Here is a 55580-nt window from a genome sequence, read left to right as displayed (position 1 = left end):
AGGTCCGCGCCGCCGCCGAGGCCGCCTCCGCCCTCGACTTCATCGAGGCATTGCCGGAAGGCTTCGCGACCCATCTCGGCGCCCGCGGCGTGACGCTCTCGGGTGGGCAGCGCCAGCGCGTCGCCATCGCCCGCGCCATCCTGCGCGACGCGCCCGTGCTGCTGCTGGACGAGGCGACGAGCGCCCTCGACGCCGAAAGCGAGCACGCCGTGCAGCAGGCGCTCGCGCATGCCTCGCGCGGGCGGACGACGCTGGTCGTCGCGCATCGCCTGGCGACCGTACGCAGCGCCGACCGCATCGTCGTCATGGAAGCCGGGCGCATCGTCGCGACCGGCACGCATGAGGCGCTGCTGGCCGAAGGCGGGCTCTACGCCCGCCTCGCGGCCCTGCAGTTCACCGACGCCTGACCGCTACAGCACCTTGCGCATGTAGACCGTCGTGCCGCCCATGAAGGGTTCGCGTGCGGTCACTGCGTAGCCGCTGCGTTCATACAGCGCGATGTTCGAGCCGAAGTCGCCATTGGTCAGCAGCCGCAACTCAGGCCGCCGCGCGGCGCGCGCGAGCTCCTCGGCATGGGCGAGCAGCCGCCGCCCCAGCCCCTGGCCCTGCAGTTCCGGCCGCACCGCGACGTTCTCGATCCAGAGATGATCGGGCTCGAGCATCGTCTCGATCAGCGCGAGGATGCGCGGACCCCGCTGCAGCAGGTCGAAGCGGTGCTCGCGCAGCGCCTGGTCGTAGTCGACGCGCATCGGCATCGGCTCGCGGCCGATCAGCGGCACCCATCGCCCATAGGCCGCGCGCACGATCTCACGGATCTCCCCGGCATCGGCCGGGGTGGCGAGGCGAAGGGCCGTGGGCGTGACGGGGGCCATGGGGCATTCCTGCTGCTGGACATGAAAAACCCCGCCGACCGTGAGGTGGGCGGGGTGCCGGGAACCGGGAGGGCGGGCGGGAGCCTAGGCTCCGCGTCGGCCTCGCGGTGTCGGTCCGGGCGCACGCCCCCGCAGCACCGTCGGACGACGGCGTCGCAGCGTCAGGATCGTCGGGCGCGCGGACATGGCCGGATGCTTCCCGGGGAGGCCCCCGCCCGTCAATGCTTTTCGAGGAAGGCGAGCACCGCGGCGTTGAAATCCGCCGGGTTGTCCGCCTGCACGCTGTGTGCCGCACGGGCGATTGTCACGCGCGTCGCATTCGGCATCACCGGTTCCAGCGCATCGAGGATACGCCCGAATTGCGGCTGGGACTGCGCGCCGCCGATCAGCAGCGTCGGTGTCGCGATCCCCTGCGCCTCGGCGCGGGCGTAGGGCTTGCGCTGCTCGTTGATCTGGCCGAGCAGCGTGCGCGCATTGGCGCGGTTGACCGCCTTGCGCGCCTCCGACCGCTTCTCCCAGGCGCCGGGGCCGCCGGTGTGCTCGGCGACGACGGTCAGGCCTTCCTCGATCTTGCCCTCGCCGATCAGCGCGGCGGCCTTGGCGAAGGCCGCGCCCTGCTTGCCCGCCGGCGGCGCGCCGCCGAGGCTCTCGTCCAGTTCCCCGCCCGGTTCGACGAGCACGAGGGCCGACAGAAGTTCCGGATGATGCTGCGCGACGCGGAAGGCGATGTGCCCGCCGCGGGAATGGCCGACCAGGCGCACCTTCCCCGCGCCGAGCCCCTTGATGAAGCCCGCGATGTCCGCGGTGTGGCGCGCAATGGTGAAGTCGCCGCCGTCTTCCCACTGGCCGGGCCAGCAATGGCGCAGGCTGACGGCCATGGCGTGGAACCGCTCGCCGAAAGGCGCCATCTGCGCGGTCCAGGACCGCTGGTCTCCCAGCGTGCCATGGATCATCACCACGGGCTTGCCGGACCCGGCCTCGGCATAGGCAATGGGATAGCCGTCGACGGTCAGCGTGGGCATGGCGGTTCCTCAGGCGTTGCGCGCGGCGTCCATGATGGACCGGAAGCGCTTCACCGTCGCCTCCAGCCCCTCGAAGACGCTCTGCGAGATCAGGAAGTGGCCGATGGAGACCTCGGTGACCTCCGGCCAGGCGGCGATCGGCCCGACCGTGTCGTAGGAAAGCCCGTGGCCGGCGTGGCAGAGCAGGCCGGCGGCCTTGGCGACCTCCGCGCCGCGCTTCAGGCGCGCGAGTTGTGCCGCTCGGTTCTCGATCGGCCCTTCGGCATAGGTGCCGGTGTGCAACTCGATCGCCTGGGCGCCGAGGCGGGCGGCGCCCTCGATCTGCGCCGGGTCGGCCTCGATGAAGATGGACACACGCACGCCCGCGGTCTTCAGGCGGTCGATGGCCTCCGTCAGGAACGGCGCAGCGCGCAGCACGTCGAGGCCGCCTTCGGTCGTCAGCTCCTGCCGCTTCTCCGGCACCAGGCAGCAATAGGGCGGGCGGATGCGCTCGGCGAAGGCGACCATTTCCTCGGTCGCGGCCATCTCGAAGTTCAGCGGCGCGTCGATCTCGGCGCGCACGCGCTCGACGTCGCGGTCGCGGATGTGGCGGCGGTCCTCGCGCAGATGCATCGTTACGCCGTCGGCCCCCGCCGCGACGACGATGCGCGCGGCCTCGACCGGGCAGGGAAAGGTGCCGCCGCGCGCGTTGCGCAGCGTGGCGACGTGGTCGACGTTCACCGAGAAATCGAGATGCGGCTTCATGCAGTCCCCCGTGCGCGGGCGAGGTCCGCCGCCAGGCGGATCGCGGCGATGAGCGAAGACGGATCGGCACGCCCCGTGCCCGCGATGTCGAGCGCCGTGCCGTGATCCGGGCTGGTTCGCACGATGGACAGCCCGAGCGTCACGTTCACCCCGCCCGCCATGTCGAGCGTCTTGATCGGGATGAGCGCCTGGTCGTGATAGAGGCAGATCGCCGCGTCATAGGTCGGGCGCGCCAGCGCGGTGAACATCGTGTCCGGCGGCAGAGGACCGCGCGCGTCGACGCCTTCCGCGCGTAGCATGGCCACGGCGGGGGCGACGATGTCGATGTCCTCGCGCCCCATGGTGCCGGCTTCGCCCGCATGCGGGTTCAGTCCCGCGACGGCGAGGCGAGGATGCGCGATGCCGAATTCTTCCCGCAGCGCGCGGGCGGTGATGCGGGCGGTCTCGGCGATCAGCTCCGGCGTCAGGCGGGCGATGGCGCGCGCCAGCGCCTCGTGCACCGTGACCGGCACGACGCGCAGGTCGGCCGAGGCCAGCATCATAACCGGCGGCACGCCGGCCCCAGCGATCTCGCCGAGGTATTCCGTATGGCCGGGATGCCTGAATCCTGCGGCGGTCAGCGTCGCCTTCTGGATCGGGTTGGTCACCACGCCCGCCGCGCGGCCCGCCTTGCACAGATCGACCGCTTCCGTGATCGCGGCGATGACGGCGGGCGCATTCGCGGTGTCCGGCTTCCCGGCGATGGGCGCATGCGGCAGGGGGCGGTGCAGGATGGGCAGCGCGTCCGGGAAGACGGCGGCCGCCTCCGCGGGCGCGGCGATGGGGCGGACGGGCACGGCGAAGGGCCGTGTCGCGTCGTCGATCAGGAAGAAGACCGGCCCGGTGGCGCGGAGCGCGGACCAGGCGCCGGCGGCGATCTCGGCACCGATGCCGGCGGGTTCTCCCATGGTGAGGGCGAGGGGACGCATGACCCTTCGCGTGTAGTCCTTGCCGCCCCGGCTGACGAGGCCTTGCGGCGGCGCAAGCCCCCGCGTGGAGCGCATGCTAGACAGCGGCCATGGATGTCCTCGCGAACTGCCTGCACGACCTGACGGCGCTCGGCCCCGGCGGCGTGCCGGCGGTGATGGCGGCGCTGTTCCTCGCGGGCCTCGCGGGCGGGGCGACGCATTGCGCCGGCATGTGCGGGCCCTTCGTCATTGCCCAGGCGGCAGCCGTCGCCGACCGGGCGGCGGGCGGGGGGATGCTGGCGCGGCTCTCGGGCGCGGCATTGGCGCCCTATCACCTGGGACGGATGCTCGGCTACGGGGCGCTCGGCGCAGCGGCGGGGGGCTTCGCGGGCATCGTCGCGTTCGGGACGGGGTTCCGGTTCGTGCTGGCGGCGCTGCTGGCGGTCGCGGCGCTGCTGATGTTCGCCCAGGCCTCGGCCCGGGTGGCGGCGGTGTTGCCGCGAATGCCGGCGCCGCGCCTGCCCGCGGGGCTCGAGCGGCGGCTCGGTGGCCTGCTGGCCGCGCCGACGGGGCTGCGGGGCGTGGCGCTCGGGCTGATGCTCTCGGCCTTGCCCTGCGGGCTGCTCTACGGCGCGCTGGCGGGGGCGGCGGCGACCGGTTCGGCACTCGGCGGAGCGCTGGCGATGATGGCCTTCGTCGCCGGGACGGTGCCGGCGCTGGTCGGCGTCGCGCTGCTCGGGCGCTTCTTCGGTCGGCGGGCGGGCCCCGGCATGCGCGTCGCCGGCGCGGCGCTGTTTGCGATCAACGGCGTGATGCTCGCGGCGATGGCGGTCCGCGTGGCGGCCTGACGGCGCTAGGCCCGCACCAGGTCCCTGTAGGCATGCCAGGTCGCATGCCCGATCAGCGGGATCACCAGCGCCAGCCCCAGGAAGAACGGCACCATCGCCATCGCGGTGAAGACCACGATGAGCCCGGCCCAGAACGCCATCGCCCCCGGATTCGTGGCCACCGCCTTGATGGAGACGACGATCGCCTCCATCGCCGTGATGTCACGGTCGACCAGCATCGGGATCGACACCGCCGAGATGGCGAAGGCCGCTGCCGCCAGGATGGCCCCCGCCCCGGTTCCCACGATGAGGAAGGGCAGCAGCATGTCGGACCGCAGCATCGCCATCGGCAGCGATTCGAGCGACGGGGCGAAGTTCAGCCCGAACATCAACATGAAGATCAGCGCCGCGACCCGGATCCAGAAGAGGTGCAGCACCACCAGCACCACCCCCATGAAGGCCAGCTGCCCGCCATTGCGGGTAAAGCCCGCCAGGCACGCGCCGAAGGTGACGGGCCGCCCTTCCTCCCGCAGGCGGGAGGCTTCGTAGAGCCCGGCCGCCAGGATCGGCGCCACCATGAAGAAGCCCGCCGAGACCGGCAGGATCGCCCAGGCCGTCTGCGCCCAGAGCAGCAGCAGCGCGAGCAGCCAGCCCGCGATTGTCAGCGCCCCTCCGTAGAAGAAGCCGATCTGCGGATTGGCCATCAGGTCCCGCCAGCCGGCGGTCAGCCAGAGCCATGGCCGGTCCGGCGATACCTCCCGGATGGCGAATTGGCGGGGCGCGGTATCCGCGTCGCTCGGCATGGCAGACGTTTCCCAACACTGCGCGGCCCGGGCCGCGTGTCCATAAGCCACACTAGCCTGCTGCGCTGCGGAAGAATTGATCCGGATCAAGGACGCGGTCAGGCCGCCGGTATTGTCTCCGACCATGGCGAGCACCGCGAGTCCGCGGCTGTCGTCCCTGTGGGAGAAATCGGTCGTGGCAGCAGCAACTGCAACCGCCGCCCTGGCCCCCGGCCAGGCATCGAGCGCGGGGGAGGTGACGTATGTCGAAGCCCCCCTCCGCGCCTTCGCCGCCATCACGGCCTTCTGGGGCGTGGTCGGCTTCCTGGTCGGCGTGGTCATCGCCCTGCAGCTGGCCTACCCGCTGCTGAACCTCGACCTCGAATGGACGACCTTCGGTCGCCTGCGCCCGCTGCACACGAGCGCGGTGATCTTCGCGTTCGGCGGCAACGCGCTGCTCGGCACCAGCCTGTTCATCGTGCAGCGGACCTGCCGCGCGCGGCTGTTCGGCGGTGACGACGCCGGCTGGTTCCTCTTCTGGGGCTACCAGTTCGTCATCGTCATGGCGGCGCTGGGCTACGTGCTCGGCATCACCCAGGGCAAGGAATACGCCGAGCCCGAATGGTACGTGGACCTCTGGCTGACCTTCGTCTGGGTCGTCTACCTGATCGTCTTCGGCGGCACGATCCTGCGGCGCTCGGAACCCCACATCTACGTGGCGAACTGGTTCTACCTCGCCTTCATCATCACCATCGCCATGCTGCACATCGGGAACAACGTCTCGATCCCGGTCAGCTTCGGGTCCTCGCATTCCTACTCGGCGCCCGCGGGCGTGCAGGGGGCGATGATCCAGTGGTGGTACGGCCACAACGCGGTGGGCTTCTTCCTGACCGCGGGCTTCCTCGGGATGATGTACTACTTCATCCCGAAGCAGGCGAACCGGCCGGTCTATTCCTACCGCCTGTCGATCGTGCACTTCTGGACGCTGATCTTCCTCTACATCTGGGCCGGTCCGCACCACCTGCACTACACCGCGCTGCCCGACTGGGCGCAGGTGCTCGGCATGGTGTTCTCGGTCGTGCTGTGGATGCCCTCCTGGGGCGGCATGATCAACGGCCTGATGACGCTCTCGGGCGCGTGGGACAAGCTGCGCACCAACCCCGCGCTGCGCTTCTCCGTCACCGCGGTGGGCTTCTACGGCATGTCCACCTTCGAAGGCCCGGTGATGTCCATCCGGGCGGTCAACGGCCTGTCGCACTACACCGACTGGACCATCGGCCACGTGCATTCCGGCGCGATGGGCTGGGTCGGCTTCATCACCTTCGGCGCGCTCTACTACCTGTTCCCCGTGCTGTGGCGGAAGAAGGCGATCTGGAGCGAGAAGCTGATCGCCTGGCACTTCTGGCTCGCGACCCTCGGCATCGTCTTCTACATCACCGCGATGTGGGTGTCGGGCATCATGCAGGGCCTGATGTGGCGCGCCTACGACGAGCTCGGCTTCCTCCAGTACTCCTTCGTCGAGACGGTCGAGGCGATGCACCCCTACTACGTGATCCGTGCGCTCGGCGGCGTCCTCTACCTCTCCGGCGCGCTGATCATGGCCTTCAACCTCTGGAAGACGGTGACGAGCAGCGAGGCCGCAGAGCCCGAGGCCGCACCCGCTTCCGCCATCGCCGTCGCGGCGGAATAAGGAGGAGACACCGATGTTCCGCTGGCTTCGCGATCACGGCGTCATCGAGCGCAACCTGATCCTGATGGGCGTGCTCACGCTCATCACCGTCTCCATCGGCGGCCTGGTGCAGATCGTCCCGCTGTTTGCGGTCGAGACCACCATCGAGCGCGTCTCGGGCGTGCGTCCCTACACCCCGCTCGAGCAGGCGGGGCGCGACATCTACGTGCGGGAGGGCTGCTACCTCTGCCACTCGCAGATGATCCGCCCCTTCCGCGACGAGCTGGAGCGCTACGGCCACTACAGCCTCGCCGCCGAGAGCATGTACGACCACCCCTTCCAGTGGGGCTCGAAGCGCACGGGGCCGGACCTCGCGCGCGTCGGCGGCCGCTACTCGGATGACTGGCACGCGGCCCACCTGCGCTCCCCACGGGCGCTGGTGCCGGCCTCGGTGATGCCGCCCTACGCCTTCCTCGACCGTCCGCTCGACTACGCGGACATCCAGGACCGGCTGCGGGCGCTGCGGATGGTCGGCGTCCCCTACACGGACGAGATGATCGCCAATGCGCGCGCCGACCTCGAGGCGCAGGCGCGCCCCGACGCGGACGGGTCGGCCTTCCAGGGCCGCTACGCCCGCGCCCGGCAGGGCGCCTTCGACGGCGACCCGGCGCGCATCACCGAGATGGATGCGCTGGTGGCCTACCTGCAGATGCTCGGCACGCTCGTGGACTTCCGCGACGTGACGCCTGCGCAGCTGCGCCAGCCCTGAGGAGATGGAGATGCAGACGCTGATCGAGCACCTGCCGACCCTGCGCTCGCTCTGGGTGGTGTGGTTCTTCGTCCTCTTCCTCGGGATGCTGTGGTTCGTCATGCGCCCGTCGAAGAAGGCCTACTACCAGTCCCAGGCCGACATTCCCCTGCGCGACGCGGCCGAGGACGGCCCCGCCGCCCGCGGCTCACGCTGAGGAGCATCCCAGGATGCCGACCAAGATCGAGAAGGACACCGTCTCCGGTCAGGATACCACCGGTCACGAGTGGGACGGGCTGAAGGAGCTCAACACGCCGCTGCCCAAGTGGTGGCTGTACACCTTCTACGCGACGATCGTCTGGGCGCTGGTCTGGGTGGTGGTCTATCCCTCGGTGCCGTTCTGGCGTGGCACCTCGGGCTGGATCGCTCGGGAAGCCATCGTCGGCGAGGTCGAGGCGGCGAACGCCCGCAATGCGCCGATGATGGCGCGGCTGCGCGAGGCGACGCCCGCGCAGATCGCGGCCGATCCGGAGCTGCGCAGCTTCGCGCTCGCCGGCGGGCGCGTCGCCTTTGCCAACACCTGCGCCGGCTGCCACGGCGCCGGCGGGCAGGGCGCGCAGGGCGGCTATCCGACCCTGGCGGATGACGACTGGATCTGGGGCGGGTCGCTCGAGGCCATCCAGCAGACCATTCGCCACGGCATCCGCAACACCGAGGATGACGAGGCCCGGACCAGCATCATGCCGCGCTTCGGCGCGGACGGGATGCTGACGGCCGCGCAGATCGGCGACGTCGCGGAATACGTCCTGTCGATGTCCGGCCGGGCGACCGACCAGGCCGCGGCTGGCCGGGGTGCGACGATCTTCGCCGAGCAGTGCGTCGCCTGCCACGGCGACCGCGGCGAGGGGAACCGCGACGTCGGCGCCCCGCGCCTGAGCGACCAGGTCTGGCTCTACGGCAACACCAAGGCCCAGATCATGGCGATGATCAACAACCCGCGCATGGGCGTCATGCCGGCCTGGCAGGGTCGCCTCGACCCTGCCGTGATCAACATGCTGACCGTCTACGTGCATTCCCTGGGTGGGGGCGAGTAGCCCCCATCCGCTTGGCAGGACCACCATGAGTACCGTCGAGGCTCCGCATCGCGCCAAGGCCGACCGTCCGCCGGAAGCACCGGCGGCGGCGGCGCAGCCGCTCTACGCCAGCCGCCAGAAGGTCTATCCGAAGCGCGTCTTCGGCGTCGTCCGGTCGGTGAAGTGGGCGGTCCTGGCCCTGTGTCTTGCCCTCTACTACGTGGTGCCCTGGATCCGCTGGAACCGCGGGCCGGGGCTGCCCGACCAGGCCGTGCTGGTCGACATCGAGAATGCGCGGCTCTTCTTCTTCTGGATCGAGATCTGGCCGCAGGAGATCTACTTCCTCACCGGCGCGCTGATCCTCGGGGCTTTCGCGCTCTTTGCCGTGTCCTCCCTGTTCGGACGGCTGTGGTGCGGCTTCACCTGCCCGCAGACGGTCTGGACCGACCTCTTCATGTTCGTCGAGCGCTGGATCCAGGGCGACCGCAATGCGCGGATGAAGCTCGACCAGGGGCCGCGCAACGCGAACTACTGGACCCGCAAGGTCCTGACCCACGCGGTCTGGCTGCTGATCGCCGCGGCCACCGGCGGCGCCTGGGTGATGTACTTCGTCGACGCGCCGACGGTGACGATGGAGATCCTCACCGGCCATGCGAGCCTGCAGGTCTACTTCTTCTTCGCCATGTTCGCCGGCTTCACCTACCTGCTGGCGGGCTGGGCGCGGGAACAGGTCTGCACCTACATGTGCCCCTGGCCGCGCTTCCAGGCGGCGATGCTCGACGAGAACTCGCTCGTCGTCACCTATCGCGACTGGCGCGGCGAACCCCGCGGCAAGGCGAAGGCCGAGGGCGTTGGCGATTGCGTCGACTGCTTCGCCTGCGTCCATGTCTGCCCCACGGGGATCGACATCCGCGACGGCCAGCAACTCGAATGCATCGGCTGCGGGCTTTGCGTCGATGCCTGCGACAGCGTCATGGGCAAGCTTGGCCGGCCGAAGGGTCTCATTGCCTTCGAGACGCTGAAGAACCTCGCGGCCAGCGAGGCCGCGACCGCCGGCATGCCGCCCGGCGCGGCGCGGTACAAGGCGGGCATGGCCGCACGCCACCTGCCGCGCTTCATCCGCCCGCGCACCATGATGTATGCGGGCGCGATCGCGGTGGTCTCGCTCGTCATGCTCGGCGCCTTCCTGCTGCGCTCGACGCTCGACGTGACCGTGCTGCGGGACCGCGCGCCGCTGTTCGTACGCCTGTCCGATGGCGGCATCCGCAACGGCTACACCATCAAGATCGTGAACAAGCGGCGCGAGGACAGCCCGCTGGTGCTCGACCTGCAGGCGCCGCAGGGCTTCCGCATGGTGGTGCAGGACGCGGACACCGATCCGGACGGCCGCCCGCTGGTCGCCCGCCGCGCCGACGGCATCGTGCAGTATCGCGTCCTGGTCTCGGTGCCGCCCGGTCAGCGGCTGCCGGAATCGACGCCCGTCACCTTCCGCCTGCTCGAACCCAGCGGCCGCGTCGCGGCCCGCCAGTCGAGCACCTTCGTGGGGCCAAGGCAGTGAGCGCAACGATGAACGATCAGGGCTTCGATCCCCGGCGCTCGCGCTGGGTTCCCTGGGCCTTCGCCGGCAGCATGCTGGTCGTCGTGCTGGTCAACATGGTGCTGGTCTACTACGCCGTGTCGACCTTCACGGGCGTGACCGTGACGCGGTCCTACGAGCGCGGCCGCGGCTACGAGGAGGTGATCGCCGAAGCCACGCGCCAGGATGCGCTCGGCTGGCGCGCGGACGTCACGCTCGCCGGCGGGCGGCTCGCCGTCGCCGCGACCGATCGCGAGGGCCGCCCGATCGCCGGCCGCGTCGAGGGCGTGCTGCTCCGTCCGCTCGAGGGCACCGAGATCCCGCTCGCCTTCGCCGGAACGGGTGGCGGCCGCTGGGCCGCCGATGTGCAGCCGCCGCAGCCCGGCCAGTGGGAAGCGCGGCTGACTCTCTTCGGGCCCGGCGAGAGCAGCTTCGACATCCGCCGCCGGGTGATCGCGCCGTGAGCCTGATCGGCCGCGCCGAGCCGGTCGCGCCGGGGGCGGTCTCGGCCGCTGCCTGCGCGCATTGCGGCGCGCGACTGGCCCCGGGACAGGACCGCTTCTGCTGCACGGGCTGCGAGGGCGCGCATGCGCTCGTCGCCGGGCTCGGCCTGGCCTCCTTCTACGGCCGCCAGGCCACCGAGGCCGGCACGCTGCGCCCCGAGGCGATGGCGGCGGGCCTCGATCTCGCCCCTTTCGCCGAGACCATGAAGGACGGGACTCAGCGGCTTGAGCTCGTCGTCTCCGGCCTGACCTGCGGCGCCTGCGTCTGGCTGGTGGAGCAGGCGCTCGCCGCCGAGCCGAACGTGCTCTCGGCCCGCGCCTCGCTCTCCGCGCGGCGGCTGACCGTGACCTGGCGCGGGGCGGCGGCGCGCGCCAACGACCTCGTGGCCCTGCTCGCCCGGCTCGGCTTCCGCGTCGCGCCCTGGTCGCCCGCCTGCCTGCGCGCGACCGAGGACGCGGAAGGGCGCGAACTGACCCGCGCCCTCGGCATCGCGGCCTTCGGGTCGATGAACATCATGCTCGTCTCCGTCGCCGTCTGGGTCGGCACGGATATGGGCCCCGCGCTGCGGCACGGGCTGCACTGGCTCGCGGCGCTGATCGGCATGCCGGTCGTGCTGATCGCCGGCCTGCCCTTCTACAAGTCGGCCTGGGCGGCGATCCGCGCCGGGCGGCCAAGCATGGACCTCGCCATCTCCCTCGGCGTGCTTGCCACCGCGCTGATGAGCCTGTCCGAGACCATCTACAACGGCCCCTACACCTGGTTCGACGGCGCGACGATGCTGCTGGCGCTGCTGCTGGCCGGGCGCGTCTTCGACCGCGCGGCGCGGCGTCGCGCACGCCAGTCCGTCGCCGAGCTGCTCGCGCTGCAGGAAGGCATCGTCACCCGCCTGCTGGCCGATGGCCGCAGCGAAGCCATCCCGGCCGAGCGCGCCGCCGCGGGCGACCGCATCCTGGTCGCGGCCGGCGAGCGCCTGCGCCTGGACGGCGTCGCGGCAGCCCCGGCACTGCTCGATGCCGCCGCCACGACCGGCGAGAGCGTGCCCCGGTCCTTCGAAGCCGGTGCGGCGCTGCCCGCCGGTGCGGTGAACATGGGCGCGGCCTTCACCATGACGGTGACGGCGGCGGCGAAGGACGGCTCGCTCGCCGCCATGGCGCGGCTGCTGGAACGCGCGGAACAGGCCAAGGGCCGCTTCGTCGCCGTCGCGGACCGTGCCGCGCGCTACTACGTCCCGGTGGTCCATGCCGTCGCGGCCGTGACCTTTGCCGTATGGTGGGGCGTGCTCGACGCGCCCTGGCAGGTCGCGCTGGTGAACGCTGTCTGCGTGCTGCTCATCACCTGCCCCTGTGCGCTGGCGCTCGCCGTGCCGGCGGTGCAGGTGGTCTCGGTCGGCGCGCTGTTCCGCCGTGGGGTGCTGGTCACCTCGGCAACGGCGCTGGAACGCCTCGCCACCGCCGACCTCGCCGTGCTCGACAAGACGGGCACGCTGACCGAGGGCCGGCCGGTGCTGATCCCGGAAGGGCAGGATCCGGAGGCGGTCGCGCGGGCGGCGGCGATGGCGCGCGCCTCGCGTCATCCGCTCGCCCAGGCGCTGGCGCGGGCCTGCCCCGAGGCGCCCGCCGCGGACGGCGTGCGCGAGATCCCCGGCCAGGGGCTGGAACGCGGCGATGCGCGGCTCGGGTCCCCGATTTTCTGCGGCCTCGGCCCTTCGGCCGACGGCATGACGCTGGTGTTCCGCGACGGCGCGGCCGAGCCCGTGGTCTTCCGTTTCGCCGACCGCATGCGGGACGACGCGCCGGCCGCGGTCACCGCGCTGCGCGAGCTCGGCCTCGACGCCGAACTGCTCTCCGGCGACGGCGAGGGCGCCGTCTCCGCCGTTGCCTGGCAGGCGGGCATCCCGGACTGGCGCGCGGGCGCCGATCCGGTGACCAAGCAGGCCCGCATCGCTGCGCTGAAGGAGGCCGGCCGCCGCCCGCTGATGGTCGGCGACGGGATCAACGATGCGGCCGCGCTCGCCGCCGCGCATGTCTCGGCAAGCCCCGCCGGGGCGACCGACCTTGCCCAGACCGCGTCGGATCTGGTGCTGCAGCGGGAAGGCCTCGGCGCCCTGCCGGCGGCGATCCGCATCGCGCGGCGCGCCCAGGCGATCGCGCGCGAGAATATCGGCCTCTCGCTGGTCTATAACGTCTTCGCGGTGCCGCTGGCGGTGGCCGGCCTCGTCACCCCGCTGGTCGCGGCGGCGGTGATGGCCTCCTCCTCCATCGTGGTCGTGCTGAACGCGCTGCGCGCGGCGAAGGAATAGCCGATGGACTCGCTGCTGCTGCTGATCCCGGTCTCGCTGTTCCTGGGCCTTCTCGGCCTGATCGGCTTCCTCTGGGCGCTGCGTTCGCGCCAGTACGAGGATCTGGATGGGGCGGCCGCCCGCATCCTGTTCGACGACCAACCCCGCAAGGAGACACCGCCATGAGCGGCGCCCGCGTGTTCTTCATCGTCCTCTATGGCGTCCTCGGGCTGCTGGGCCTGGTCATGGCCGGCATCGCGCAGGACATCGGCATCTCGATCTTCGGCTGGGGCCTGGTCGCCTTCGGCGTGCTGAACGCCTTCCGCACCATCGGCGCCCATTTCGACGAGGCGGCGAAGGCGCACTGATAGGGCGCGCACGAAGGCGCTGCCTTCGTGCGCCTCAGACGCGGGGCGGCGGCCATCCGGCCGCCTTGGCTTCGCGGCACTTGCCGCGGGCCGCATTCCGGGACCCCATCGACGTTGCGGGGCAACGCCGATGGGAACCCGTCGCGGCCTCGGCCCTCCGGGCCGCAGATGCGGTATCGGCCACTGTCACGTCCTCGGCGCGTTCACGGCACGGGCGACAGCACCCGCTTCAGGCAGCGCAGCGTGAAGGCCGTGCGCGTGTGGCGCACGCCGGGCAGGCGGTAGATCTTCTCGCGCAGCAGGCGCTCATACCCCGCCGTGCCGCCTACCGCCGCCTTCAGCACGTAGTCGTATTCCCCGGTGACGAGCCAGCATTCCAGCACCTCGGGCATGGCGCTCACCGCCTCCTCGAAGCGCTTCAGGTTCTCGTCGTCGTGGCGTTCCATCATCACTTCCAGGAACACCGTGTCGGGCAGGCCGAGGGCGGCCTGGTCCAGCACCGCGTGGTAGCCCTGGATCACGCCCGCCTGTTCCAGGCGCTTCACGCGGGTCCAGCAGGGGGAGGGAGATAGCCCCACCTCCTCGGCGAGTTCGGCGTTGGTCAGGCGCGCCTTGCGGGCGAGCGCCCGGAGGATCCGGCGGTCGGTGGCGTCCATGGCGGAAGGATGTTCCGTCTCTTCGGCGCTGCACAACAGAAATCGGAAGAAACAGCCGGGAAACCCGCCGCATCATCCTGCCATTGGCATCGCGCGCAGAGACCTCCAACATGACGGCCATGGGCAGCATCATCCGACCCGACGCGACGCTCGAGGAACGCTGGGACGCCACCGGCGGTCCCGTGCTCCTCACCGGCACCCAGGCGCTGGTGCGTCTGCCCATGCTCCGGCAGGAGATGGATGCCGCCCTCGGCTGGAAGACCGGGGGGTTCATCTCGGGCTATCGCGGCTCGCCGCTCGGCGGTTTTGACAAGGAACTCGGGCGCCAGCAGAAGCGGCTCAAGGCTCACGACATCGTCTTCCAGCCGGGGCTGAACGAGGACCTCGCAGCGACTGCCGTTTGGGGTACGCAGCAGGTCGGGCTGTATCCCGGCGCGCGGGTCGATGGCGTTTTCGCCATCTGGTACGGCAAGGGTCCGGGCGTGGACCGTTCGGGCGACGTGCTGCGCCACGCCAATTCCGCCGGCACCGATCCGAAGGGCGGCGTCATCGCGCTGGCGGGCGACGACCCGTCGTCGAAATCCTCCACCATCACCTCCGGCTGCGAATACGCCTTCATGGATGCCGAGATCCCGGTGCTGGACCCGGCCGATGTCGGGGAGGTGCTGGAATTCGGCCTGAAGGGCATCGCCCTGTCGCGCTTCGCCGGCGTCTGGGCCGGGGTGAAGTGCGTCGCGGACACGATGGACGCGTCGATGACCGTCCTGCTCGACCCGGCGCGCTATGCGACGCGGGACCCGCAGGGTTTGGCGTTGCCGCCGGGCGGGCTGCACATCCGCGGCGGCGACAGCCCGATCGCGCAGGAAGAACGGCTGCGGCACTTCAAGCTGCCGCACGCGGTCGCCTTCGCGCGGGCCAATGGCTTCGACCGCATCGTCATCGATTCGCCCCAGGCCCGCTTCGGCATCGCGGTGCGCGGCAAGGCCTATGCCGTGCTGCGCCAGGCGATGGAGGAGGCCGGCATCTCCGACGCGCTGGCGCGCGAACACGGGCTGCGGCTGTGGAAGATCGGCCTGGCCTGGCCGCTCGATGCCGAGGCCGCGCGTGCCTTCGCCGATGGGCTCGAGGAAATCCTCGTCATCGAGGATCGCCGCCCTGTCGTCGAGCCGCAGATCCGCGACGCGCTCTACCACGCCGCGCAGCGCCCGCGCGTGACCGGCAAGGCGGACGAGGCCGGGAAGCCGCTGCTGTCCGACCTGACGGAACTCGATGTCGGGCAGATCCTGCGCGCGCTGATGGCCCGCCTGCCCGAGGCGCTGCGCAGCGACCGGCTGCGCGCCCGCATCGCGGAACTCGACGCGCTGGCCCGGATGCAGGAACCGCCGCTGCATCTGCGCGACCCCTATTTCTGCCCGGGCTGCCCGCACAACAGCTCGACGCGCATCCCGGAAGGTTCCCGCGCGCTCGCCGGCATCGGCTGCCACTACCTGGCGCGGTTCATGAACCGCAATTCGGACGCCTACACTCAGATGGGCGGCGAAGGCATGCCCTGGATCGGCCAGGCGCCCTTCACCACCGAGGAGCATATCTTCGCCAATATCGGCGACGGCACCTGGGGCCATTCGGGGTCGCTGACCGTGCGCTTCGCGGTCGCGTCCAAGGCCAACATGACCTTCAAGGTCCTGGTCAACAGCGCGGTCGCGATGACCGGCGGCCAGACGCCGGAGGGTGAGATCGACGTCCCGCACATCGCGGCCCAGCTCCGCGCGGAAGGGGTCGAGCGGATCGAGATCGTCTCGGACGACGAGGACCGCCACAAGGGCAACCCACTGATCCCGCCGGGCACCGGCTTCCACCATCGCTCGGAGCTCGAGGCGGTGCAGAAGGCGCTGCGCGAGGTGAAGGGCGTCACGGCCATCATCTACGACCAGGAATGCGCCACCGAGCGCCGCCGCAAGCGCAAGCGCGACCTGGCGCCCAAGGCCGAACGCCGCGTGATGATCAACCCGCGCGTCTGCGAGGATTGCGGTGACTGCTCCCGCGCCTCGAACTGCCTCGCGGTCGAGCCGGTCGAGACCGAGTTCGGCCGCAAGCGGAAGATCGACCAGTCGGCCTGCAACCAGGATCTCTCCTGCGTGCAGGGCTTCTGCCCGTCCTTCGTCACGCTGGTCGGCGCGAAGCCGGCCGAACATCACGTCACCGCCTCCGGCGCCGCGCCGCCCGAACCCGTCCGCCCCGAGGTGCAGGGCGAGGCGTGGAACCTGCTCATGGCGGGCGTGGGTGGGCAGGGCGTGTCCTCGCTTGCGGCGATCCTCGGCCAGGCCGCGCATCTCGAGGGGCGGCCAGTGCGCAGCCTCGATTTCCTCGGCCTCGCGCAGAAGGGCGGCGGCGTCTACGCGCAGCTACGCATCGGCGCGGCGGGGGCTGCGCCGGACAGCATGTCTGGTGCGCGGATCGGCGCCGGGTCCGCCGACCTGCTGATCGCCGCCGATATGGTGGTGGCGCATGGGCGTACGGCGCGGCCGCTGCTCGGTCCGGAACGCACCGTGGCGGTGGTGAACGCGGACCTCGCGCCCACCGCGCAGTTCGTGAAGGACACCGGCACGCGCTACCACGCGGCGGAGATGCTCGAGAGCATCCGCCATGCCTGCCGCGAGACCATCGCCCTTCCGGGTGCGACGCGCGTCACCGAGGAACTGGGCGACGCGGTCTATCTGAACGTCTACCTGCTCGGCATCGCCTATCAGCGCGGGCTGGTGCCGCTGTCGGCGGAAGCGATCGGGCGCGCCCTTGAACTGAACGGCGCGCAGGTCGCGCTGAACAAGGAAGCCTTCGCCCGCGGCCGCGCCGCGGCGATGGGGGACCTGCAGCCGCCGGCGCATGTGGCCGAGACGCTGGACAGCCTGATCGCGCGGCGCGTCGCGGACCTCACCGCCTATCAGAACGCGCGCTACGCGAAGGACTACGCCGCCTTCGTCGCGAAGGTCCGCGCCGCCGAGCAGGCGGCCCTGCCGGGCGAGGAGCGCCTGTCCCGTGCCGTCGCGACGCAGCTCCATCGCCTGATGGCCTACAAGGACGAATACGAGGTCGCGCGCCTGCACAGCCTGCCGGAATGGAAGGACGCGCTGGCGCACGGCTTCACCGGCACGCAGGCGATCGAGATGCACCTCGCCCCTCCGGCGCTGGGCGAGCAGAAGCGCCGTTTCGGCCCATGGATGTTCCGGGCCATGGGTCTGCTGCGCCACGGCAAGGCGTTGCGCGGCACGGCGCTCGATCCCTTCGGCCGCACCGAGGAGCGGCGCATGGAGCGCGCGCTGCCCGGCGAGTTCCGGGCGGGCGTGGAGCGCTTCCTCGCGGCGCTGCCGGGGTCGCATGCGACGGCCTGCGTCTGGGCCGAGGCCTGGGCGGGCGTGAAGGGCTTCGGGCCGATCAAGGCGCGGAACCTCGTGGGCGTCAGGGCGCGGCTCGCGCAGATCGAGGCGCCGGCCATCGCGGCCGAGTGAAGGTCGGGGGAGGATGAACCTCCCCCGAACCCCCTCCCTTTTCTGGTCACTTGGTTCCAAAGAAGGTTGAGGGGGGGTCCGGGGGGAGAAGTTCCCTTCTCCCCCCGCTATCCTGCCCGCGGGGGGACCATCCAATGACCAACGTCTTCGACCTGCCCGAGGCGACGCGCGAGTTGCAGTCCGTCGCGCGCGACTTCGCCCGCGAGGTCCTGGCACCCAACGCGCTCCGGTGGGACGAGCAGCGCCACTTCCCCGTCGAGGAGATGCGGGAAGCCGCGAAGCTCGGCATGGCCGCGCTGTATGTGCGGGAGGAAAGCGGCGGGTCAGGCCTCACCCGCCTCGACGCCGCCGTGGTGTTCGAGGCGCTGGCGACCGGCTGCCCGGTGGTCTCGGCCTATCTGTCGATCCACAACATGGTCGCCTGGATGATCGACCGCTTCGGCAATGACGCGCAGCGCGCGGAATGGCTCCCGGGCCTGGCGAGCATGGAGCGCGTCGCCTCCTACGCGCTGACGGAACCGGGGTCGGGATCGGATGCCGCGGCCTTGCGGACGCGGGCGGCGCGCGACAACGAAGGTTATGTGCTGAACGGCACCAAGCAGTTCATCTCGGGCGCCGGCGCGTCGGATCTCTACCTGACGATGGTGCGCACGGGCGGGGAGGGGCCATCGGGCGTCTCCGCCCTGCTGATCCCGAAGGAGACCGAGGGTCTCTCCTTCGGCGCGAACGAACGCAAGATGGGCTGGAACGCGCAGCCGACGCGCCAGGTGATCTTCGAGAATGCGCGCGTCCCGGCGACCGCCCTGCTGGGCGAGGAAGGCCACGGCTTCCGCTTCGCCATGGCGGGGCTGGACGGTGGGCGGCTGAACATCGCGGCGTGCTCGCTCGGTGGGGCGCAGTCCGCGCTCGACATCGCGCTGGACTACGTGAAGGAGCGCAAGGCTTTCGGGAAGGCGCTCGCGGACTTCCAGAACACGCAGTTCCGGCTGGCGGACATGCGCATCGAGCTGGAGGCCGCGCGGTCGCTGCTGTGGCGCGCGGCGGCGAAGCTGGATGCGAAGGAACCGGACGCGACCGCCTGGTGCGCCATGGCAAAGCGCTTCGTCACCGACACCTGCTCCCGCATCGCGGACGAGGCGCTGCAGCTGCTCGGCGGCTATGGCTACCTGGCGGATTACGGCATCGAGAAGATCGTGCGCGACCTGCGCGTGCACCGCATCCTCGAGGGCACGAACGAGATCATGCGCCTGATCGTCGCCCGCCAGATGCTCGGCGCGCGCTAGACCCAGACCAGCCAGGCGGGCGGCCCCGCCGGCGTCGCGAGGCCCGGCAGCGCGATCGCCATGTCCGCCTGCGCATCGCCGTCGAGGTCGATGCGCAGGATGCGCGCGGCCTCGTCGAAGCGTGCCTCGGCATGGCCCGTCCCGGTGAAGCCGAGGCCGCCGCGCCAGTCGACGCCATCGGCGATGCCGACCATCAGGATGCCGTCGCCCTCAGCCGGGTTGAAGCCGATGATGGTGTCCGGTGCAGCGGCGCTGCTGTGCCCCGCGGCGGTGAAGACGAACAGGTCCGCGCCCGCCCCGCCGGTCAGCCGGTCGATGCCCGCGCCGCCGATGATGGTGTCCGCACCCTCCGCCCCCGTCAGCGTGTCGTTGCCGCCGCCGCCGTCGAGCCAGGCAGCCGGATTGCCGCTGAGCAGCGAGACGGAATCCGCGCCCGCCCCGCCATGGACGATCTCGGTGCCGCTGGTCGCGACGCGCAGCCCGCCATCGCCCAGCGTCAGCATGTCCCGCCCGGCACCCAGCGCGACCGAGACGAGTCCCGGCGCGCGGGAGAGGGTGACGAGGTCGCTCGCCGCCGCGCCGGTCAGCACCTCCACATTCGCGATTGTCAGCACGTTCATCCCCGGCCCGAGGACCAGCCGGTCCGTCCCGCCGCCCAGGTCGATCGTCCCGCCCACGAGCCCGCGCGTCAGCGTGACCGTGTCGTCGCCCGCGTTCCCCGTGATGACCTCGACATCGGCGAGCGTGACACGGTTCGTCCCCGGCCCCAGCAGCAGGTGATCGACGCCGCCGCCGAGGCGCAGCGTCACGCCATCCGCCCCGCCGGCCAGGTCGATGGTATCCGCGCCGTCGCTGCCAATGACGAGTTCCGTGTTGGCGACGGCGATGCGGTTGCCGCCACGCAGTATGGACAGCGTGTCGGACCCGCCGCCGAGATCGACCACGGCCGATCCGACGATGCCGCCGAAGATGACGGCATCGGCGCCGCTGCCGCCGGTGACGGTCTCGGCGGCGATGACGCCGACCGCATTGCCGCCGTTCGCCAGCACGATGCGGTCGAGCCCGTCGCCGAGGTGGAACTGGGCGCCGGAGACGGTGTCGAGCAGCGTCACGACGTCGTTGCCGCCGCCCGCGTTGAGGAACACGACCCCGCGCAGTCGCACGGCGTCGTCGCCGTCGGAAAGGAACACCCGGTCGCGCCCGCCGCCCAGGGACAGCAGCGCATCTGCGGCCGCGGTGAAGGTGACGTCGTCATCCCCCGCGGTGCCGGTGACGGTCTCGACGCCCGCGAGGCGCACCGCATTCGCCCGGCCGCCCAGCATCAGCCGGTCGGCGCCGGCGCCGAGGTCGATCACCATGCCGGTCGTGCCGTGCGCAATGGTGACGTCCTCGGCGCCGCCGCCGCCGATCAGCGTCTCGATGCCGGCGACGGTGATGGTGTTGCCGCCATCGGCCAGGCGCAGCCGGTCCTGGCCGCCGTGGAGGTTGACCGCGGCCGGCGCGACGCTGAGCAGGGTCAGGTCCTCGTCCCCGCCGCCGCCCTCGATCGCCTCGACATTGCTGACGCGCGCGGTGACCGGCCCGCCCCGGATGACCAGGCGATCCGCGCCGCCACCGAGGTCGATGATGCCGTCCGCGATGGCGCCGGACAGCGTCACCTCGTCCGCGCCGTTGCCGCCGAGCAGCGTCTCGGTCCCGCCCGTGCGCAGGCGGTTGCCGCCATCGGCGAGGACCAGCGCATCGAGCCCCGCGCCGAGGTCGATCACGCCGTCGAGGATGCGGTCGCGCAGCGCGATGCGGTCCTCCGCCGCGCTGCCGCGCAGCGTCTCGATGCCCGTGACGGTCACGTCGCCGCCACCCAGCAGCAGCAGGCTGTCGGCCCCGGCACCGCCCGCGACGCTCTCGATCCCGCGGAGCACCATCGCATTGCCGCCATCGGCCAGGCGGATCGCATCGATGCCGGCACTGCCGGTCACCGCCTCGATACGGGAGAGGTGGACGGGCCCGGTGACGGCCTCGAGCGTGATCTCGTCCTGCCCGGCGCCGCCGAGGATGGTTTCCGCCCCCGCGACCGTCAGCGCGCTGCCACCGTCGCCGAGTTGCAGGATGTCGGCGCCGGCGCCGAGGACATAGCGTCCGGTCGCGCGGCCCTCGACGACGATGGTGTCGTTGCCGGTGCCGGCGAGGAGGGTCTCGACGCCGAGCAGCGTGACGGCGTTGTCCCCGTCCGCGAGAACAACGGTGTCGTTGCCGGTCTTGAGATCGAGGCGCAGCCCCGGCGCCGGCCCGGTGACGGTGACGATGTCGTCGCCGGACCCCGAGATGACGGTCTCGACGTCCGGCGCGATCACGATGGCATGGCTGAGCCAGGAGGCGAGGCTGAGCCTGTCGCGTCCGGCGCCGAGGCTGAAATAGGCACCCGGCCCCCAGGGCGAGAAGGAGAGGTCGTCGTCCCCGCTGCCGGAGAGGATGGTCTCCGCCGCGACGATCGTGCCGCGATTGCCGCCGTCGGACAGCCGGACGACGTCGTTGCCGCCACGCAGGTCGATGCGGCCGCCGGCGAGCGGCGTCAGCAGTGTGACGGTGTCGGCGGCACCGCCGCCATAGACGGTCTCCGCCCCGCTGACGGTGACGAGGTTCGGGGCCGAGGCGAGGCGCAGGACATCGTTCCCCGCGCCGAGGTCGACGATGGCGTCGGGCAGGCCCGCCGTTACCGTCACATCGTCGTCGTAGGCCCCACCCGTCAGCCGGTCGAAGGACCCGACGGTGACGGCGTTCGGACCGGACGGGTCGAGCGTGATCGGCATGGCGCAGGCTCCACTTCCGCGCCGACGCCGCGTGGCGCCGGGCAGAGGAAGCATGGCCTGCCGTCTCTAAAATTAGACCAAACTTTGAGACGCGTCGCAGGGCGCGTCCCGCGCGTTAATCAGGTCTTGATCGGGCCACTCCGACCGCCGCGACCCTGACCGGGTGGGTCACCCGGATCGTTGTCGGACGGACCGGCCGGTGCGCGACCGCCGCCGCCGCGCCCCTGGCCCGGTGGATCGCCGGGATCGGCATCGCTGACCCCGCCGCCGCGGCCGCCACCGCCACCGCGACCCTGGCCCGGCGGATCGCCGGGATCGGCGTCACTCACCCCGCCGCCACGTCCGCCGCCGCGGCCCTGGCCGGGCGGATCGCCGGGATCCGCATCGCTCACGCCGCCAGGACCGCCGCCGCGACCACGGCCTGGCGGGTCCCCGGGATCGGCATCGCTGACCCCGCCGCGGCCGCCACCTCCGCCGCCGCCACGCCCTCCGCCCGCCGGATCCCCGGGATCGGCGTCGCTGACCCCGGTCCGCGGGCGGCCTCCCCCCTGGGCTCCGCGACCACCGCCGGCCGGATCGCCCGGGTCCGCGTCGCTGACGCCGGTGCGGGGCCGGCCCCCACCTTGCGACCCGCGACCGCCATTCGGCGGATCGTTCGGGTCCGCGTCCGTCATGCCGGTCTGCGGCTGACGCTGCCCGCCCTTCACCGGCGGGTTGCCGCCGCCGCGCCCCTGGCCGGGCGGGTCGCCCGGATCGTTGTCGGATGGCCCGGCGGGCGCGCGACGCGGGGGTGGCGCTGGTGCGGGGGGCGGCGCAGGGGCGGGACTGGGCGTCGGCGCGCCGCCGCTGTCCCCCTTGGTGTTCTGCGCCAGGGAAGCCCCGGGCAGGGCTGCGGCGCCGCCCGCAGCAGCGAGCCGGACCACGACGAGGCGCCGCGCGAGGCGATGGTCGGGGAAGTCGGACATGGAACGGGCGCTCCGCTGGAACCGGGGGACATACTCGGCGGCGGAACGGCCTCTGCACAAGACCGCAGGCGGGATGGCCGGTGTGCGCCGACGCACAGAACCGCTTGCGTTAATGTTCTTGTTTTGTTCTTATCATCGCATGAGCACGCGCACCGCGACCGATCCCTCCCTCGAGATCCCGCCGCTCCCCCTCATGGTCCGCTTCGTGCCGGCCAAGCCGGCCCGGCCGGCCCGCCGCGCCATGCGGGACTTCACCGCCTTCCTGGCGCTGGCCTGGGCGGCGGCGGAACTAGCCCTGTGGGCGACGGGGGTCTGAGGCGCGCGCCGCTCATTTGATTGCGGTATCGACGGCCCCATCTGTCGCCACCCGGACGGCGTGCCGCCCGAATGACTGCGAGGGCGATGATGGGATACACGCGGCGCGGAATGCTGGCCCTGGGGGGCGTCGGCCTGGCCGGGGCATGGGTCCAGGGCAGCCGGCCCGACCCGCGCGGCCCGGCGGTGCCGATGGGCCATGCGGCGGAAGCCTCCGCCCTGGGCATCCCCAACGAACGCTTCATGCTCTCGGCCCCGGGCGGGACCGAGGCGATGCTGCGCGGCCTCGCGGACGCGACGCGGCGGCGCCAGGTTGCCATGGGCCTGCCCGCCTCGGCCGAGCCTCTGCTCGACAAGCAGATCCTCGCGCTGTCGGGCGGCGGGGAGAACGGGGCCTTCGGCGCGGGGCTGCTGACGGGTTGGGCCGCCCAGGGGACGCGCCCGACCTTCCACATCGTCAGCGGCGTCAGCGTCGGGGCGCTGATCGCCCCCTTCGCCTTCATCGGCCCCTCGCGCGATGCCGAGCTGCGCGAGCTCTTCACCACCATGACGGCGGACCAGGTGCTGCGCCGCCGGGGCTGGATCGACGGCGTGGTGGGGGAAAGCCTCGCCGACAACGCGCCGCTGATGAACACCATCGCGCGGCACCTCGATGCCCGCATGATGGAGGACATCGCCCGCGGGCACGAGGAAGGCCGGCTGCTGCTGGTCGGGACGGTCAACCTCGACGCGCAGACGGCGGTCTGGTGGAACCTCGGCGCCATTGCGGCCAGCGGGCGTCCCGGCGCGCTCCCGCTGATGCGGGAGATCCTGCTGGCCTCCGCCGCCATCCCCGGGCTGTTCCCGCCCAGCATGATCGACGTGACGCAGGGCGGGCGCCGCTACCAGGAGATGCATGTCGACGGCGGCGCCCTGGCGCAGACCTTCGTCTATCCCTCCGCGCTGGGAGAAAGGCGGCGTGAGCGCCTGCGCGAGGGGCTGCCGGTGCCTTCGGCCGCCGCCTACGTCATCTGCAACGCGCGTCTGAGCGGCGCGCGGCCGCCGGTCGGCCTGTGGTCCGTCTCGATTGCCGAGCGCGCCATCGCCGCGCTGATCCGCGCCAATGGCCTCGGCGATGTCTGGCGCATCTACCAGAACACCGAGCGCGACGGGATCGGCTTCAACCTCGCCCTGATCGGCGACGATTTCGCGCCGATGCCGCAGGCGCGCTTCGACCGCGACTACATGCGCGCGTTGTTCAGCCATGCCGAGGAGCAGGCGCGGCGCGGCTATCCCTGGATGCACAGCCCTCCGGTCTGACGCCCGGCGGTCAGGCCGCCTGCGCCTTCAGGATCTCGACCGCGCGGCGGAAGCCGGCGGCCATCCGTTCGGCCGGCATCGCGCCCGAGAAGAGCAGGTGCCGGTCGAGCAGGAACGACGGCACGCCGGAAATTCCTGCCTGCGCGAGGCCGAGGCTTTCGCCCATCACCTCCTCGCGCGCCGCGCCGCCCGCCGCGAAGGCGGCCAGGGCCTCGGCGGGCATGCCGGCGGCCTCGCCCTCGGCGGACAGCACGGCGCGGTCGCCGATGTCCTTGCCCTCCTGGAAATAGGCGCGGAACAGCCGCTCCGCGACCGCGTGCTGCACGCCGGCAGGCCCGGCCAGGCGGATCAGCCGGTGCGCCTCGACCGTGTTCGGCGTGCGCAGCATCAGGTCGTGGCGGAATTCGATGCCCGCGGCGCGCCCGGCCTCCGCCACCTGGGCATCCAGTTGCTGGGAGCGTTCCAGCGAGCCGAACTTCTGCGCGCGATAGGTCGCACGCTCGACGCCTTCGGTCGGCATGTCGGGGTTCAGCTGGTAGGGCAGCCAGCCGATGTCGAAGGTCAGGCCCTCGGCACGCAGGATCTCGAGCGCCCCGTCCAGATGCGTCTTGCCGATCCAGCACCAGGGGCAGATGGCGTCCGAGACGATCTCGAGCCGGCCGGCGGTCGCGGGGGCGGTGTCCATGGCGGGCTCCTGTCGGGTCGTGCCGTGCAGGGAGAATGGGAGCGCCCCGCGGCGCGGGCAAGGCGCCCCCGGGGCTTAACGGCCCCGGCCCGCTGGCGCATAGGAAGGCCATGAGCATCACCTTCCCCGCCGCCCACCCCGCCCCCTGGCCCGAGGCCGCCCCCGCCGAGCTCGGCTTCGATGCCGCGAAGCTGGCCGAGGCGGTCGCCTTCGCCGCCGCGCACGAGACGCCCTGGCCCTACGATCTCGCCGGCCATATCGGCCGTGGCGCCTTCGAGCCGCCGCCGGGCAACGAGGTGCTCGGTCCCCTCTGGCCGCGTGGCGCGCCTTGCGGCCTGGTCACGCGCCACGGCGTGCTCGTCGCCCGCTGGGGCGACACGCGGGAGGTGAGCCAGACCTTCTCCGTCGCGAAATCCTACCTCTCGCTGCTGACCGGCATCGCCGTCGCGGACGGGCTGATCCCGGACATCGACCGCCCGGTGCGCGAACTGGTGGACGATGGCGGCTTCGACAGCGCGCAGAACGCCCCGATCACCTGGCGGCACCTGCTGACCAACACCTCCGAATGGGAGGGCGAGCTGTTCGGCAAGGCGGATGCGATCGACCGCGGCCGCAACCTCGGCGTCGAGGGGCAGGGGAAGAAGGGGGAGCGCGCGCTCGAGCCCGCAGGGACGCATTGGGAATACAACGACGTGCGGGTGAACCGCCTGTCGCTCTCCTTGCTGCGCGTCTTCCAGAAGCCGCTGCCCGAGGTGTTCCGCGAGCGCATCCTGGGGCCGATCGGCGGATCGTCCGACTGGCGCTGGGATGGCTATCGCACGTCGTGGGTCACGCTCGAGGACGGGCGGCGCGTGCAATCCGTGCCCGGCGGGACGCATTGGGGCGGCGGCATCTCGATCCATGCCGAGGACCAGGCGCGGGTCGGGCTGCTCGCGCTCGCCCGTGGGCTGTGGAACGACCAGTTCGTCATTCCCGCCGCCTGGATCGGCCTGTCCACCGAAGCCTGCGAGCTGAACCCGCATTACGGCTTCCTGTGGTGGCTGAACTCGGATGGGAAGAAGTATCCCTCGGCCGCGCGGGACGCCTTCTGCGCCTCGGGCGCCGGCGGAAACCTGACCTGGGTGGACCCGTCGAGCGGCATCGTCGCCGTGCTGCGCTGGACCAATCCGACGGCGATGGACGGTTTCATCGGCCGGGTGCGCGCCTCGCTGGCAGGCTGACTGCCTTCTTCTTGGGCAGGCGGGACGCAGGATGCGCGCCCGCCTGGCCGACCGGGGCGGGGGACCGGAACGGCCCACCCGGATGACGATGGCCCGATGATTGCTACCGCCGGTGCGGGCGCCGCGAGGCGCCGCCACCACGGACGCGGAGCGGCATGGCCAAGGGCGCGGATATCGAACTCGTCGCGGTGACCAAGCGGTACGGCGCGGTCGCCGCCGTCGACGGCATCGCGCTGCGCATTCCCGCCGGGACCTATTGCTGCCTGCTGGGCCCGTCGGGCTGCGGCAAGACCTCCACCCTGCGCATGATCGCCGGGCACGAGACGGTGACCGAGGGCGACATCCTCCTCGGCGCCGAGAACATCACCGACCTGCCGCCGGCCCGCCGTGGCACCGCGATGATGTTCCAGTCCTACGCGCTGTTCCCGCATCTTTCCTGCACCGACAACGTGGCCTTCAGCCTGAAGATGCGCGGCGTGCCCAAGGCCGAGCGCCGCGCGCGCGCCGCCGAGATGCTCGCCCGCGTCGAGATGACGGCCCATGCCGACCGCCTGCCGGCGCAGCTCTCGGGCGGGCAGCAGCAGCGGGTCGCACTTGCCCGCGCGCTGATCACCGATCCTTCGGTGCTGCTGCTGGATGAACCGCTCTCCGCCCTCGACCCCTTCCTGCGCGTCCGGATGCGGGAGGAGCTGAAGGCGCTGCAGACGCGGCTCGGCATCTCCTTCGTGCATGTGACGCACAGCCAGGACGAGGCGATGGCACTCGCTGACCTCGTGGTGGTGATGAACCACGGCCGCATCGAGCAGGCCGCCCCGCCGCGTGAGGTCTTCAACCACCCGGCCACCGCCTTCGTCGCGCGCTTCATCGGCGGGCACAACGTCATCGCGCTCGCGGACGGCCTGCCCATTCCGGCGCCGCCCGGCGGGGCACGGCACGTCGCCGTGCGCGCGGACCGCATGATGCTCGCGCGTCCGGGCGCAGCGGAACTGCCGCTGTCCGGCACGGTGCGATCGGTCGAATACCTCGGCGCGACCGTCGCGGTCGGCCTCGCGGTGGAGGGGCTCGAGCCGCTTTCCGCCGTGCTGCCCGAAGCCGCCTTCTTCGCCGATCCGGTGCATCCGGGCGAGGCCGTCTCGCTCGGCTGGAAGCCCGAGGACATGCACGCCATCGCGTGACACGCGGCGCGGCGGCAGGTCGCCGTCGCGTTCCTCTGCAAAGGGAGACTGACATGGTCGAGACCAAGGCAGGACAGAGCAAGGGCATCGCCCGGCGCAAGCTTCTCGGCGGCGTGGCGGGCGCCGCGCTCGGTTCCGGGGCGGTCACTGGCTTCCCGACCATCTGGGCGCAGAACATCCGCAACGTCGTGCTGCGCCAGTTCGGCACCGGCGTGTCGAACCAGAACGCGATCGCCGAGAAGTGCAAGGAAGACCTGGGCATCACACTGCAGATGACCGCGCTCGATTCCGACGCGGTGACGCAGCGCGCGGTGACGCAGCCGAATTCCTACGACATCGCCGACATCGAATACTGGATCTGCAAGAAGGTCTTCCCCGCCGGCGTGCTGCAGCCGATGGACACCTCGAAGATCCGGCTGTTCGACAAGATCGTGCCGATCTTCACCACCGGGAAGCTCACCCCGACATCGACCATCGCGCAGGGTACCGCGCCGAACACGGTGGGCTTCGTCGACGGGCCCGGCAGCACGCGCTTCGCCGCCGCGCCGACCCAATGGTTCACCATGATCCCGACGATCTACAACGCCGACACGCTCGGCATCCGTCCGGACCTGGTTGGTCGCCCGATCAGGAACTGGAAGGACATCATGGACCCCGCCTTCCGGGGCAAGACGTCGATCCTCAACATCCCGTCCATCGGCATCATGGACGCGGCGATGATCTGCGAGAGCGGCGGCGTCATCCGCTACGGCGACAAGGGCAACATGACCCGCGCGGAGATCGACAAGACCATCGACTTCCTGATCCAGGCCAAGCGCGCCGGCCAGTTCCGCGCCTTCTGGAAGACCTTCGACGAGAGCGTGAACCTGATGGCTTCCGGCGAGGTCGTCATCCAGTCCATGTGGTCGCCCGCCGTCACCGCGGTGCGGTCGCGCGGCATCCCCTGCGTCTACCAGCCGCTCGAGGAAGGCTACCGCGCCTGGGGCGGCGGCCTGGCGCTGGCCAAGCACCTGCGCGGCCTGCAGCTCGACGCCGCCTATGAGTACATCAACTGGTACCTTTCGGGCTGGGTCGGCGCCTACCTCAACCGCCAGGGCTACTACTCGGCGGTGCTCGAGACCGCGCGCCAGCACATGACCGCGGACGAGTGGGGCTACTGGATGGAAGGCAAGCCGGCCCAGGGCGAGATCAAGAACCCGCAGGGCCAGGTGATGGAACGCGCCGGCGCGGTGCGCGACGGCGGGTCCTTCGAACAGCGCATGGGGGCCGTCGCCTGCTGGAACGCGGTGATGGATGAGGACCGCTACATGGTCCAGAAGTGGAACCAGTTCATAGCGTCGTGATGTTTGTCCTCAAGCGCCGGCGCCGGCATCCGCCGGCTTGGCTTGCGCGCCGTGCACTGGTGCGCAGGTGACCGCGGGCGGTCTGGGCGCGGTCGCGCTTTGCGCTCCCGGACCGAGGCATTGCCTCGGTCCGCCTTTTCTCGGTGTCGCGTGAGGTGGGGTGGCGATGAGGGGTAGGGTTGCGGCACTGGCGCTGGCGTCGCCGCTCGCGCTGATCCTGCTCGCCTTCCTGCTGGTGCCGATCGGCACCATCGTCGTCGTGTCCTTCTTCGACTACGACAGCGTCCGCATGTTCCCCGCCTTCGTCTGGACGAACTACGAGGAACTGCTGCTCTCGCCCATCACCTGGAAGACCTACCTACTGACACTGTGGTTCGCCGCAGTCACCTGGGCGATCTGCCTCGCGATCGGCTTCATCGTCGCCTACTTCCTCGCCTTCCATGTGCATTCGGCGTTGATGCAGACGGTGCTCTTCCTGATCTGCACCATCCCCTTCTGGACCTCCAACGTCATCCGCATGATCTCCTGGATCCCCTTCCTCGGAAGGAACGGGATCCTGAACTCGGCGCTACTGTCGATGGGCGCGATCGACCAGCCGTTGGAATTCCTGCTGTTCTCCGACTTCGCGGTGGTGCTCGCCTATGTCCACCTCTACGCGCTGTTCATGGTGGTGCCGATCTTCAACTCCATGGTCCGCATCGACCGGTCCCTGGTCGAGGCGGCGCGCGACGCAGGTGCGAGCGAATGGCAGGTCCTGCGCAACGTGATCATCCCGCTCGCGCGCCCCGGCATCGCCATCGGCTCGATCCTGGTCGTCGCGGTCGTGATGGGGGACTTCGTGACCGTGCGGCTGATGAGCGGCGGGCAGTCCGCCTCGGTCGGGCTGATGATGGTCAACGCCATGTCGCTGCTGCAGTACCCCGCCGCCGCGGCGAACGCCGTCGTCCTGCTGGTCGTCGTGCTGCTGATGATCGCGGCCATGCTGCGCGTCGTCGACATCCGGAAGGAACTCTGATGCAGGGCGGCCGGCGGTCCCGCGCCTTCTGGCCGCTCGCGGCCTTCTTCGCGCTCTTCGTCGCCTTCCTCTACGGGCCGACGGTGACGATCGTCGTCCTCTCCTTCCAGGGGCCGGAGGGCGGGCTGACCTTCCCGATGCGCGGCTTCTCCACACGCTGGTTCGCGAACCTGTTCGAGACCCAGATGGTCGGCGATTTCGGCGGATCCTTCCTGCGGTCGCTGATGCTCGGCGCGATCGTGACCGTCGTCACCGTCGTCGTCTCCTTCATGGCGGGCCTCGCCTTCCGCCGGCGCTTCCCGGGATCGACGGCGCTGTTCTACCTGGCGGTGGCGAGCCTGATCGTGCCCTCGGTGCTGATCTCCCTCGGCATCGGGCTGATGTTCCGGCTGATCGGGGTGGATCCCGCCTGGTGGTCCTCGGGCCTCGGCGCGCACCTCACCTGGACACTGCCCTTCGGCCTGCTGATCATGTTCGCCGTCTTCAACCGCTTTTCCCCGGCCTATGAGGAAGCGGCGCGCGACCTCGGCGCGACGCTGTGGCAGACCATCCGCCACGTCGTGGTGCCGATCCTGCTGCCCTCGCTGATCGGCGTCGGCCTGTTCGGCTTCACCCTCTCCTACGACGAGTTCGCGCGCAGCCTCTACACCGCCGGCACCTTCAACACCCTGCCGCTCGAGATCTACGGCATGACCACCAACGTCACGACGCCGGTGCTCTATGCGCTCGGCACGGTGACGACAGCGGTCTCCTTCGTCGTCATCGGCCTGGCGATCGGCGGGGTGGTGCTGCTGCAGCGGCGGCGCGGCGGGGGCTGAACGGGCGTTGCGCCGGCCCCCGCGCTCGGGCAAGCATCCCGAAGGCCCAAGGGGGGAAGCCGCATGGCGGAGATCGGGATCGTCGGCCTCGGGCGCATGGGCGCGAACATCGCGCGCCGGCTGATGCGCGCAGGCCATCGCTGCGTGGTTTGGGACAAGGACCCGGCCGCGATCGCTGCCGTGGTCGCGGATGGCGCGACCGGTGCGGCGGACCTCGCCGGCGTCGTCTCGGACCTTGCCGCGCCGCGCGCCGTCTGGGTGATGCTGCCGCACGGCCCGCCGACCGAGAAGGCCATCGCGACGCTCGGCGACCTGCTCTCCCCCGGCGACGTCGCCATCGATGGCGGCAACACCCAGTGGAAGGACGATGTCCGCCGCGCCAAGGCGCTGAAGGCGAAGGGGGTGCACTACCTCGACATCGGCACCTCCGGCGGCGTCTGGGGGCTCGAGCGCGGCTATTGCCTGATGATCGGCGGGGAGGCGGCGCCCGTCGCCCGCCTCGCTCCTATCTTCGCCGCCCTGGCGCCAGGCCGCGGCAGCATTCCCGCCACGCCGCGTCGCGAGGGCCGCGCCCCCAATGTCGAGGAAGGCTGGCTGCATTGCGGCGGCCACGGCGCCGGGCATCTCGTGAAGATGGTCCACAATGGCATCGAGTACGGGATGATGCAGGCGCTGGCCGAGGGCCTCGACCTGCTGCGCCATGCCGACAGCCTGCAATTGCCCGAGGAGCACCGCATCAGCGTCGACGTCGCCGATGTCGCCGAGGTCTGGCGGCGCGGCTCGGTCGTCACGTCGTGGCTGCTCGACCTGACGGCGGCGGCACTCGCCAAGGATCCGGACCTGGAGAAATACTCGGGACGCGTGGGGGATTCCGGCGAAGGCCGCTGGACCGTGCAGCAGGCGATCGAGACCGCCGTCTCCGCCCCCGTGCTGACCGCGGCGCTGTTCTCCCGCTTCGCCTCGCGCGACGAGGGGCATTTCTCCGGCAAGGCGCTGTCCGCCATGCGCGCGGGCTTCGGCGGGCATCTGGAGCCCAAGGCCTGATGCCGGTCGCCGCCATCGTCGTGATGGGTGTGTCGGGCTGCGGCAAGTCGACCATCGGCACCTCGCTGGCCGAGCGCCTCGGCTGGACCTTCGAGGACGGCGACGCCTTCCACCCTGAGTCCAACGTCGCGAAGATGTCCGCCGGCAAGCCGCTGACCGACGAGGACCGCTGGCCCTGGCTGCGCGCCATCGCCGCGCGCATCGGGCAGGCGCGGTCGGCGGGTGCGCCGGTCATCATCGGCTGCTCGGCACTGAAGCGCGCCTATCGCGAGGTGCTGCGCGACGGCCATGCCGATCTGCGCTTCCTGCACCTGACCGGCGCGCCGGAACTGATCATGGCGCGCCAGGCCGCACGCACCGGACACTTCATGCCGGCCTCGCTGATCGCGAGCCAGTTCGCGACCCTCGAACCGCCGGACACCGAGGCCGACGTCATCGACCTCGATGTCGATCCCGAACCGCCGGCCATCGTCGCCAAGGCGGTCGCCGCCCTGCGGCGGCGCGGCGACCTGGCGTAGCGCGCGGCGCCTATTCCGCCGCCATCGCGAGCCCCGGCACCGGGCCGTTGGTGATCGCCGTCATGCGCTCTCGCACGTCGAACATGCGGATCTGCAGCTCCGTGATGTCCGGGTTCGCCTTCATGCGCGCGACGATCGGGCCGTTCACATAGGCCTCGGCGCTGGCACGGCTGTCGAAGAGGTAGATGCCGCCGGCGCGGCGTTCCTCCTCGCCGTCCAGCCAGATCTTCCACTGCAGCCCGGGCACGGCGAGGAACTGCTTCGCGCGGTCGTCGGTGTAGCGGGCTTCCCATTCGGCCTTGGGCATGGCCGGGCGCGTGTAGTTGACCTGGACGATCACCATGGCGCGGGTCCTCCCTTGGATGCGCGGGGCCATGATGGCACGGATCGCGCCGCCGCAACGCCCGGAAGGCGCGCCGCGAGCGATCCGGGGCATCACGGTCGGGACAGGAGAACCCCACCATGACCCTCGCCGACCTGCCCCTCGACCTCCATGGGACGCCCTTCCAGCGCGCCGTCTGGGCCGCGCTGCGGGAGATCGCGCCCGGCCGTACCGTGACTTATGCCGAGGTCGCTGCCCGCATCGGCCGCCCCGGCGCCGCGCGTGCCGTCGCGCGGGCCTGCGCGGCGAACCCGGTGGCGCTCGCCGTGCCCTGCCATCGCGTGGTGCCGGCCGCGGGCGGGACCGGCGGCTGGCGCTGGGGCGCGGCGCGCAAGCGGGCGCTGCTGGTGCAGGAGGGCGCGTTGTGATCGCTACGCTGGATTGGCCGCGCATCGCCGCCGACCTCGACGCCTTCGGCTGCGCGACGACGGGACCGCTGCTGACGCCGGAAGACTGCGCCGCGCTCGCCGCCCTCTATGACCGCGAGGACGGCTTCCGCAGCCGCATCGTCATGGCCCGCCACGGCTTCGGGCGCGGCGAGTACAAATACTTCGCCAACCCGCTGCCGGCACCCGTCACGGCGCTGCGGGAAGGCTTCTGGCCGCATCTCGCCCCCGTCGCGAACCGCTGGAACGAGGCGCTGGATCTCGCCCCGCGTTTCCCGGCGCGCCACGCCGACTTCCTGGCCCGCTGCCACGCGGCGGGCCAGTTGCGCCCGACGCCGCTGCTGCTGCGCTACGAGGCCGGCGACTACAACTGCCTGCACCAGGACCTGTATGGCGAGCACGTCTTCCCGCTGCAGGTCGCGATCCTGCTCTCGGAACCGGGGCGGGACTTCACCGGCGGCGAGTTCGTCCTGACCGAACAGCGCCCGCGCATGCAATCCCGCGCCGAGGCGGTGCCGCTGCGCCAGGGCGAGGGCGTGATCTTCGCCGTCCACCACCGCCCGGTGCGCGGCACGCGCGGCACCTACCGCGTCACGCTCCGCCACGGCGTCAGCCGCATCCGCAGCGGTCGGCGCCATACCCTCGGCGTCATCTTCCATGACGCCGCTTGATGGGCGTCAGGCCTCGAGCGCCTGGTAGGTCAGCATGTTGATCAGCCGCCGGTAGCGCAGCCGCATCTCGCCCGGCGCATGGGCCATCAGCACCACCGCGAGCCGTTCCGCCGGATCGACCCAGAAGAAGGTACCGAAGACGCCCGACCAGCCGAAGGCCCCCGGCGCGCCCATGAAGGCCGACCCGCCCGCATTCCTCCGCACCGAGACGGTCAGCCCGAAGCCGTAGCCCGTCAGCCCCGGATCCATCCGGTCCGGCCCGCCCGTGATGCCCTGGAGATGGTCCGAGCCCATCCAGCGCACCGTCGCCGGCGAGAGCACCCGCGCCCCGCCCAGCGTGCCGCCGGCGCGCAGCATCTCGGCGAAGCGCAGATAGTCCGAGGCCGTCGAGACCAGCCCCGCCCCGCCCACTTCCAGCTTCGGCGCCGCAAGCGGCGCGGCGACGGATTGCGGCTTTCCCGTCAGCGGGCAGGTCGGCAGCGCCTTGGCGAAGCGCGGCGCCGCGCCCGCGGGCAGCACGTAGCCGGTCTCCATCATGCCGAGCGGCTCGAAGATCCGCTGCCGCATGATGGTGCCGAGCGAGGCCCCGCCCACCGCCTGCGTCACCAGGCCGAGGACGTCGGTCGAGAAGCCGTACTCCCAGGCCTCGCCCGGATGGTGGCGCAGCGGCGTGGCGGCGAGCGCCTGCGCGAGGCTGCCCGCGTCATGCTCGTTCGCGACCGTCAAGGATGAACCGGGATGCGCCGCATGCACTGCCGTCGCGCCGAAGCCGCCATAGACGAAGCCCGTCGTGTGGCGCGCGGCGTCCTGTACGGTCATCGGGCGCCGCTGCGGCTCGGTCTCGATCGGGCCGTCGCCGGACAGCATCCCCGGCGTCGGCTTCGCGACCTGCATCGTCATCAGCGGCGGGACATAGGCGCCGACCGGGTCGGACATCAGCAGCCGGCCGTCCTCGACCTGCGTCAGCGCGGCGACGCCGCAGACCGGCTTGGTCATGGACGCGATGGCGAACATCGCATCGGGGCGCATCGGCACGCGCGCCTCGGCATCCAGGTAGCCGACCGCCTCGAGATGCACGAGCCGCCCGTCGCGCGCGATCGCCACCACGCCGCCGGGGAAGCGGCCTTCCGCCACCTCGCGTTCCAGCGCGGGGCGGATCTTCGCCAGCCGTGCGGAGGACATGCCCACCGCCTCCGGCCGCGCCGGGGGGATGGGCGAAACCTCAGCCTGGATGATGCTCACGCGGCGTCTCCCGCATAGGGGTTGGTGCGGCGCTCGGTCCCGAAGGTGGATCCCGGCCCGTGGCCGCAGATGAACTGGATGTCGTCCCCGAGCGGGAACAGCTTCTCCCGGATCGCGGCGATCAGCACCGCGTGGTCGCCATAGGGAAAGTCGGTGCGGCCGACCGAGCCCTGGAACAGCACGTCCCCCACCAGCGCGAAGCCGAGCGCGGTCGACACGAACACCACATGCCCCGGCGTGTGCCCCGGGCAATGCAGCACGGCGAATTCGTGGCCGGCGATCTCGACCGTCTCGCCTTCCTCGAGCCAGCGATCGGGCGTCACCGCGCGGCACTCCATGCCATAGCGCGCGCCCTGCTGCGGCAGTCCGGAGAGCAGGAATTCGTCGGCGAGGTGCGGGCCCTCGATCGGCACGCCGAGCGCCTCGGCCAGTTCCGCGGCCGCGCCGGCGTGGTCGAGATGCCCGTGCGTCAGCAGGATGCGCTGCACCTTCATCCCGGTCTGCTGGATCGCGTCCTGGATCTTGTCGGCATCGCCGCCGGGATCGACCACGACGCCTTCCTTCGTCTCGTCGTCCCAGATCAGGGTGCAGTTCTGCTGGAACGGGGTGACCGGGAGGATGGCGGCGGCGATGCTCATGCGCCGACCTTGGCCCGGCCCCCGCGCGGCGTCCAGCCGCCCGGCCTGGCGCCGTTCACGCTCCCTTCAGCCCGGCTGCGGCATGCGTTGCCGTCCCCCGGGTCGCAGGATGCGATGGCCAACTACCTCTTCACCGACGTCGCGGGCGCGAGCCTCGTCTTCGATCCGACGCAGGATTTTCTCGTCTTCCCGGCGGGGTACCCGGCGGCCTCGCTGTCCTTCCTCGTCGCGGGGTCCGACCTGCTGGTCAGCTCGGGTGGGATGACGGTGCGGCTGCTGAACCTCACGCTCGGTGGGGCGGGGCTGACCGGGGCGGACCTGGTGTTCCAGGACGGCAGCCTGTTGGTGCTCGACAGCACCGGCAGCAGCCTGCGGACCGGGACGGCGCAAGGCGACTGGATCGGCATCGACCGCGGCGGCAACGACACCGTCGCGGCCGGCGCTGGCGACGACCGGATCCAGGCCGGCGGCGCGCTGACCGCAGCCGATTCCGTCGATGGCGGGGACGGGACGGGCGATGTGCTCGCGCTCGGCGGTGCGGTCTCGGTCACGCTCGCGCCCGGCACGGTCCAGCGGGTCGAACGCTTCGAGATCGGCGCCGGCGATGTGAGCCTGGTGCTCGACGCCGCCACGGTCGCGACGGCGACGCCCGCCGAGGGCGCGGTCTTCACCGTCGACGCCTCGGCCCAGCCGCTCGGCTCCCGGCTGGTGCTGGACGGGTCGGCGGCGGTGGCCGCGATGGCGCTGCTCGGCGGGGCGGGGGACGACCTGCTGACCGGCGGCGCGGCGGGCGACAGCCTCGACGGCGGCGCCGGGGACGACACGCTCTCGGGCGGCGGCGGGGCGGACACCATCGCGGGCGGGCTCGGGGCGGATGTGCTCTCGGGTGGGGTGGGGGAGGACCTGTTCCTGTTCGACACCGCGGGCGCGCTCAGCCCGCCGGCGACGCCGGACCTGATCCTCGATGTCCAGGGCGCGGGCCAGGCCGGCGGGGACCGGATCGCGCTGCCCTCCATGTTCACCATCGGGCTGCTCACCGCCTTCCACGTCACTGCCGTCGACTTCGCCTTCGAGGGCTATGCGGAATCCGGCGAGCAATTGCCCGCCGCCTGGATCGGCGACGGCATCGCCGACATCGTCTGGCGCGTGGTCGAGGGCCAGGCCTGGCGCTTCGAGCTCTGGGTCGACGCCAACGACAACGGTCGCTTCGACCCGTCGGATCTGTTCCTGCGCATCGCGCTCGCAGAGGGCGAGACCGCCAGCGTGCTGACGCCCGAGGATTTCGCCACCCAGTTCGGCGGCTTCGTCGGCGGGCCGGATGGCGACGTGCTGGAAGGCCTCGGCTGGACCGACGACATCATGTGGGGGGAGGGCGGGGACGATTCCCTCTCGGGCGGCGGCGGCGTCGACGTGCTGTTCGGCGGCACCGGCAACGACACGCTGCTCGGCGGGGATTTCTCGGACGAGTTGCACGGCGATGCCGGCAGCGATTTCCTCGATGGCGGCGATGGCTGGGACACGCTCTTCGCCGGTGATCCCTGGGCGCCGGAGATCGAGAGTCCGGACGACCGCAACACGCTGATCGGCGGCGCCGGCTCCGACATGCTGTTCGGCGGGGCGGGGCGGGACACGCTGCTCGGCGGCACCGAGGACGACCTGCTCTGGGGCGATGCGGGTGACGACTGGCTCGAAGGCGGGGAGGATGCCGACCTGCTCTATGGCTGGGACGGGGCCGACCGGCTCGATGGCGGGGCGGGGGCGGACACGCTGCTCGGCGGGCTCGGGGCCGATGTGATGATCGGCGGCGCGGGGCCCGACCTCTTCGTCGTCGACCTCTCGACCAAGGACCTCGCGGAGAGCACGGGCGCGGCCGCGGACTGGGTCCAGGACTTCCAGCCGGGCGAGGGCGACATCCTCTCCCTCGGCCTCGTGGGGGGCATGGTGGGCGGTGCCTATGGGCCGGGGCCGCTCGCCTGGCGCGGGACCTTGGCGGCGCGGGACCTGTCGAGCGGGCCCAGCTACGGAAATGCCTTGGCGGGGGCGGGTGTCGGGCCCGGCTACTACCAGGCCTGGTGGCAGCCGGCGGTGCAGGGCGGGCAGGCGGCGGGCGGCTGGTTCGTCATCGATCTCGACCAGGACCTGGTGCTCGACATCGACGATGCCGTCATCCGGCTCGGCTCGCCCGGCGCCTGGGGGTCGGTCGCGCTGGACCCCGCAGCCTTCGCGGAGGGTACCTTCCGCGTGCTCGTCGGCACGGCCGCAGCGGACACGCTGGTCGCGGCGGAGTCCGGGCAGGAGGCCTTCGGCCTTGGCGGCGCCGACAGCCTCGTGGGCGGGGCCTTGACCGACCGGCTGCTGGGCGGGGACGGCAACGACACGCTGATCGGCCTCGGCGGCGCGGACCAGTTGTGGGGCGGGGCCGGCAACGATTGGATCGAGGGCGGGGAGGGCGACGACGAGGTCTTCGTCGAAGGCCCGGGGATCGAGGAGGTGGACGGCTTCCTCGCCCGCAACACCGTCATCGGCGGGGCCGGCAATGACAGCCTGTGGGGCGCGGACGGGCGGGAGTCGCTCGAGGGCGGGGACGGCAACGACTGGCTCTATGGCGGCATCGGCCTCGACACGCTGCGCGGCGGGGACGGTGCGGACACCCTCATCGGCGGCGACGGCTCCGACCTGATCGAGGGCGGCGCCGGGGCGGATTCCATCGATGCCGGGGCGGGCGACGACACCGTCACCTACGATCCGCTCGACAGCTTCCTCGATGGCGGGGACGACACCGACCTGCTGGTGGTGACCGCGCCGGTCACGGTCACGCTGGACAGCCAGATCGATCAGGTCGCGGGCGGCGGCATCACCCGCGGCTTCGAGGGCGTGGACGCCTCGGCCGTCGCCCTGGCGGTGACGCTGCTCGGCACCTCCGGGCGCAACCGGCTGATCGGCGGGGCGGGGGACGACCGGCTGGAAGGCAAGGACGGCGCCGATACGCTGGGAGGTGGGGCGGGCGGGGATACGCTGCTCGGCGGCGCCGGGGACGACGCCATCGAGGGCGGGCCGGGGGCCGATTATCTCGACGGCGGCACGGGCAACGACCTGCTGACCTATGCGGGGGCGGCGGGACCGGTGACGGTCCAGCTCTTCGCGGGCGCGGCCTGGGACGGCGCCGCCTGGGACACGATCACCGGGTTCGAGTTGCTGCGCGGGTCGGCCTTCGGGGATTCGCTCGACGGCACGCAGCGCGACGACCGGATCGAGGGCCGTGCCGGCAACGACACCATCATCGCCTTCGGCGGCAACGACACCGTGGTCGGCGGCGATGGCGAGGACCGCCTGGTCGGCGGGCCTGGCAATGACTCTGTCATGGGCGATGCCGGCAATGACAAGCTCGAGGGCGCGGAGGGCAACGACACCCTCGACGGCGGCGCCGGCGCCGACACCATGACCGGCTTCACCGGGGACGACGTCTATCGCGTCGACAGCGATCTCGACCGCGTCGTGGAACTGCCCAACCAGGGCATCGACACCGTCTTTGCGACGGTCGGGCATTTCCTAGGCCCCGATGTCGAGTGGCTGGTGCTCGAGGACGGGACCGGGGACATCTTCGGCGTCGGCAATCCGCTGGCGAACGGCATCCAGGGCAATGAGGGCCGCAACCGGCTGATCGGACACGCCGGCGACGACACCATCCGGGGCGGCGGCGGCAACGACCGCATCGAGGGCCGCGACGACAATGACCGGCTCTACGGGGAGGCCGGGACCGACGTCATCCTTGGCGGCAACGGGGCGGACATCGTCGATGGCGGCCTCGGCAGCGACACGCTGTATGGCGAGGACGGCAATGACAGCCTGTTCGGCGGCACCGACAGCATCACCGACGTGCTCTATGGCGGGAACGGCGACGACTGGCTCGATGGCGGCCTGGGCTACGACATCATGTATGGCGGGCCGGGGAACGACATCTACATCGCCTCCCAGCAGGTCGAGGCGATCTACGAGAACCCGGGCGAGGGCTGGGATGTCGTCATTGCCCTGGGAGGGTCGGGCTTCGTGCTGCCGGACAATGTCGAGGAACTGTTCGTCTCCGGCCCCATCACCGGCACCGGCAACGCGCTGTCCAACCGCATCACGGGCAGCGCGGCGGCGGAACGGCTGCTCGGCAAGGACGGCAACGACACCATCACCGGGGCCGGCGGCAACGATCTGATGTGGGGCGAGGGCGGCGCGGATACCTTCGTCTTCGGCGCGCATTCCGGCGTGGACGCCATCCGCGACTTCACCCCCGGCCAGGACCGCATCCTGCTGCAGGGCCTGCCCTTCGCGAATTTCAGTGCCGTGATGGCGGCGACGCGCGATGCCGCCGGCGGAGCGATCATCGATTTCTCGCCCGAGGCTTCCGTTCAGCTGACCGGCGTATCCAAGGCCGCGCTGCATGCGGGGGACTTCGTCTTCCTCGCGTGACCTTTCCTCCCCACATGGCGAACATGATGAGCCAACCGATGGAGGACAGGATGATCGCGCAGGCGGGACACGAGGCGGCCACCCTCGGCGGTGGCTGCTTCTGGTGCCTCGAGGCGGTGTACAAGGAGTTGCGGGGCGTGGTCTCGGTCATGTCCGGCTATGCTGGCGGGCATGTCGAGAACCCCTCCTACGAGGAGGTCTGCGGCAAGAAGACCGGCCATGCCGAGGTGGTCCGCGTGGTCTTCGACCCGAAGGAACTGTCCTACGCCGACCTTCTCCGGGTCTTCTTCACCATCCACGACCCGACCACGAAGGACCGGCAGGGGGCGGATGTGGGGCCGCAATACCGCTCCATCATCCTTACCCATTCGGATGAGCAGGCCGCGACCGCGCGTGCCGTGATGGCCGAGGTCGAGAAGGCCGGCATCTGGGACGGCCCGCTGGTGACCGAACTCGTGCCCGAGGCCCCCTTCTGGCCGGCCGAGCCGGAGCATCACGACTACTTCGCCCGCAACCCCTGGTCGGGCTATTGCCGGGCCGTCGTGGCGCCGAAGGTGCTGAAGTTCCGGAAGGTCTTCGCCGATCGCGTCAAGCGTCCGGCGGCCTAGACGAGGGGGCGTCGCCCCCTCGAACTCCCCCACCGAGGGCCGAAAGGCCCTCGGAACCCGTTTTGGTTTCCAAAGGCCTTTCGGCCTTTGGCGGGTGGGGTTCCGGGGGGGGCAGAGCCCTCCCCGTCCCAGCCCAGACAAGGAAGACCGAGCCATGAAGTCCGACGACACCTATGCCGTGACCAAGACCGAGGCCGAGTGGCGCGAGGCGCTCTCCCCCGAGGCCTTCCGCGTCCTGCGCCAGCACGGCACCGAGCGCCCCGGCACCTCCCCGCTCAATGAGGAAAAGCGCCCCGGCACCTTCGCCTGCGCCGGCTGCGGGCAGCCGTTGTTCGAAGCCGAAACGAAATACGAGAGCTGCTCCGGCTGGCCGTCCTTCTTCGCCCCGATCGACCAGGGGGCGGTCGGCACGACGACGGACCGGTCCTTCTTCATGACGCGGACCGAGGTCCATTGTTCCCGCTGCGGCGGCCATCTCGGCCATGTCTTCCCGGACGGGCCGGAGCCGACGGGGCTGCGCTACTGCATGAACGGGGTGTCGCTGACCTTCGTGCCGAAAGGCGGCTGAGGCGCCGTTCGGGGGTCCGGCGCCGGGTTCGCGCCGGACGCGCGGATGCGCCGCGAGGAGTATTTTGAATAGCCTCGCGGTGCCCCACTCCGTACTTGCGCCGGGCGCGGCGGGGGCGCAGGTTCCGGCGCGGCGGAGCCCCCCTTTCCGTCGCCCCGAACCCCCTACGAGTCCATGCGCCGCCTCGCAGCCCTCCTTCTTCTCCCCCTCCTGCTGCAGGCCAGGCCGGCCGCGGCGGACCTCGTCTACGTCCTCAATTCCGGCGATGCGTCGGTGTCCATCCTGGATGGCTTCACGCGCCAGGAAATCCGCCGTTTCCCGATGCTGCGGGAACCGCACCACCTGGTGCTGTCGCCGGATGGGCGGGAGCTGCTGATCGCGGATTCCGGCGGCAACGAGATCTTCTTCGTCGACCCGAACACCGGCGAGACGCGCCGGCGGGAACGCATCTCGAACCCCTATCACCTGGCCTATTCGCCGGACGGGCGGTACCTGGTGGTGGCGAGCCTGCGGCGGAACCAGGTCGATATCTACGACGCCCGCGGCCCGCAGCTCGTCGCGCGGCTGCGGACGCCGGACAAGCCCTCCCACATCGCGTTCAACCCGGACAGCCGGACGGCCTTCGTCACGCTGCAGGGCACGGGCATGGTCGCGGCGATCAGCCTCGAGACCCATCAGATGCTGTGGGAAACCCCGGTCGGGCGCGAGCCCGCCGGCATCGCCTGGCACCGCGGCAAGCTGATCGTCGGGGTGATGGGGACCGACAGCTTCGCCGTGCTGAACCCCGAGACGCAGCAGGTCGAACGCACGATCCCGATCGGCCGCGGCGCCCACCAGGTGTTCGTTGCGCCGGACGGGCGCTCGATCTGGCTGACCAGCCGCGTGCAGAGCCGCCTCGCCGAACTGGACCCGAGCACGCTCGAGGTCCGGCGCGTGATCGAACTGCCCGGCGGGCCGGACGACATCGCCTTCGACCCGGATGGCCGGCTCTGGACCACGCTGCGGTGGACCGGGCGCATCGCGCGCTTCGACCCGCGGTCCGGCGATGTCGAGCTGATCCGAGTCGGCCGCAGCCCGCATGGCGTCTTCGTCCAGCCGCGCCGTGGCGAGCAGTAGGCGGGGCCGCGCGCTCCTCGGCCTCGTCCTCGCGCTGGCCGCCGCCATCCCGGCGGCGGCGCAGGCGCCGGCCCAGTGCCGGGCGGGCACGGTCTACCTGACCATCGACACCGGCTGGGGGCGGGAAGCCGAGCAGATCGCCGCCATCCTGCGCCGCCATGGGGTCCGCGCGACCCTGTTCGTGGCCAACGAACCCACGGTGACGGGGGACCGCAGCCTCGGCCCAGGCTGGGCCGCCTTCTGGCGCGCCCGGGCGGCGGAAGGCCATGTCTTCGCCAGCCACACCGACCGCCACTGGTATTTCCGCGCCGATGCCGGCCCGGGCCGCGTCCGCTACGTGTCCCGCACGCGGGAAGGCGAGGAGGTCCTCGACCAGGCCGGCATGTGCCGCGAACTGGCCCGCCCGATCGAGCGCCTGCGCGAGGCCGCACCGGATGCCACTGTCCTGCCGCTTTGGCGCGCGCCGGGCGGCATCACCACGCCGAACGCGGTCCGCATGGCCGAGGCCTGCGGCCTGCACCACCAGGGCTGGACCGCCAACGGCTTCCTCGGCGACGAGCTGTCGAGCGACACCCAGCCCAACGCCGCGCTGGCGCGCCGGGCGCTCGCCACCATCCGCGACGGGGAGGTCCTGGTGATGCACTGGGGCGTCCGCAGCCGGCGCGATCCCTACGCCAACGTGCTGGAGGAGGCGATCACCGGCCTCCAGGCCCGCGGCTTCTGCTTCGCCACACTGCCGCCCGGCGGGCGGCGCTAGAATGGCCCTGCCATGGACTTCCTGACGAACCTGCACGACGCCGTCACCGGCTGGATCTTCGAATACCTGCTGCAGCCCGCGCTCTACGAAGCCGGGCTGATGGACTTCGCGGACGAGGTCTTCACCTGGCTCGATTTCGCGCTGTTCGGCGCGCTGTCGATGATCGTGGTCTACATCGTCTGCCGTCCGCTCGAGGCCTGGCGGCCGGTCGAGCCCGTCACCGACCGCCGCGCGATCCGCACCGACATCCTCTACACGGCGCTGTCGCGCCTTGGCGTCCTGCCGCTGCTGGCCTTCGTGCTGCTCTCCTCGCTCCAGGCCTGGTGGGAGGCGACGGTCGCCGACAGCGGCTTCGTGCCGCCGACGCTCGAGACGCTGGTGCCCGGCCTGCGCGAGATGCCGATCCTCGCTTTCGCGCTCTACGTGGTCATCCTCGATTTCGGCGAATACTGGCGCCACCGCCTGCAGCACACCTTCGGCTGGTGGTGGGCGCTGCATTCGATCCATCACGCGCAGCGCCAGATGACCTTCTGGACCGACGACCGGAACCACATCCTGGACGAGGTGATCGCCGCGCTGTGGTTCGGCGCCATCGCGCTGCTGATCGGCGTGCCGCCGGGGCAGTTCCCGATCCTGGTGATGATCATGCGGCTCGCGGAAAGCCTGAGCCACGCGAACGTCCGCCTGTCCTTCGGGCGGATCGGGGAAAGGCTGATCGTCTCGCCCCGCTTCCACCGGCTGCACCACGGGGTGCTCTCCACGGCGGACCACGGCAAGAACTACGCGGTGCTGCTGCCGGTGTGGGACTGGATATTCGGCACCGCGGATTTCCGTCGCGACGTCTTCCCGCGCACCGGCGATCCGGATGCGCCCGAGGCGCTGGCGACCGGCGGCTGGCTGCGCCAGCAGGCGGTGGGGCTCAAGCGCATGGCAGGCGCCATCTTCGGCCGCACGGCCTGAACGAGGCAGCGGGGCGGAGGGATCGCTCCCCCCGCCCCGCAGGCGGCGAGGGTGGATCGCTCCACCCCCGCCCTCCCGGGGTCAGCCCTGCTTCGTCGGGACGGCGACGAAGAGGGAACGACCCTCGCGGACGATCTGCAGCGCCAGCGGGCCGGTGGACCTCTCGCGGATCGCGCGGGCGGCCTGCTCGGGGTTCGCCACGTCCTGGTTGCCCACGCGGGTGATCACGTCACCCGGGCGGATGCCGGCCGCGGCGGCGCGGCTGTCCGGCCGGACCTCGGCCACCACCGCGCCATTGGCGGTGCGCGGCAGGTTCAGCTGCTGGCGCATCGCGTCGTCGATCGGCGCCAGCGCCACGCCGACCGGCTCGCGGCCGCCCTGCTCGGCCGAAGCCTGGTCGCTGCCCGGCGCCTTGTCGGTCAGGGCCGCGAGGGTCGCCCGCAGTTCCTGGTTCTGGCCGTCGCGGACCACGCCGAGCGTCACCGCGGTGCCCGGGCGGACGCCGGCGACGGTGCGCGCGAGGTCACGCTGGTCGTTCACCTGGTGGCCGTCGAGCGCCGTGATCACGTCGCCCGGGCGCAGGCCGGCGCGGGCGGCCGGGCTGTCCGGCGTCACCTCGGCGACAAGGGCGCCCTTGGCGGTCGGGATGCGCATCGCCTCGGCCAGTTGCGGCGTGACCTGCTGGGTCATGGCGCCGAGGAAGCCGCGCTCCACCCGCCCATGCTCCTTCAGGTCCGCGACGACCATGCGGACCATGTTGGACGGGATGGCGAAGCCGATGCCGACCGACCCGCCGGAGGGCGAGAAGATCGCCGTGTTCACGCCGATCACGCTGCCGTCGAGGCCGAACAGCGGACCGCCCGAATTGCCCTGGTTGATAGGCGCATCGATCTGCAGGAAGTCGTCATAGGGGCCGGCGCCGATGTTGCGCCCACGCGCCGAGACGACGCCCGCGGTCACGGTCCCGCCGAGGCCGAAGGGGTTGCCCACGGCCACCACCCAGTCGCCCGGCCGCGCGCGGTCGGAGTCGCCCAGGTTCAGGAAGGCGAGCGGCGCGCCGGCCTCGACCTTCAGCAGCGCGAGGTCGGTGCGCGGGTCGCGGCCGACCACGCGGGCCGGCAGCTCGCGGCCGTCATCGAGGGTCACGCGGACCTCCGCGGCGTCCTGCACGACGTGGTTGTTCGTCACGACATAGCCGGCGGCGTCGACCACGAAGCCCGAGCCCAGCGCCTGGGCCGCGCGGCGGCCGGGCTGGTTGTCGCCGAACTGGCGGCGGAAGTTGCGGTCCTGCTGGGACCCGCGCGGGAAGGGCGACTGCTCGCCCTGGTCGGCGACGCGCTGGACGGTGGTGATGGTCACGACGGCCGGGCGGACGCGGGCGACGAGGTCGGCGAAGCCGGGCAGGCCGGCCTGGTTGACGGCGGGCGCCGTGATGGCCGGCGGCGTGGCCGACTGGGCGAAGGCGCGGTCGCCCTGCCAGAAGGCCAGCCCGCCCAGCGTGGACCCGGCCATCAGCAGCGCGGCGAAGCCGGCGCGACGGCGGCGGCTGGAAGCGTTGGTCATCTGCACTCTCCTGTAGGCGGCCCGTTCGGGGCCGCGACAGGAGGCACTCTCGGGCCTGGACCGTGGAGGGGCGGCCCGCGTCTCCATGACAGACGCGTCAGAAACGCGGGGGGGGGGGGTCAGCGCCCGCCGAGTGTGAGGCGCATGGTCGCGCCCCGGCCGCCGGGGCCGTCCAGGACCTCGAACCGCCCGCCATGCAGCTTCGCGGTCGCCGCCACCAGGGCGAGGCCGAGGCCCGTGCCCGGCGTGTTGCGGCTGGCGTCGAGGCGATGGAAGCGCCGGGTGACGGCCTCCCGTTCCTCGGGCGGGATGCCGGGGCCGTCGTCCGTCACCTCGATGACCGGGCCGGGGGCGAGGCGCAGGCCGACATGCGGGCCGCCATGGACGAGGGCATTGTCGAGCAGGTTCGCGACCGCCTGGCGCAGCAGGGCGGCATCGCCGTCCATGCCGATGCCGGGCGCGATGTCCTGCGACAGGGTCCGGCCGGCCTCCTCGGCGACGGCCTCGTAGGCCTCGGCGACGGCGCCCACCAGGCCGGAGAGGTCGATGGGGCGGAACCCGGCCCGTGGCGCGCCGCTTTCCGCCCGCGCGATGCGCAGCAGCGCGGCGAAGGTGGCGAGGACCTGGTCGAGCTCGGTCAGCGACTCCTCGAGCGTCGCAGCATCGCCGTCCGGATCGCGGGCCGAGGCGAGCGCCGATTCGATACGCTGGCGCAGACGGGCGAGCGGTGTGCGCAGGTCATGGGCGATGTCGTCGGTGACCTGGCGCTGCGCCTGCATCAACGCCTCGATCCGCCCGAGCATGGTGTTGAGCGTGCCGGCGAGCCGGTCGAATTCGTCGCCCTCGCCGGCCTGGGGCAGGCGGCGGGTGAGGTCGCCATCCATGATGGCCCGCGCGGCCGCGCCGACGCCGGCGATGCGTCGTTCGATCCGGCGGGCGGCGACATAGCCGAGCAGCAGCGCGATGATCGCCGCACAGCCCGCCGCGAAGGCGGGGGCCCAGGCAAGCCGTGTTGCGGCGCGGGAAATCGGCGCCAGTTCGGCGGCCAGGATCAGGTTCATCCCCGGCGGCAGCATGGTGCCGAGTGCGCGCACGCCGGCGTCCGCCGTCCCGCCGGGAAAGGTCGCGAAGCCGCGCAGCACCGGCGGGCGGACGCCGGGGAAATTGCCGGCGATGGGGATGCCGTCGATGGTCTGCAGCAGCACCAGGATCGGGCCCTGGCGGCGGGCGACGGCGCGGGCCTGTTCGGCGAGGCCGGCGACGCCGAGGATCTCGTATTCGCGGATCAGCGCCTCGGCCTCGGCGGCGAGGGCCAGGTCGCGCTGCGCGCGCAGTTCCTGCTCGGCCGCATACCAGACCCAGCCGGCCCCGAGCAGCGACGCGAGCAGCATCAGCCCCGCGGCGCCGAGGGCGGCCCGGAGCGCGAAGCTGCGGCGGATCACGCGGGGGCGGCGCGGGGTTCGAGCACGTAGCCCGCCCCGCGCACGGTGCGGATGGCCGGCGGCTCGCCCGGGCCCTCGAGCTTGCGGCGCAGGCGGCTGACATGCACGTCGACCACGTTGGTGGTGGGATCGAAGGAGAAATCCCACACCTTCTCCAGCAGCATGGTCCGTGTCAGCACCACGCCGGGGTTGCGCATCATGAATTCCAACAGCCGCCATTCGGTCGGCAGCAGGTCGAGCGTCCGTCCGCGGCGCGTCGCGATGCGATGGAGCAGGTCCATGCGGATGTCGCCCACCTCGAGCGCAGTCTGTTCGGCCGGTGGGGCGGCGGGACGGCGGGCGAGGGCCCGGACCCGGGCGCGCAATTCGGCGAAGGCGAAGGGCTTGGCGAGGTAGTCGTCGGCGCCGGCCTCCAGGCCCTCCACCTTGCGGTCGACGTCGCCGAGCGCCGTCAGCATCAGCACCGGCGTGCCGATGTTGGAGGCGCGGATGGCGCGCACGATGGACAGCCCGTCGGGGCCCGGCAGCATCCGGTCGGTCACGATGACGTCGAAGGGTTCGTTGAGCGCGAGGAACAGCCCGTCCTTGCCGGTGCGGGCGACGTCCACGACGAAGCCTTCCTCGGTCAGGCCCTTGGCGACGTAATCCGCGGTCGCGCGATCATCCTCGATGACCAGAATGCGCATCCTGGCCGGTTCTCCTGCTGCTGCACGCCGGGGGGCGAAGGGGCCGCGATGGTGGTCCGCGGCCGGGCGCGCGTCCAGGGACGGGCCGGGCGGGGAGGAGGGGGCGCGCGCCCCCCGGCGGGGGAAGGAAGGGCCGGGAGGCGCGCGGCGGCGGTAGTCGGCCGCCGGGAGGAAGACTGCGTCCGCGATGATGGAGACGAATGGCGCCGCAGTATGACAAGCGTGTCATGCGTTCCCGGCTGGCCTGTGCTTTTCTGCGGCGCACCATGACGACCCTGATCCCCTTCCTCGGCGCCGGCCGCCGTCGCTTCGACAGCCTCACCCCGCAGGAGATCCTGGCGCTCGCCATTTCCTCCGAGGAGGAGGACGGCACCATCTACGCGCTCTATGCGAGCCGGCTGCGCGAGCAATACCCGGCCTCGGCCGCCGTCTTCGACGCCATGGCGGCGGAGGAGAACGACCACCGGCGGCGGCTGATCGACCTCTATCGCGCGCGCTACGGGGACCTGATCCTGCCGATCCGGCGCGAGCACGTGGCGGATTTCTACCAGCGCAAGCCGGTCTGGCTGGTCGAGAACCTCAGCCTCGAGCGCATCCGCGAGGAAGCGCGGGCGATGGAGCAGCAAGCCCGCACCTTCTACATCGCCGCCGCGTCCCGCAGCACGGACGCCGAGGTGCGACGGCTGCTCGGTGACCTCGCCGAGGCGGAGGCGCAGCACGAGGAAGGTGCGGCGCGGCTGACCGAGGACCTCACGCACCGCGAGGAGGGTGCGGAGGAGGAAGCCCATGCCAAGCGGCAATTCGTCCTGACCTGGGTGCAGCCGGGCCTCGCCGGGCTGATGGACGGGTCGGTCTCGACCCTGGCGCCGATCTTCGCCACCGCCTTCGCGACGCAGAACCCGGGGACGACCTTCCTGGTGGGCCTGTCGGCGTCGCTCGGCGCCGGCATCTCGATGGGCTTCACCGAAGCGGCGCATGACGACGGGAAGCTGTCGGGGCGCGGGTCGCCGCTGAAGCGGGGCCTCGCCTCGGGCGTCATGACGGCGCTGGGCGGTCTTGGCCATGCGCTGCCCTACCTGATCCCGCATTTCTGGACCGCGACGGCGATCGCGCTGGTGGTGGTGTTCTTCGAGCTCTGGGCGATCGTCTGGATCCAGAACCGCTACATGGAAACGCCGATCGGCCGGGCGATGTTCCAGATCCTGCTGGGCGGCAGCCTGGTGCTGGCGACGGGCATCCTGATCGGCGGTTCGTGACGCGTGCGCAGGAAGGCGGAGCCTTCGTGCGCCTCGGACGTCCGGTGGGCCTCGTCCGCGGCCTCCGGCTTCGCCGTGCTGGCGGCGGCACCCGCCGGGGCCGCAGCCAAGCCTTTTGGCCGGCCCGGTCAGGCGTGAACGAACGATAGGGCGAGGCCAGCCAGCGCGCAGGCCGCCAGCGTCTTCGCCAGGCCCAGCCGGAAGCCGAACAGCAGCACCGCCGCCAGCACCGCCAGCCCCAGCGCGGCTGGCTGCACCGTGGAGATGACCGGCAAGTCGATCGCCGCCGGGCCGAGCGGGACGCGCCGCACCTCGGCGAAGATCACGCGCAACCCGAACCACAAGGCGAGATTGGCGATCACCCCCACCACGGCCGAGGTGACGCCGGCCAGCGCGCCCTTCAGCCGCGGCTCGTCATGCATCCGCTCGACATAGGGCGCGCCCAGGAAGATGAAGGCGAAGCAGGGCGCGAAGGTGACCCAGAGCGTCAGCACCGAACCGCCGACGCCGCCGATGATCCCGCCATGGCCGTAGCCGGCGAGGAAGCCGACGAATTGCAAGACCAGGATCAGCGGGCCCGGCGTGGTCTCCGCGAGGCCGAGGCCCGCCAGCATCTCGGGCGCCGTCAGCCAGCGGTAATGCTCCACCGCCTCCTGCGCCACATAGGCCAGCACCGCATAGGCGCCGCCGAAGGTGACCACCGCCATCTTGGAGAAGAACCAGGCGATGTCGCCCCAGACCGGCGTGCCCATCAGCAGCACCACCGGCCAGAGCCACAGCGACAGCGTGATCAGCCCCGCCCGCCGCGCCGCGGGGGTCATGCCCGCGATGCGGTCGGGTTCGGCCGCGATCACCGCGTCGAGCAGCGCCGGCGGCCCGTCCTTCGCCTTGCCGTGGCCGCCGGCAACGAAGGCGCCGGGCAGCAGGTAGCCGATCACGAGCGCGGCCAGCACCACCAGCGGGAAGGGCACCGCGAAGGCGGCCAGCGCGACGAAGGCGGCTGCCGCCAGCAGCCAGGCGGCGCCGCCATGCAGGGCGCGCTTGGCGACGCGCAGCAGCGCCTCGACCACCAGCACCAGCACGGCGCATTTCAGGCCGAAGAACAGCGCGGCGACGATCGGCACCTCGCCCAGCGTCGCGTAGATCATCGACAGCGCGAGCATCACGGCCGCGCCGGGCAGGACGAACAGCACGCCCGCCGCGATGCCGCCCTTCACCCCATGCATCAGCCAGCCGAGATAGGTGGCGAGCTGCGTCGCCTCGGGCCCGGGCAGCAGCATGCAGAAGTTGAGCGCGTGCAGGAACCGCGCGTCCGAGACCCAGTGGCGGTCGTCCACCACTTCCCGGTGCATCACCGCGATCTGCGCGGCAGGCCCGCCGAAGGACAGCAGGCCGACGCGCAGCCAGACGCGCAGCGCCTCGGCGAAGGTGGGGAAAGGCGGCTGGGGCGTCATGCGGGCTTCCCGGGCGTCGGCCAGTTGTGTGTCTCGTCGGTCGCGTCGCGCGCCCAGCGGTAGAAGGCGTCATACAGCGCACAGCCGGCATCGAGCTGCGCCAGGTCGTCGCGATGCATGCGCGACAGGCCGAGCGAGGCGGCGAGCAGCCCCGCCGCCTCCGGCGCCAGGTCCGGCCGCGCCGTGTCGGCACCACGGACGATGAGGGCGAGGCGGTCCAGCGCCTCGGTATGCAGGCCGAATTCGTCGAGCATCACGTCGAAGGTGCAGAGGTTGCCGCGATGGGACCAGAAGACGCCTTCGATGTCGAAGGGGGTGGCGCCGAAGCGTTCCGCGACGGCGGTCACTTCCGACGGTGCGACGAAGAGGAAGACCGCATCCGGATCGACGAAGCGGCGGATCAGCCAGGGGCAGGCGATGCGGTCCACCTTGGGCCGCGCCCGCGTGACCCAGACCGTGCGGCCCTGCGCGTCGCGCGGCGGGACATGGGCGGGGGCGACGAGAGGCAGGCGCGCATCGCGCCAGGCCTCGAAGCCGCCTTCGAGGGATTCGGCATTCGCCCCGGCATGGCGCAGCCAGGCCGCCGCCCCCTGGCTGAGCTTGAGCCCCTTCTGACAGACGACGACGACATCGCGGCCGGCGAAGCGCCCCGCCCAGGCCGCGACATCATCGTGGGCGCGGCGGACGGCACCGGGGATGAAGCGCGGATCGGCGGCGGCGTCCTCCGCGACGCGGACGTCGATGATCGCGGGCGCATCGGGCAGCCCGACGCGGCGGGCGAGTTGCTGGGGCGTGATGATGGTCGGGGCCGGCATGGGGGCGTCCTCTCCACAGGGAGTTCGGGACGCGATGCTTCGGCCGGAGCCTCACGGGGTGATCGCGGACATCCCCTTGCAGCCGAGGGTGGGTAGCGCGCCGCGGGATGTCAAGCGCGGCGCGGTCACTCCGCGGCGGCGGGCAGCAGGCTCTCGCCCGGCTTCAGGCGGGTGAAGGCGACCTGCTGCCAGTCGAGCGCGATGGCGCCGTCGCGCAGCGCCACGCGCGTCGCGGCGAGGCCTGCGGCGTCGTCATTGGTCTGCGGGAAATCCTCCCGCCAATGGGCGCCGCGGGATTCCTCGCGCGCCTGCGCCGCGGCGACGATGGCGCGGCTGACGAGCAGTTGCGACTTCAGGTTCAGCCAGTCGTGCCAGGTCAGGTTGAAGGCGCGGTCGCGGCCGTCCACGCCGGCGGCGTCGACCTCGGCCTCCAGGCCATTGAGCGCGGCGGCGGCCTCCGCCAGGCCCGCCGCATCGCGCAGGATGCCGGCCTTGTCCCACATCATGTCGAGCAGCGCGTCGCGGATCGGCGAGAGGTTGCGCGCCGGCCGGCCGAAAGGCGCGTGGACGAAGGCGGTGGCTTCGTCGAGCGCGGCCTGGTCCGGCTCCTCGAAGGCGCCGTGCCGCGGCACCCAGGTGGCCATGCTGTCGCCGGCGATGCCGCCGAAGACGGTCGAATTCGCCACACCGTTGCCGCCAAGCCGGTTCGCGCCATGCACGCCGCCGGTGTCCTCCCCGGCGGCGAACAGGCCCGGCAGGCCGGTCGAGCCATCCGCGCGGAACACCACGCCGCCCATCATGTAGTGCGCGGTCGGCACCACCGGCACGCGCCCGGCGGCGAGGTCGAAGCCGTTGTCGGCGCAGCGTTCGACCATGCCCTTGAACTCGCGCCGCACGCGGTCGGGGCCGAGATGGCCCATCTCGATCCACAGCCCGCCTTCGGGGTTGACGTTGCCGGCGAGGATCTCCCGCTGCATGGAGCGCGAGACTATGTCGCGCGTCGCACGCTCGTTGCGCGGATCGTACTTGTGCATGAAGCGCTGCCCGTCGCCGCCGAGCAGATAGCCCCCGGCGCCGCGCAGCCCTTCCTCGATGATGGTGCCGGTCATGCGCGTCCCCGGGCCGGCGAGCACGCCGGTCGGGTGGAACTGCACCATCTCCATGTCGCGCAGCGGCAGGCCCGCGCGCAGCGCCATGGCCATGCCGTCGCAGGCCTTGTCGCCCGAAGGCGTATGGTACTTGTACATGGTCGGCCCGCCGCCGGTCCCGAGCAGCACGGCCTTGGCCTGCACGAAGACCAGCCCGCCTGAGCGCATATCGATCAGCAGAACGCCCGCGATGCGCGATCTGTCGCGGCTACGGATCAGCGCGACGGCGCGGTGTTCCTCCATGCGGTTGATGCCGCGCGCCCAGACCTGCTCGGCGAGGCGGTTGACGATCTCGATGCCCGTCAGGTCGCCCTTGTGGACCGTGCGGTCGAAGGTCTGCCCGGCGAAGGCCTTCTGGTGGATGGTGCCGTCCGGGTTGCGGTCGAAGAAGCAGCCCCAGCGGTTCTCGAGCTCGCGGATGCGCCGCTGCGCGCCCACCACCAGCGTCCAGGCAAGGTCCTGGTCGTTCAGCCATTTCCCGCCGTCGAGCGTGTCCATGAAATGGCGCTCGGCGGAATCCCCCGCGGCGATGGCGACGTTGTAGCCGCCCTGGACCATGCGGGTGCAGCCGCATTTCCCGAGCAGTCCCTTCACCGCGATGGTCACGTCAAGATCGGGTGCCGTGTCCTTCGCGTGCAGCGCGGCGAGCAGCCCCGCGCCGCCCGCGCCAAGGACGAGGATATCGGTGCGGCGACGTTCCATCAGCGCGGTCCCCGAGGGCTGTTGGGGACGCCGCAGCCGCAATCCTCGGCCGGCGCCGCCGTCGCGGGTGCCCCGGCCGGGGCCGGGATGGCGACGATGATGTCCGTCCCGCCGCCCATGCGGCCGAGGATCAGCGTCGAGGCCAGTTGCCCCAGCGGCGGCGGCATGACCTGGAACAGCACGACGAGCGGCAGGACGGCGAGGAACATCACGAGGCTCCGAGCTTCTCGAGCACCGCCTGGCGCCGCCGTGCGGCCTCGGCGTTCACGGCGGCGTAGAGGCTGCTGCCATGGGCGTCCATCGCCACCAGCAGCGGCCCGAAGCCCTTGATGGAGAACTTGTAGAGGCTCTCGGGATTGAGGTCGTCGAGGTCGACATCCTCGACCGCCTGCACCCAGGTGGTCTCGAGCGCCGCCGCGCCGCCGACCACGGCGAGGTAGGCGCCGCCGAGGTCCCTGAAGGCGTCCAGCGAGCCGTCGCGCAGCCCGCCCTTGCCGATGATGATCCGCACGCCCTCGCGTTCCATCAGCGGCCGCGTGAAGCGTTCCATGCGGTCCGAGGTGGTGGTGCCGATGCAGACCGGCTCGTAGCCCGAATGGTTGGTGCCGGAGCGTTCCACCTTGCGCAGGTTCGGCGCGGTGTGGATCACCGCATGGCCGTGCAGGTCGAACTTCGTGCGCCGGCCATGGTCGAACATGTGGATCTGCGTCGCGTCGCGGATGCCGAACAGCGTGTCCTCGAGCGTCACGGTGTCGCCGACGCGCAGCGCGCGGACCTGCTCCTCGGTGATCGGCATGTGCAGGACATGGTGGGCCATGGCGTCAGAACCCGATCCGGATGCCGTCGGGGGTGAAGGTCGCGCTGGCGCGGCGCGCCGAGTGGCACTGGATGTTCACCGCGACGGGATTCATCGTGATGTGCGTCGCCGCCGTCTCGACATGCACGGCGAAGGCGGTGGAATCCCCGCCCAAGCCCTGCGGGCCGATGCCGAGGCCGTTCACCGCCTCGGACAGCTCGGCCTCGAGCTTCGCGCCTTCCGCATCGGTGCAGCGCGACCCGAGCGGGCGCGTCGCCGCGACCTTTGCGAGGTGCATGCAGAGATCCGAGGTACCGCCCACGCCGACGCCGACGATGGTCGGCGGGCAGACCTTCCCGCCGGCCTGGATGACGCGGTCCACCACGAAGCGCTTCACCGCCGCGACGCCATCCGCGGGGATCAGCATCTGCAGGAAGGAGCCGTTCTCCGAACCGCTGCCCTTCGGGATCATCTCGAGGCGCAGCTCGCGCTCGGCATCGGTGAAGTCGATGTTGATGACGGGGACGCGCTCGCCGCAGGAGGTGTGCTCGTTCTTCCGTGTGATGGGATGCACGACCGAGGAGCGCAGCGGATGCTCGCGCGTCGCGCGCGCCGTGCCCTTCGCGATCGCCTCCTTCAGCGCCCAGCCGTCGACCTGGACGTTGCGCCCGATCAGCACGTTGAAGATCGGGATGCCGGTGTCCTGGCAGAGCAGGTTGTCCATCCGCTCCGCGACGCCGATGTTCTCGATCATGGTCGCGAGGATGGTCTTGGCCGTCGCGTCGGTTTCGGTCGCGTCGAGCCGCGCGAAGCCTTCCTTGATGTCGTCGGGCAGCACCTTGCAGGCGCGGATGTAGAGCAGCTTCGCCGCTTCCTCGATCGCCTCGGGTTCCACCCGCAGGGGCTCGACACCCGGCTTCGTCATCAGCGTCATCGCATTCCTCCCTCAGACGAGCAGCGAAACCCCCGAGACCAGCAGCAGCACCAGCAGGATAACCCGGAAGGCCTGGGCTGGCAGCCTCACATAGGCGCGCAGGCCGAGCAGCGTGCCGATGACCAGCGCCGGCACGGCGGCCGCGGTCAGGATCAGCGCCTCGGCCGTGAAAAAGCCCGAGAAGGCCAGTCCCACCGCCGTGATCGCCTGCATGAAGACGATGAAGGGCTGCATCAGCGCCCGGGCGCGGTCCTTGGGCCAGCCCTGGATGTCGGCCCACATGGCCGGCAACGCGCCGACGAAGCCGCCGATGCCACCCAGGATGCCGCTCGCGAAGCCCACCGCGCCATCGGCCGCGCGGCCGCCGCCGACCTCAGGCGGGGCCAGGCGCAGCGCGATGCGGGCCAGCATGTAGCCGGAATAGACCACCAGCAGCAGGCCGACCCCGGCGACGATCGCCGGCGCCGGGCCCTTGGCCAGCACCAGCAGCCCGACCGGCAGGCCGAGCACCGCCATGCCGACGAAGAGCCGCATGCGCGGCCATTCGATGTGCTTCCACAACGGCGGCAGGGCCATGGACTGGGCCATCAGGCTGCCCAGCACGAGCACCGGGGCGGTGACCGAGGGCGGGACGACATGCAGCAGGATGCCCGCGGCCACCAGCACGAAGGCGAAGCCCGCCATGCCGGCGCAGAAGGCGGCGACAAAGCAGCTCGCCGCGACGACGGAGGCCTCAAACCACATTGAGCAGGAACAGCAGGCCGACCAGCAGCGCGAGCCCGGCGGAGAGCGCGACCATGTCCTTCTGCCGCTTCCGCCAGCCGAGGAATTCCAGCACCATCACCCGCAGCCCGCCGGCGAGATGGGCGGCGAGCAGCACGACGAGGCCGGTCTCGGCCGCCTTGACGAGCGGGTTCTCGGTCCAGCGCAGGAAGCCGTCGA

At 71.6% G+C, this 55580-nt stretch carries 54 protein-coding genes (2 of these 54 only partly in view); 31 read left to right on the top strand and 23 right to left on the bottom strand.

Annotated features, from left to right (window positions below; genetic code table 11):
* Positions 1-407 carry the end of an ABC transporter transmembrane domain-containing protein gene (locus tag GWK16_RS02375; RefSeq protein WP_170052357.1) on the top strand. Its footprint begins 1357 nt before the window's first position, so only the last 407 of its 1764 coding nucleotides appear in the window; its start codon lies beyond the left edge, outside the window; it ends in the stop codon at positions 405-407.
* 3 nt (positions 408-410) lie between these two features.
* Here GWK16_RS02375 and GWK16_RS02370 read toward each other — a convergent pair whose 3' ends face one another.
* The 4 genes from GWK16_RS02370 to pdxA form a co-directional block, all read right to left on the bottom strand.
* Positions 411-872 (bottom strand): GNAT family N-acetyltransferase, encoded by a 462-nt coding sequence (locus GWK16_RS02370; RefSeq protein ID WP_170052356.1) that lies wholly within the window; start codon positions 870-872, stop codon positions 411-413.
* Between the two features lie 218 nt (positions 873-1090).
* A complete protein-coding gene (locus tag GWK16_RS02365) occupies positions 1091-1894 on the bottom strand; it encodes an alpha/beta fold hydrolase (RefSeq protein WP_170052355.1) in 804 nt (267 codons plus the stop codon).
* A gap of 9 nt (positions 1895-1903) precedes the next feature.
* Entirely contained in the window at positions 1904-2638 is a 735-nt protein-coding gene (locus GWK16_RS02360) for a pyridoxine 5'-phosphate synthase (protein WP_170052354.1), read from the bottom strand.
* Positions 2635-3606 (bottom strand): 4-hydroxythreonine-4-phosphate dehydrogenase PdxA, encoded by a 972-nt coding sequence (gene pdxA, locus GWK16_RS02355; protein ID WP_170052353.1) that lies wholly within the window; start codon positions 3604-3606, stop codon positions 2635-2637. The genes GWK16_RS02360 and pdxA overlap by 4 nt, the downstream gene beginning before the upstream one ends.
* Positions 3607-3695: 89 nt before the next feature.
* Between pdxA and GWK16_RS02350 the strand changes: the two genes are divergently transcribed.
* Complete coding sequence (locus GWK16_RS02350) at positions 3696-4433, top strand: urease accessory protein UreH domain-containing protein (protein WP_170052352.1); 738 nt, start codon at positions 3696-3698, stop codon at positions 4431-4433.
* A gap of 5 nt (positions 4434-4438) precedes the next feature.
* On the opposite strand, the gene GWK16_RS02345 is transcribed toward GWK16_RS02350, so the two are convergent.
* Positions 4439-5215 (bottom strand): DUF2189 domain-containing protein, encoded by a 777-nt coding sequence (locus GWK16_RS02345; RefSeq protein WP_170052351.1) that lies wholly within the window; start codon positions 5213-5215, stop codon positions 4439-4441.
* Positions 5216-5390: 175 nt separating this feature from the next.
* Between GWK16_RS02345 and ccoN the strand changes: the two genes are divergently transcribed.
* From ccoN to GWK16_RS02300, 9 genes are read left to right on the top strand one after another with little or no spacing between them, the layout of a single operon-like run.
* Positions 5391-6884, top strand: coding sequence for a cytochrome-c oxidase, cbb3-type subunit I (gene ccoN, locus GWK16_RS02340; RefSeq protein ID WP_408903900.1), 1494 nt, complete (start codon positions 5391-5393; stop codon positions 6882-6884).
* Positions 6885-6897: 13 nt separating this feature from the next.
* Positions 6898-7632, top strand: coding sequence for a cytochrome-c oxidase, cbb3-type subunit II (gene ccoO, locus GWK16_RS02335; protein WP_170052349.1), 735 nt, complete (start codon positions 6898-6900; stop codon positions 7630-7632).
* Between the two features lie 10 nt (positions 7633-7642).
* Positions 7643-7828: a cbb3-type cytochrome oxidase subunit 3 gene (locus GWK16_RS02330; RefSeq protein WP_170052348.1), complete on the top strand. Its 186-nt coding sequence runs from the start codon at positions 7643-7645 to the stop codon at positions 7826-7828.
* 13 nt (positions 7829-7841) lie between these two features.
* Complete coding sequence (gene ccoP, locus GWK16_RS02325) at positions 7842-8705, top strand: cytochrome-c oxidase, cbb3-type subunit III (RefSeq protein ID WP_170052347.1); 864 nt, start codon at positions 7842-7844, stop codon at positions 8703-8705.
* A gap of 25 nt (positions 8706-8730) precedes the next feature.
* Positions 8731-10242, top strand: coding sequence for a cytochrome c oxidase accessory protein CcoG (gene ccoG / locus GWK16_RS02320; RefSeq protein WP_170052346.1), 1512 nt, complete (start codon positions 8731-8733; stop codon positions 10240-10242).
* Between the two features lie 8 nt (positions 10243-10250).
* Positions 10251-10724, top strand: coding sequence for a FixH family protein (locus tag GWK16_RS02315; RefSeq protein WP_170052345.1), 474 nt, complete (start codon positions 10251-10253; stop codon positions 10722-10724).
* Entirely contained in the window at positions 10721-13063 is a 2343-nt protein-coding gene (locus GWK16_RS02310; RefSeq protein WP_338144376.1) for a heavy metal translocating P-type ATPase, read from the top strand. Before GWK16_RS02315 ends, GWK16_RS02310 begins: the two co-directional genes overlap by 4 nt.
* A 3-nt stretch (positions 13064-13066) precedes the next feature.
* Positions 13067-13228, top strand: coding sequence for a cbb3-type cytochrome oxidase assembly protein CcoS (ccoS, locus tag GWK16_RS02305; RefSeq protein WP_168040970.1), 162 nt, complete (start codon positions 13067-13069; stop codon positions 13226-13228).
* Entirely contained in the window at positions 13225-13410 is a 186-nt protein-coding gene (locus GWK16_RS02300) for a hypothetical protein (protein WP_170052344.1), read from the top strand. The genes ccoS and GWK16_RS02300 overlap by 4 nt, the downstream gene beginning before the upstream one ends.
* Positions 13411-13613: 203 nt before the next feature.
* Here GWK16_RS02300 and GWK16_RS02295 read toward each other — a convergent pair whose 3' ends face one another.
* Positions 13614-14066 carry an Lrp/AsnC family transcriptional regulator gene (locus GWK16_RS02295; protein ID WP_168040972.1) on the bottom strand — a complete coding sequence of 151 codons (453 nt, stop codon included), beginning with the start codon at positions 14064-14066 and terminating at the stop codon, positions 13614-13616.
* A 119-nt stretch (positions 14067-14185) separates the two neighbouring features.
* On the opposite strand from GWK16_RS02295, the gene GWK16_RS02290 reads away from it, so the two are divergent.
* A complete protein-coding gene (locus tag GWK16_RS02290; protein WP_211187031.1) occupies positions 14186-17569 on the top strand; it encodes an indolepyruvate ferredoxin oxidoreductase family protein in 3384 nt (1127 codons plus the stop codon).
* Positions 17570-17703: 134 nt separating this feature from the next.
* Complete coding sequence (locus tag GWK16_RS02285) at positions 17704-18852, top strand: acyl-CoA dehydrogenase family protein (RefSeq protein WP_170052342.1); 1149 nt, start codon at positions 17704-17706, stop codon at positions 18850-18852.
* On the opposite strand, the gene GWK16_RS25485 is transcribed toward GWK16_RS02285, so the two are convergent.
* Both GWK16_RS25485 and GWK16_RS02275 read right to left on the bottom strand, forming a co-directional pair.
* Positions 18849-21659 (bottom strand): beta strand repeat-containing protein, encoded by a 2811-nt coding sequence (locus GWK16_RS25485; protein WP_170052341.1) that lies wholly within the window; start codon positions 21657-21659, stop codon positions 18849-18851. The two genes, GWK16_RS02285 and GWK16_RS25485, sit on opposite strands and share 4 nt — an antisense overlap.
* A 119-nt stretch (positions 21660-21778) precedes the next feature.
* Complete coding sequence (locus GWK16_RS02275) at positions 21779-22624, bottom strand: hypothetical protein (protein WP_170052340.1); 846 nt, start codon at positions 22622-22624, stop codon at positions 21779-21781.
* Between the two features lie 139 nt (positions 22625-22763).
* Between GWK16_RS02275 and GWK16_RS02270 the strand changes: the two genes are divergently transcribed.
* Positions 22764-22940, top strand: coding sequence for a hypothetical protein (locus GWK16_RS02270; RefSeq protein WP_170052339.1), 177 nt, complete (start codon positions 22764-22766; stop codon positions 22938-22940).
* 110 nt (positions 22941-23050) lie between these two features.
* Positions 23051-24238 (top strand): patatin-like phospholipase family protein, encoded by a 1188-nt coding sequence (locus tag GWK16_RS02265; RefSeq protein ID WP_170052338.1) that lies wholly within the window; start codon positions 23051-23053, stop codon positions 24236-24238.
* 10 nt (positions 24239-24248) lie between these two features.
* On the opposite strand, the gene GWK16_RS02260 is transcribed toward GWK16_RS02265, so the two are convergent.
* Positions 24249-24923: a DsbA family oxidoreductase gene (locus GWK16_RS02260; protein WP_170052337.1), complete on the bottom strand. Its 675-nt coding sequence runs from the start codon at positions 24921-24923 to the stop codon at positions 24249-24251.
* A 110-nt stretch (positions 24924-25033) separates the two neighbouring features.
* On the opposite strand from GWK16_RS02260, the gene GWK16_RS02255 reads away from it, so the two are divergent.
* From GWK16_RS02255 to GWK16_RS02225, 7 genes are all read left to right on the top strand, one after another.
* Positions 25034-26143 (top strand): serine hydrolase domain-containing protein, encoded by a 1110-nt coding sequence (locus tag GWK16_RS02255; RefSeq protein ID WP_170052336.1) that lies wholly within the window; start codon positions 25034-25036, stop codon positions 26141-26143.
* Between the two features lie 155 nt (positions 26144-26298).
* Positions 26299-27318, top strand: coding sequence for an ABC transporter ATP-binding protein (locus GWK16_RS02250; protein ID WP_170052335.1), 1020 nt, complete (start codon positions 26299-26301; stop codon positions 27316-27318).
* 53 nt (positions 27319-27371) lie between these two features.
* Positions 27372-28661: an ABC transporter substrate-binding protein gene (locus GWK16_RS02245; protein ID WP_170052334.1), complete on the top strand. Its 1290-nt coding sequence runs from the start codon at positions 27372-27374 to the stop codon at positions 28659-28661.
* Positions 28662-28827: 166 nt separating this feature from the next.
* Positions 28828-29676: an ABC transporter permease gene (locus tag GWK16_RS02240; protein WP_170052333.1), complete on the top strand. Its 849-nt coding sequence runs from the start codon at positions 28828-28830 to the stop codon at positions 29674-29676.
* A complete protein-coding gene (locus GWK16_RS02235) occupies positions 29676-30494 on the top strand; it encodes an ABC transporter permease (protein ID WP_170052332.1) in 819 nt (272 codons plus the stop codon). The genes GWK16_RS02240 and GWK16_RS02235 overlap by 1 nt, the downstream gene beginning before the upstream one ends.
* A 63-nt stretch (positions 30495-30557) precedes the next feature.
* On the top strand, positions 30558-31538 hold the full coding sequence (gnd, locus tag GWK16_RS02230; protein ID WP_170052331.1) for a phosphogluconate dehydrogenase (NAD(+)-dependent, decarboxylating): 981 nt from the start codon (positions 30558-30560) through the stop codon (positions 31536-31538).
* The gene (locus GWK16_RS02225) at positions 31538-32056 is read left to right on the top strand and encodes a gluconokinase (protein ID WP_170052330.1); all 519 of its coding nucleotides are present in this window, start codon (positions 31538-31540) and stop codon (positions 32054-32056) included. Before gnd ends, GWK16_RS02225 begins: the two co-directional genes overlap by 1 nt.
* A gap of 10 nt (positions 32057-32066) precedes the next feature.
* Here the strand turns inward: GWK16_RS02225 and GWK16_RS02220 are convergent, their stop codons facing one another.
* Positions 32067-32399, bottom strand: a complete 333-nt coding sequence (locus GWK16_RS02220) for a YdhR family protein (RefSeq protein ID WP_170052329.1) — start codon at positions 32397-32399, stop codon at positions 32067-32069.
* A gap of 119 nt (positions 32400-32518) precedes the next feature.
* Between GWK16_RS02220 and GWK16_RS02215 the strand changes: the two genes are divergently transcribed.
* Entirely contained in the window at positions 32519-32806 is a 288-nt protein-coding gene (locus GWK16_RS02215) for a methylated-DNA--[protein]-cysteine S-methyltransferase (RefSeq protein ID WP_170052865.1), read from the top strand.
* Entirely contained in the window at positions 32803-33495 is a 693-nt protein-coding gene (locus tag GWK16_RS02210) for a 2OG-Fe(II) oxygenase (protein ID WP_338144375.1), read from the top strand. The genes GWK16_RS02215 and GWK16_RS02210 overlap by 4 nt, the downstream gene beginning before the upstream one ends.
* Before the next feature lie 6 nt (positions 33496-33501).
* On the opposite strand, the gene GWK16_RS02205 is transcribed toward GWK16_RS02210, so the two are convergent.
* Positions 33502-34737: a serine hydrolase gene (locus GWK16_RS02205; RefSeq protein WP_170052328.1), complete on the bottom strand. Its 1236-nt coding sequence runs from the start codon at positions 34735-34737 to the stop codon at positions 33502-33504.
* Positions 34734-35375 carry an MBL fold metallo-hydrolase gene (locus GWK16_RS02200; RefSeq protein ID WP_170052327.1) on the bottom strand — a complete coding sequence of 214 codons (642 nt, stop codon included), beginning with the start codon at positions 35373-35375 and terminating at the stop codon, positions 34734-34736. The genes GWK16_RS02205 and GWK16_RS02200 overlap by 4 nt, the downstream gene beginning before the upstream one ends.
* A gap of 114 nt (positions 35376-35489) precedes the next feature.
* On the opposite strand from GWK16_RS02200, the gene GWK16_RS02195 reads away from it, so the two are divergent.
* The 6 genes from GWK16_RS02195 to GWK16_RS02170 all read left to right on the top strand — a co-directional run bounded on the left by GWK16_RS02195 (position 35490) and on the right by GWK16_RS02170 (position 43842).
* Entirely contained in the window at positions 35490-39833 is a 4344-nt protein-coding gene (locus GWK16_RS02195) for a calcium-binding protein (RefSeq protein WP_170052326.1), read from the top strand.
* 38 nt (positions 39834-39871) lie between these two features.
* Complete coding sequence (msrA, locus tag GWK16_RS02190) at positions 39872-40441, top strand: peptide-methionine (S)-S-oxide reductase MsrA (protein ID WP_248291077.1); 570 nt, start codon at positions 39872-39874, stop codon at positions 40439-40441.
* A gap of 154 nt (positions 40442-40595) precedes the next feature.
* On the top strand, positions 40596-41009 hold the full coding sequence (gene msrB, locus GWK16_RS02185; RefSeq protein ID WP_170052325.1) for a peptide-methionine (R)-S-oxide reductase MsrB: 414 nt from the start codon (positions 40596-40598) through the stop codon (positions 41007-41009).
* 174 nt (positions 41010-41183) lie between these two features.
* Positions 41184-42125 (top strand): Vgb family protein, encoded by a 942-nt coding sequence (locus GWK16_RS02180; protein ID WP_170052324.1) that lies wholly within the window; start codon positions 41184-41186, stop codon positions 42123-42125.
* Positions 42112-42882: a polysaccharide deacetylase family protein gene (locus GWK16_RS02175; protein ID WP_338144374.1), complete on the top strand. Its 771-nt coding sequence runs from the start codon at positions 42112-42114 to the stop codon at positions 42880-42882. The genes GWK16_RS02180 and GWK16_RS02175 overlap by 14 nt, the downstream gene beginning before the upstream one ends.
* 12 nt (positions 42883-42894) lie before the next feature.
* Positions 42895-43842, top strand: a complete 948-nt coding sequence (locus GWK16_RS02170; protein ID WP_170052322.1) for a sterol desaturase family protein — start codon at positions 42895-42897, stop codon at positions 43840-43842.
* Positions 43843-43923: 81 nt separating this feature from the next.
* On the opposite strand, the gene GWK16_RS02165 is transcribed toward GWK16_RS02170, so the two are convergent.
* From GWK16_RS02165 to GWK16_RS02155, 3 genes are all read right to left on the bottom strand, one after another.
* Complete coding sequence (locus tag GWK16_RS02165) at positions 43924-45405, bottom strand: DegQ family serine endoprotease (protein WP_170052321.1); 1482 nt, start codon at positions 45403-45405, stop codon at positions 43924-43926.
* Between the two features lie 119 nt (positions 45406-45524).
* Complete coding sequence (locus tag GWK16_RS25115; RefSeq protein ID WP_170052320.1) at positions 45525-46847, bottom strand: ATP-binding protein; 1323 nt, start codon at positions 46845-46847, stop codon at positions 45525-45527.
* On the bottom strand, positions 46844-47533 hold the full coding sequence (locus GWK16_RS02155) for a winged helix-turn-helix domain-containing protein (RefSeq protein ID WP_170052319.1): 690 nt from the start codon (positions 47531-47533) through the stop codon (positions 46844-46846). The genes GWK16_RS25115 and GWK16_RS02155 overlap by 4 nt, the downstream gene beginning before the upstream one ends.
* Before the next feature lie 266 nt (positions 47534-47799).
* Here GWK16_RS02155 and mbfA point away from each other — a divergent pair, with 266 nt between their 5' ends.
* Entirely contained in the window at positions 47800-48789 is a 990-nt protein-coding gene (gene mbfA, locus GWK16_RS02150) for an iron exporter MbfA (RefSeq protein WP_211187030.1), read from the top strand.
* A gap of 128 nt (positions 48790-48917) precedes the next feature.
* Here the strand turns inward: mbfA and chrA are convergent, their stop codons facing one another.
* The 8 genes from chrA to sdhC all read right to left on the bottom strand — a co-directional run.
* A complete protein-coding gene (chrA, locus tag GWK16_RS02145) occupies positions 48918-50243 on the bottom strand; it encodes a chromate efflux transporter (RefSeq protein WP_170052318.1) in 1326 nt (441 codons plus the stop codon).
* On the bottom strand, positions 50240-51058 hold the full coding sequence (locus tag GWK16_RS02140) for a chromate resistance protein ChrB domain-containing protein (protein WP_170052317.1): 819 nt from the start codon (positions 51056-51058) through the stop codon (positions 50240-50242). The genes chrA and GWK16_RS02140 overlap by 4 nt, the downstream gene beginning before the upstream one ends.
* A gap of 125 nt (positions 51059-51183) precedes the next feature.
* Positions 51184-52908 carry an L-aspartate oxidase gene (locus tag GWK16_RS02135; RefSeq protein ID WP_170052316.1) on the bottom strand — a complete coding sequence of 575 codons (1725 nt, stop codon included), beginning with the start codon at positions 52906-52908 and terminating at the stop codon, positions 51184-51186.
* Positions 52908-53117, bottom strand: a complete 210-nt coding sequence (locus GWK16_RS02130; protein ID WP_170052315.1) for a hypothetical protein — start codon at positions 53115-53117, stop codon at positions 52908-52910. Before GWK16_RS02130 ends, GWK16_RS02135 begins: the two co-directional genes overlap by 1 nt.
* Positions 53117-53725 (bottom strand): fumarate hydratase C-terminal domain-containing protein, encoded by a 609-nt coding sequence (locus GWK16_RS02125; protein WP_170052314.1) that lies wholly within the window; start codon positions 53723-53725, stop codon positions 53117-53119. Before GWK16_RS02125 ends, GWK16_RS02130 begins: the two co-directional genes overlap by 1 nt.
* Before the next feature lie 4 nt (positions 53726-53729).
* Positions 53730-54638: a fumarate hydratase gene (locus GWK16_RS02120; protein ID WP_248291076.1), complete on the bottom strand. Its 909-nt coding sequence runs from the start codon at positions 54636-54638 to the stop codon at positions 53730-53732.
* Positions 54639-54650: 12 nt separating this feature from the next.
* The gene (locus tag GWK16_RS02115; protein ID WP_170052313.1) at positions 54651-55382 is read right to left on the bottom strand and encodes a sulfite exporter TauE/SafE family protein; all 732 of its coding nucleotides are present in this window, start codon (positions 55380-55382) and stop codon (positions 54651-54653) included.
* A protein-coding gene (sdhC, locus tag GWK16_RS02110; RefSeq protein ID WP_170052312.1) for a succinate dehydrogenase, cytochrome b556 subunit crosses the window boundary here: on the bottom strand, positions 55372-55580 show its 3' portion. It continues 133 nt past the right edge of the window; the window shows 209 of its 342 coding nt (coding positions 134-342); its start codon lies off the right edge, out of view — the gene reads right to left on this strand; it ends in the stop codon at positions 55372-55374. The genes GWK16_RS02115 and sdhC overlap by 11 nt, the downstream gene beginning before the upstream one ends.

Origin of the sequence: Neoroseomonas marina (genome assembly GCF_012927745.1) — a bacterium.
Lineage (GTDB): Bacteria > Pseudomonadota > Alphaproteobacteria > Acetobacterales > Acetobacteraceae > Neoroseomonas > Neoroseomonas marina.
This window is presented reverse-complemented; position numbering and strand designations above follow the sequence as displayed.

Excerpts from the sequence above, each read along its gene's own strand:
- GWK16_RS02370 (WP_170052356.1), bottom strand. The coding sequence starts at position 872 with ATGGCCCCCGTCACGCCCACGGCCCTTCGCCTCGCCACCCCGGCCGAT.
- GWK16_RS02365 (WP_170052355.1), bottom strand. The coding sequence starts at position 1,894 with ATGCCCACGCTGACCGTCGACGGCTATCCCATTGCCTATGCCGAGGCC.
- GWK16_RS02360 (WP_170052354.1), bottom strand. The coding sequence starts at position 2,638 with ATGAAGCCGCATCTCGATTTCTCGGTGAACGTCGACCACGTCGCCACG.
- pdxA (WP_170052353.1), bottom strand. The coding sequence starts at position 3,606 with ATGCGTCCCCTCGCCCTCACCATGGGAGAACCCGCCGGCATCGGTGCC.
- GWK16_RS02350 (WP_170052352.1), top strand. The coding sequence starts at position 3,696 with ATGGATGTCCTCGCGAACTGCCTGCACGACCTGACGGCGCTCGGCCCC.
- GWK16_RS02345 (WP_170052351.1), bottom strand. The coding sequence starts at position 5,215 with ATGCCGAGCGACGCGGATACCGCGCCCCGCCAATTCGCCATCCGGGAG.
- ccoO (WP_170052349.1), top strand. The coding sequence starts at position 6,898 with ATGTTCCGCTGGCTTCGCGATCACGGCGTCATCGAGCGCAACCTGATC.
- GWK16_RS02330 (WP_170052348.1), top strand. The coding sequence starts at position 7,643 with ATGCAGACGCTGATCGAGCACCTGCCGACCCTGCGCTCGCTCTGGGTG.
- ccoP (WP_170052347.1), top strand. The coding sequence starts at position 7,842 with ATGCCGACCAAGATCGAGAAGGACACCGTCTCCGGTCAGGATACCACC.
- ccoG (WP_170052346.1), top strand. The coding sequence starts at position 8,731 with ATGAGTACCGTCGAGGCTCCGCATCGCGCCAAGGCCGACCGTCCGCCG.
- GWK16_RS02315 (WP_170052345.1), top strand. The coding sequence starts at position 10,251 with ATGAACGATCAGGGCTTCGATCCCCGGCGCTCGCGCTGGGTTCCCTGG.
- ccoS (WP_168040970.1), top strand. The coding sequence starts at position 13,067 with ATGGACTCGCTGCTGCTGCTGATCCCGGTCTCGCTGTTCCTGGGCCTT.
- GWK16_RS02300 (WP_170052344.1), top strand. The coding sequence starts at position 13,225 with ATGAGCGGCGCCCGCGTGTTCTTCATCGTCCTCTATGGCGTCCTCGGG.
- GWK16_RS02295 (WP_168040972.1), bottom strand. The coding sequence starts at position 14,066 with ATGGACGCCACCGACCGCCGGATCCTCCGGGCGCTCGCCCGCAAGGCG.
- GWK16_RS02290 (WP_211187031.1), top strand. The coding sequence starts at position 14,186 with ATGGGCAGCATCATCCGACCCGACGCGACGCTCGAGGAACGCTGGGAC.
- GWK16_RS02285 (WP_170052342.1), top strand. The coding sequence starts at position 17,704 with ATGACCAACGTCTTCGACCTGCCCGAGGCGACGCGCGAGTTGCAGTCC.
- GWK16_RS25485 (WP_170052341.1), bottom strand. The coding sequence starts at position 21,659 with ATGCCGATCACGCTCGACCCGTCCGGTCCGAACGCCGTCACCGTCGGG.
- GWK16_RS02275 (WP_170052340.1), bottom strand. The coding sequence starts at position 22,624 with ATGTCCGACTTCCCCGACCATCGCCTCGCGCGGCGCCTCGTCGTGGTC.
- GWK16_RS02270 (WP_170052339.1), top strand. The coding sequence starts at position 22,764 with ATGAGCACGCGCACCGCGACCGATCCCTCCCTCGAGATCCCGCCGCTC.
- GWK16_RS02265 (WP_170052338.1), top strand. The coding sequence starts at position 23,051 with ATGCTGGCCCTGGGGGGCGTCGGCCTGGCCGGGGCATGGGTCCAGGGC.
- GWK16_RS02260 (WP_170052337.1), bottom strand. The coding sequence starts at position 24,923 with ATGGACACCGCCCCCGCGACCGCCGGCCGGCTCGAGATCGTCTCGGAC.
- GWK16_RS02255 (WP_170052336.1), top strand. The coding sequence starts at position 25,034 with ATGAGCATCACCTTCCCCGCCGCCCACCCCGCCCCCTGGCCCGAGGCC.
- GWK16_RS02250 (WP_170052335.1), top strand. The coding sequence starts at position 26,299 with ATGGCCAAGGGCGCGGATATCGAACTCGTCGCGGTGACCAAGCGGTAC.
- GWK16_RS02245 (WP_170052334.1), top strand. The coding sequence starts at position 27,372 with ATGGTCGAGACCAAGGCAGGACAGAGCAAGGGCATCGCCCGGCGCAAG.
- GWK16_RS02240 (WP_170052333.1), top strand. The coding sequence starts at position 28,828 with ATGAGGGGTAGGGTTGCGGCACTGGCGCTGGCGTCGCCGCTCGCGCTG.
- GWK16_RS02235 (WP_170052332.1), top strand. The coding sequence starts at position 29,676 with ATGCAGGGCGGCCGGCGGTCCCGCGCCTTCTGGCCGCTCGCGGCCTTC.
- gnd (WP_170052331.1), top strand. The coding sequence starts at position 30,558 with ATGGCGGAGATCGGGATCGTCGGCCTCGGGCGCATGGGCGCGAACATC.
- GWK16_RS02225 (WP_170052330.1), top strand. The coding sequence starts at position 31,538 with ATGCCGGTCGCCGCCATCGTCGTGATGGGTGTGTCGGGCTGCGGCAAG.
- GWK16_RS02220 (WP_170052329.1), bottom strand. The coding sequence starts at position 32,399 with ATGGTGATCGTCCAGGTCAACTACACGCGCCCGGCCATGCCCAAGGCC.
- GWK16_RS02215 (WP_170052865.1), top strand. The coding sequence starts at position 32,519 with ATGACCCTCGCCGACCTGCCCCTCGACCTCCATGGGACGCCCTTCCAG.
- GWK16_RS02200 (WP_170052327.1), bottom strand. The coding sequence starts at position 35,375 with ATGAGCATCGCCGCCGCCATCCTCCCGGTCACCCCGTTCCAGCAGAAC.
- GWK16_RS02195 (WP_170052326.1), top strand. The coding sequence starts at position 35,490 with ATGGCCAACTACCTCTTCACCGACGTCGCGGGCGCGAGCCTCGTCTTC.
- msrA (WP_248291077.1), top strand. The coding sequence starts at position 39,872 with ATGGAGGACAGGATGATCGCGCAGGCGGGACACGAGGCGGCCACCCTC.
- msrB (WP_170052325.1), top strand. The coding sequence starts at position 40,596 with ATGAAGTCCGACGACACCTATGCCGTGACCAAGACCGAGGCCGAGTGG.
- GWK16_RS02180 (WP_170052324.1), top strand. The coding sequence starts at position 41,184 with ATGCGCCGCCTCGCAGCCCTCCTTCTTCTCCCCCTCCTGCTGCAGGCC.
- GWK16_RS02170 (WP_170052322.1), top strand. The coding sequence starts at position 42,895 with ATGGACTTCCTGACGAACCTGCACGACGCCGTCACCGGCTGGATCTTC.
- GWK16_RS02165 (WP_170052321.1), bottom strand. The coding sequence starts at position 45,405 with ATGACCAACGCTTCCAGCCGCCGCCGTCGCGCCGGCTTCGCCGCGCTG.
- GWK16_RS02155 (WP_170052319.1), bottom strand. The coding sequence starts at position 47,533 with ATGCGCATTCTGGTCATCGAGGATGATCGCGCGACCGCGGATTACGTC.
- mbfA (WP_211187030.1), top strand. The coding sequence starts at position 47,800 with ATGACGACCCTGATCCCCTTCCTCGGCGCCGGCCGCCGTCGCTTCGAC.
- chrA (WP_170052318.1), bottom strand. The coding sequence starts at position 50,243 with ATGACGCCCCAGCCGCCTTTCCCCACCTTCGCCGAGGCGCTGCGCGTC.
- GWK16_RS02140 (WP_170052317.1), bottom strand. The coding sequence starts at position 51,058 with ATGCCGGCCCCGACCATCATCACGCCCCAGCAACTCGCCCGCCGCGTC.
- GWK16_RS02135 (WP_170052316.1), bottom strand. The coding sequence starts at position 52,908 with ATGGAACGTCGCCGCACCGATATCCTCGTCCTTGGCGCGGGCGGCGCG.
- GWK16_RS02130 (WP_170052315.1), bottom strand. The coding sequence starts at position 53,117 with ATGTTCCTCGCCGTCCTGCCGCTCGTCGTGCTGTTCCAGGTCATGCCG.
- GWK16_RS02125 (WP_170052314.1), bottom strand. The coding sequence starts at position 53,725 with ATGGCCCACCATGTCCTGCACATGCCGATCACCGAGGAGCAGGTCCGC.
- GWK16_RS02120 (WP_248291076.1), bottom strand. The coding sequence starts at position 54,638 with ATGACGCTGATGACGAAGCCGGGTGTCGAGCCCCTGCGGGTGGAACCC.
- GWK16_RS02115 (WP_170052313.1), bottom strand. The coding sequence starts at position 55,382 with ATGTGGTTTGAGGCCTCCGTCGTCGCGGCGAGCTGCTTTGTCGCCGCC.